The 57671-nt window shown below is 48.4% G+C and carries 55 protein-coding genes, 2 riboswitches and 1 other annotated feature (2 of these 58 cut by a window edge); of the genes, 53 read left to right on the top strand and 2 right to left on the bottom strand.

The window, feature by feature from the left end:
• The 36 genes from ftsZ to OVA33_RS16925 form a co-directional block, all read left to right on the top strand.
• A protein-coding gene (gene ftsZ / locus OVA33_RS17100; RefSeq protein WP_014417721.1) for a cell division protein FtsZ crosses the window boundary here: on the top strand, window positions 1–693 show its 3' portion. 456 nt of this gene lie to the left of the window's left edge; 693 of the gene's 1149 nt are visible here — the last part of the coding sequence; its start codon lies off the left edge, out of view; its stop codon occupies window positions 691–693.
• A 273-nt stretch (window positions 694–966) separates the two neighbouring features.
• Window positions 967–5262: a S8 family peptidase gene (locus OVA33_RS17095; RefSeq protein WP_128974071.1), complete on the top strand. Its 4296-nt coding sequence runs from the start codon at window positions 967–969 to the stop codon at window positions 5260–5262.
• A 216-nt stretch (window positions 5263–5478) separates the two neighbouring features.
• Complete coding sequence (spoIIGA, locus tag OVA33_RS17090) at window positions 5479–6408, top strand: sigma-E processing peptidase SpoIIGA (RefSeq protein ID WP_025649482.1); 930 nt, start codon at window positions 5479–5481, stop codon at window positions 6406–6408.
• A 57-nt stretch (window positions 6409–6465) separates the two neighbouring features.
• Window positions 6466–7185 carry an RNA polymerase sporulation sigma factor SigE gene (gene sigE / locus OVA33_RS17085; protein WP_007409714.1) on the top strand — a complete coding sequence of 240 codons (720 nt, stop codon included), beginning with the start codon at window positions 6466–6468 and terminating at the stop codon, window positions 7183–7185.
• Between the two features lie 139 nt (window positions 7186–7324).
• Window positions 7325–8107 carry an RNA polymerase sporulation sigma factor SigG gene (sigG, locus tag OVA33_RS17080; RefSeq protein WP_003154420.1) on the top strand — a complete coding sequence of 261 codons (783 nt, stop codon included), beginning with the start codon at window positions 7325–7327 and terminating at the stop codon, window positions 8105–8107.
• A gap of 128 nt (window positions 8108–8235) precedes the next feature.
• On the top strand, window positions 8236–9033 hold the full coding sequence (locus tag OVA33_RS17075) for an ABC transporter ATP-binding protein (protein WP_007611292.1): 798 nt from the start codon (window positions 8236–8238) through the stop codon (window positions 9031–9033).
• Between the two features lie 4 nt (window positions 9034–9037).
• Window positions 9038–9142: riboswitch (TPP riboswitch) on the top strand.
• Between the two features lie 75 nt (window positions 9143–9217).
• Window positions 9218–10498, top strand: a complete 1281-nt coding sequence (locus tag OVA33_RS17070; RefSeq protein WP_021493713.1) for an acetylornithine deacetylase — start codon at window positions 9218–9220, stop codon at window positions 10496–10498.
• A gap of 60 nt (window positions 10499–10558) precedes the next feature.
• Window positions 10559–10810, top strand: a complete 252-nt coding sequence (locus OVA33_RS17065; RefSeq protein WP_003154415.1) for a YlmC/YmxH family sporulation protein — start codon at window positions 10559–10561, stop codon at window positions 10808–10810.
• Between the two features lie 154 nt (window positions 10811–10964).
• The gene (gene pgeF / locus OVA33_RS17060) at window positions 10965–11801 is read left to right on the top strand and encodes a peptidoglycan editing factor PgeF (protein WP_014304972.1); all 837 of its coding nucleotides are present in this window, start codon (window positions 10965–10967) and stop codon (window positions 11799–11801) included.
• A gap of 4 nt (window positions 11802–11805) precedes the next feature.
• Window positions 11806–12498, top strand: a complete 693-nt coding sequence (locus OVA33_RS17055; protein ID WP_017417740.1) for a YggS family pyridoxal phosphate-dependent enzyme — start codon at window positions 11806–11808, stop codon at window positions 12496–12498.
• The gene (sepF, locus tag OVA33_RS17050) at window positions 12495–12953 is read left to right on the top strand and encodes a cell division protein SepF (RefSeq protein ID WP_007409719.1); all 459 of its coding nucleotides are present in this window, start codon (window positions 12495–12497) and stop codon (window positions 12951–12953) included. Before OVA33_RS17055 ends, sepF begins: the two co-directional genes overlap by 4 nt.
• 6 nt (window positions 12954–12959) lie before the next feature.
• Entirely contained in the window at window positions 12960–13238 is a 279-nt protein-coding gene (locus tag OVA33_RS17045; RefSeq protein ID WP_003154408.1) for a YggT family protein, read from the top strand.
• Window positions 13239–13299: 61 nt separating this feature from the next.
• Window positions 13300–14070 (top strand): YlmH family RNA-binding protein, encoded by a 771-nt coding sequence (locus tag OVA33_RS17040; RefSeq protein WP_025649480.1) that lies wholly within the window; start codon window positions 13300–13302, stop codon window positions 14068–14070.
• A 94-nt stretch (window positions 14071–14164) separates the two neighbouring features.
• The gene (gene divIVA / locus OVA33_RS17035; RefSeq protein WP_003154406.1) at window positions 14165–14659 is read left to right on the top strand and encodes a septum site-determining protein DivIVA; all 495 of its coding nucleotides are present in this window, start codon (window positions 14165–14167) and stop codon (window positions 14657–14659) included.
• Between the two features lie 61 nt (window positions 14660–14720).
• Window positions 14721–14949, top strand: a binding site (T-box leader).
• Window positions 14950–15000: 51 nt separating this feature from the next.
• Entirely contained in the window at window positions 15001–17766 is a 2766-nt protein-coding gene (gene ileS / locus OVA33_RS17030; protein ID WP_025649479.1) for an isoleucine--tRNA ligase, read from the top strand.
• 149 nt (window positions 17767–17915) lie between these two features.
• Window positions 17916–18287: a TraR/DksA family transcriptional regulator gene (locus tag OVA33_RS17025; protein ID WP_003154399.1), complete on the top strand. Its 372-nt coding sequence runs from the start codon at window positions 17916–17918 to the stop codon at window positions 18285–18287.
• Between the two features lie 101 nt (window positions 18288–18388).
• Window positions 18389–18850, top strand: coding sequence for a signal peptidase II (gene lspA, locus OVA33_RS17020; RefSeq protein WP_014417726.1), 462 nt, complete (start codon window positions 18389–18391; stop codon window positions 18848–18850).
• Between the two features lies 1 nt (window position 18851).
• On the top strand, window positions 18852–19766 hold the full coding sequence (locus OVA33_RS17015) for an RluA family pseudouridine synthase (RefSeq protein ID WP_063636627.1): 915 nt from the start codon (window positions 18852–18854) through the stop codon (window positions 19764–19766).
• A 188-nt stretch (window positions 19767–19954) separates the two neighbouring features.
• Complete coding sequence (gene pyrR / locus OVA33_RS17010; RefSeq protein ID WP_003154392.1) at window positions 19955–20500, top strand: bifunctional pyrimidine operon transcriptional regulator/uracil phosphoribosyltransferase; 546 nt, start codon at window positions 19955–19957, stop codon at window positions 20498–20500.
• A 154-nt stretch (window positions 20501–20654) separates the two neighbouring features.
• Window positions 20655–21965, top strand: a complete 1311-nt coding sequence (pyrP, locus tag OVA33_RS17005) for a uracil permease PyrP (protein WP_025649477.1) — start codon at window positions 20655–20657, stop codon at window positions 21963–21965.
• A gap of 141 nt (window positions 21966–22106) precedes the next feature.
• On the top strand, window positions 22107–23021 hold the full coding sequence (locus OVA33_RS17000; RefSeq protein ID WP_014417729.1) for an aspartate carbamoyltransferase catalytic subunit: 915 nt from the start codon (window positions 22107–22109) through the stop codon (window positions 23019–23021).
• Complete coding sequence (locus tag OVA33_RS16995) at window positions 23005–24291, top strand: dihydroorotase (protein ID WP_025649476.1); 1287 nt, start codon at window positions 23005–23007, stop codon at window positions 24289–24291. Before OVA33_RS17000 ends, OVA33_RS16995 begins: the two co-directional genes overlap by 17 nt.
• A complete protein-coding gene (locus tag OVA33_RS16990) occupies window positions 24288–25382 on the top strand; it encodes a carbamoyl phosphate synthase small subunit (protein ID WP_007409730.1) in 1095 nt (364 codons plus the stop codon). Before OVA33_RS16995 ends, OVA33_RS16990 begins: the two co-directional genes overlap by 4 nt.
• Window positions 25367–28582, top strand: coding sequence for a carbamoyl-phosphate synthase (glutamine-hydrolyzing) large subunit (gene carB, locus OVA33_RS16985; RefSeq protein WP_017417747.1), 3216 nt, complete (start codon window positions 25367–25369; stop codon window positions 28580–28582). Before OVA33_RS16990 ends, carB begins: the two co-directional genes overlap by 16 nt.
• Complete coding sequence (locus OVA33_RS16980) at window positions 28579–29349, top strand: dihydroorotate dehydrogenase electron transfer subunit (RefSeq protein WP_063636628.1); 771 nt, start codon at window positions 28579–28581, stop codon at window positions 29347–29349. The genes carB and OVA33_RS16980 overlap by 4 nt, the downstream gene beginning before the upstream one ends.
• Window positions 29349–30284, top strand: coding sequence for a dihydroorotate dehydrogenase (locus tag OVA33_RS16975; RefSeq protein ID WP_003154377.1), 936 nt, complete (start codon window positions 29349–29351; stop codon window positions 30282–30284). The genes OVA33_RS16980 and OVA33_RS16975 overlap by 1 nt, the downstream gene beginning before the upstream one ends.
• On the top strand, window positions 30253–30972 hold the full coding sequence (gene pyrF / locus OVA33_RS16970; RefSeq protein ID WP_063636629.1) for an orotidine-5'-phosphate decarboxylase: 720 nt from the start codon (window positions 30253–30255) through the stop codon (window positions 30970–30972). Before OVA33_RS16975 ends, pyrF begins: the two co-directional genes overlap by 32 nt.
• Window positions 30969–31601 (top strand): orotate phosphoribosyltransferase, encoded by a 633-nt coding sequence (gene pyrE / locus OVA33_RS16965; RefSeq protein WP_007611309.1) that lies wholly within the window; start codon window positions 30969–30971, stop codon window positions 31599–31601. The genes pyrF and pyrE overlap by 4 nt, the downstream gene beginning before the upstream one ends.
• A 101-nt stretch (window positions 31602–31702) precedes the next feature.
• Window positions 31703–31807: riboswitch (SAM riboswitch) on the top strand.
• A gap of 127 nt (window positions 31808–31934) precedes the next feature.
• Window positions 31935–32636 carry a phosphoadenylyl-sulfate reductase gene (locus OVA33_RS16960; RefSeq protein ID WP_003154369.1) on the top strand — a complete coding sequence of 234 codons (702 nt, stop codon included), beginning with the start codon at window positions 31935–31937 and terminating at the stop codon, window positions 32634–32636.
• Window positions 32637–32648: 12 nt separating this feature from the next.
• Window positions 32649–33713, top strand: a complete 1065-nt coding sequence (locus tag OVA33_RS16955; protein WP_012117522.1) for a sulfate permease — start codon at window positions 32649–32651, stop codon at window positions 33711–33713.
• Window positions 33714–33761: 48 nt separating this feature from the next.
• The gene (gene sat / locus OVA33_RS16950; protein ID WP_063636630.1) at window positions 33762–34910 is read left to right on the top strand and encodes a sulfate adenylyltransferase; all 1149 of its coding nucleotides are present in this window, start codon (window positions 33762–33764) and stop codon (window positions 34908–34910) included.
• Window positions 34911–34923: 13 nt separating this feature from the next.
• Window positions 34924–35517: an adenylyl-sulfate kinase gene (gene cysC, locus OVA33_RS16945; RefSeq protein WP_007611313.1), complete on the top strand. Its 594-nt coding sequence runs from the start codon at window positions 34924–34926 to the stop codon at window positions 35515–35517.
• A 124-nt stretch (window positions 35518–35641) separates the two neighbouring features.
• Window positions 35642–36415, top strand: coding sequence for a uroporphyrinogen-III C-methyltransferase (cobA, locus tag OVA33_RS16940; RefSeq protein ID WP_007409740.1), 774 nt, complete (start codon window positions 35642–35644; stop codon window positions 36413–36415).
• Complete coding sequence (locus tag OVA33_RS16935; protein WP_071181756.1) at window positions 36416–37201, top strand: sirohydrochlorin chelatase; 786 nt, start codon at window positions 36416–36418, stop codon at window positions 37199–37201.
• Window positions 37182–37670, top strand: coding sequence for a precorrin-2 dehydrogenase/sirohydrochlorin ferrochelatase family protein (locus tag OVA33_RS16930; protein ID WP_063636631.1), 489 nt, complete (start codon window positions 37182–37184; stop codon window positions 37668–37670). The genes OVA33_RS16935 and OVA33_RS16930 overlap by 20 nt, the downstream gene beginning before the upstream one ends.
• A gap of 93 nt (window positions 37671–37763) precedes the next feature.
• Window positions 37764–38012 carry a hypothetical protein gene (locus OVA33_RS16925; protein WP_017417756.1) on the top strand — a complete coding sequence of 83 codons (249 nt, stop codon included), beginning with the start codon at window positions 37764–37766 and terminating at the stop codon, window positions 38010–38012.
• A gap of 81 nt (window positions 38013–38093) precedes the next feature.
• On the opposite strand, the gene OVA33_RS16920 is transcribed toward OVA33_RS16925, so the two are convergent.
• Window positions 38094–39800 carry an Rqc2 family fibronectin-binding protein gene (locus OVA33_RS16920; protein ID WP_014417738.1) on the bottom strand — a complete coding sequence of 569 codons (1707 nt, stop codon included), beginning with the start codon at window positions 39798–39800 and terminating at the stop codon, window positions 38094–38096.
• 119 nt (window positions 39801–39919) lie between these two features.
• Between OVA33_RS16920 and OVA33_RS16915 the strand changes: the two genes are divergently transcribed.
• The 17 genes from OVA33_RS16915 to spoVM all read left to right on the top strand — a co-directional run bounded on the left by OVA33_RS16915 (window position 39920) and on the right by spoVM (window position 57473).
• The gene (locus tag OVA33_RS16915) at window positions 39920–42592 is read left to right on the top strand and encodes a calcium-translocating P-type ATPase, SERCA-type (RefSeq protein WP_014417739.1); all 2673 of its coding nucleotides are present in this window, start codon (window positions 39920–39922) and stop codon (window positions 42590–42592) included.
• An 81-nt stretch (window positions 42593–42673) separates the two neighbouring features.
• Window positions 42674–43549, top strand: a complete 876-nt coding sequence (locus OVA33_RS16910; RefSeq protein WP_014417740.1) for a YicC/YloC family endoribonuclease — start codon at window positions 42674–42676, stop codon at window positions 43547–43549.
• A 76-nt stretch (window positions 43550–43625) separates the two neighbouring features.
• Window positions 43626–43895 carry an extracellular matrix/biofilm regulator RemA gene (gene remA / locus OVA33_RS16905; protein WP_003154355.1) on the top strand — a complete coding sequence of 90 codons (270 nt, stop codon included), beginning with the start codon at window positions 43626–43628 and terminating at the stop codon, window positions 43893–43895.
• 7 nt (window positions 43896–43902) lie between these two features.
• Window positions 43903–44517, top strand: a complete 615-nt coding sequence (gmk, locus tag OVA33_RS16900) for a guanylate kinase (protein ID WP_003154347.1) — start codon at window positions 43903–43905, stop codon at window positions 44515–44517.
• A 3-nt stretch (window positions 44518–44520) separates the two neighbouring features.
• Complete coding sequence (gene rpoZ, locus OVA33_RS16895) at window positions 44521–44724, top strand: DNA-directed RNA polymerase subunit omega (RefSeq protein WP_003154346.1); 204 nt, start codon at window positions 44521–44523, stop codon at window positions 44722–44724.
• A 90-nt stretch (window positions 44725–44814) separates the two neighbouring features.
• On the top strand, window positions 44815–46035 hold the full coding sequence (coaBC, locus tag OVA33_RS16890) for a bifunctional phosphopantothenoylcysteine decarboxylase/phosphopantothenate--cysteine ligase CoaBC (protein WP_014417741.1): 1221 nt from the start codon (window positions 44815–44817) through the stop codon (window positions 46033–46035).
• On the top strand, window positions 46032–48443 hold the full coding sequence (priA, locus tag OVA33_RS16885) for a primosomal protein N' (protein WP_063636632.1): 2412 nt from the start codon (window positions 46032–46034) through the stop codon (window positions 48441–48443). Before coaBC ends, priA begins: the two co-directional genes overlap by 4 nt.
• Window positions 48444–48467: 24 nt before the next feature.
• The gene (gene def / locus OVA33_RS16880) at window positions 48468–48950 is read left to right on the top strand and encodes a peptide deformylase (protein WP_029325903.1); all 483 of its coding nucleotides are present in this window, start codon (window positions 48468–48470) and stop codon (window positions 48948–48950) included.
• 4 nt (window positions 48951–48954) lie between these two features.
• Window positions 48955–49908: a methionyl-tRNA formyltransferase gene (gene fmt, locus OVA33_RS16875; protein ID WP_017417760.1), complete on the top strand. Its 954-nt coding sequence runs from the start codon at window positions 48955–48957 to the stop codon at window positions 49906–49908.
• Window positions 49895–51238, top strand: coding sequence for a 16S rRNA (cytosine(967)-C(5))-methyltransferase RsmB (gene rsmB / locus OVA33_RS16870; RefSeq protein ID WP_014417745.1), 1344 nt, complete (start codon window positions 49895–49897; stop codon window positions 51236–51238). Before fmt ends, rsmB begins: the two co-directional genes overlap by 14 nt.
• A 3-nt stretch (window positions 51239–51241) precedes the next feature.
• On the top strand, window positions 51242–52333 hold the full coding sequence (rlmN, locus tag OVA33_RS16865) for a dual-specificity RNA methyltransferase RlmN (RefSeq protein WP_017417761.1): 1092 nt from the start codon (window positions 51242–51244) through the stop codon (window positions 52331–52333).
• Between the two features lie 5 nt (window positions 52334–52338).
• A complete protein-coding gene (locus OVA33_RS16860; protein ID WP_017417762.1) occupies window positions 52339–53100 on the top strand; it encodes a Stp1/IreP family PP2C-type Ser/Thr phosphatase in 762 nt (253 codons plus the stop codon).
• The gene (gene pknB, locus OVA33_RS16855; protein WP_017417763.1) at window positions 53094–55037 is read left to right on the top strand and encodes a Stk1 family PASTA domain-containing Ser/Thr kinase; all 1944 of its coding nucleotides are present in this window, start codon (window positions 53094–53096) and stop codon (window positions 55035–55037) included. The genes OVA33_RS16860 and pknB overlap by 7 nt, the downstream gene beginning before the upstream one ends.
• Before the next feature lie 14 nt (window positions 55038–55051).
• A complete protein-coding gene (rsgA, locus tag OVA33_RS16850) occupies window positions 55052–55942 on the top strand; it encodes a ribosome small subunit-dependent GTPase A (protein ID WP_014417748.1) in 891 nt (296 codons plus the stop codon).
• A gap of 1 nt (window position 55943) precedes the next feature.
• Window positions 55944–56594 carry a ribulose-phosphate 3-epimerase gene (gene rpe, locus OVA33_RS16845; RefSeq protein WP_014417749.1) on the top strand — a complete coding sequence of 217 codons (651 nt, stop codon included), beginning with the start codon at window positions 55944–55946 and terminating at the stop codon, window positions 56592–56594.
• 68 nt (window positions 56595–56662) lie between these two features.
• Window positions 56663–57307, top strand: coding sequence for a thiamine diphosphokinase (locus OVA33_RS16840; protein WP_014417750.1), 645 nt, complete (start codon window positions 56663–56665; stop codon window positions 57305–57307).
• Window positions 57308–57392: 85 nt separating this feature from the next.
• A complete protein-coding gene (gene spoVM, locus OVA33_RS16835) occupies window positions 57393–57473 on the top strand; it encodes a stage V sporulation protein SpoVM (RefSeq protein ID WP_003154329.1) in 81 nt (26 codons plus the stop codon).
• 77 nt (window positions 57474–57550) lie between these two features.
• Here spoVM and rpmB read toward each other — a convergent pair whose 3' ends face one another.
• On the bottom strand, window positions 57551–57671 hold the 3' portion of the coding sequence (rpmB, locus tag OVA33_RS16830; RefSeq protein WP_003154328.1) for a 50S ribosomal protein L28. It continues 68 nt past the right edge of the window; the window shows 121 of its 189 coding nt (coding positions 69–189); its start codon lies beyond the right edge, outside the window; it ends in the stop codon at window positions 57551–57553.

The raw sequence follows: 57671 nt of genomic DNA, 5'->3' as shown, positions 1-57671 counted from the left end.
GCAATGAAAGAAGCCGTTGACACACTGATCGTTATTCCGAATGACCGCATTCTTGAAATTGTCGATAAAAACACACCGATGCTTGAAGCATTCCGTGAAGCTGATAACGTGCTTCGCCAAGGGGTGCAAGGTATCTCTGACCTCATCGCGACGCCTGGTTTAATCAACTTGGACTTTGCCGATGTCAAAACCATCATGTCCAACAAAGGTTCAGCATTGATGGGTATCGGGATCGCTACGGGCGAAAGCCGTGCTGCTGAAGCCGCCAAAAAGGCGATCTCCAGTCCGTTACTGGAAGCGGCAATCGACGGAGCGCAAGGTGTTTTGATGAACATTACGGGAGGTACAAACCTGAGCCTCTACGAAGTGCAGGAAGCAGCCGACATCGTCGCTTCTGCATCTGACCCTGATGTCAACATGATTTTCGGTTCAGTTATCAATGAAAATCTGAAAGATGAAATCGTCGTCACCGTTATTGCGACCGGTTTTATCGAACAGGAAAAAGATGACTCAAAACCGCAGCGCCCGACTTTAAACCAAGGATTGAAGTCTCAAAGCCAAAACGCTGCGAAACGTGAGCCGAAACGAGAAGAAACACAGCATCAAAACACGGCGAACCGCCATACATCACAGCCGGCGGATGATGCCCTCGACATTCCTACATTTTTAAGAAACCGCAACAAACGCGGCTGATGTAAAAAAGGACAAGACCACATGGTTTTGTCCTTTTTCTTTTTTGTGCCAGTCTTCCTTCCTATCCCCATGATCTATACAGTGAAAAAAGAAACTTTATACCTATGACGAATTGATTGTTTTTTAGTTTTATACGGCTTTCTACAGAATGTGACAATATCTGGATGGAAGATTGTCTACATTTAACGTACAGCATCGAAAATGACAAACGATTCCAATTATGAAGGAGGGATACACATTTTATAGGGCGTTACCAAATAAGGGGGGATACGATTGAAGAAAAAAACGAGAAACAGATGGACAGGCTCCGTTTTAAGCGCGATTGTCGTCAGTTCACTGTTGTTTCCGGGTGCAGCCGGAGCGAACAGCACACCGGGGGCAGTTTCTTTCACCAAAGATCTTTCTTCCTCTAAGAGCATTCAGCATAAGATTTCCGATTCAGTCAAGAAGCGTTTTGAAAAAAATGATAAAGTCACGTTTCTTATCAAATTTAAAGAGAAAGCCAATACGAAAAAAGCGGTCAAAGAAGCAGAAAAAAATGCCAAGTCTCAATCGCTTTCCGCAGCAAAAACCGAATATCAAAAGCGGTCAGCCGTCGTTTCTTCTTTAAAACTGGCGGCTCATGATGCGCAGCAGAATCTGAAAACATATTTGGAAAAACAAAAAAAGAAAGGCAAGGCTGATCACATCCATTCCTATTATATTGTCAACGGAATGGCAGTCACTGCTTCGAAAGAGGTAATGGAAAAAGCCGCCTCATTTCCTGAAGTAGAAAAAGTTCTTCCGAATGAAAAACGTCAGCTTACTCAACGACAATCAAAAGCTCCTTTTCAAATGAAGAAAAAACAAAAAGAGATCAAAGCAAAGGAAGGCATCGAATGGAATATCAGCCAAATTGATGCGCCGCAGGCCTGGGCCTCAGGATACGACGGAACCGGCACGGTTGTCGCCTCCATTGATACGGGAGTTCAGTGGGATCATCCGGCGCTTAAGGAAAAATACCGGGGTTACGATCCTGAAAATCCCGCAAAGCCGAATCATGAGATGAACTGGTATGATGCCGTGTCCCATAAAGACGCTCCCTACGATGATCTTGAACACGGCACTCATGTAACAGGGACCATGACGGGTTCAGAACCTGACGGCTCAAATCAAATCGGTGTGGCTCCGGGGGCGAAATGGATCGCAGTAAAAGCATTTTCAGATGACGGAGGAACCGATGCCGATATTTTGGATGCCGGTGAATGGGTGCTCGCGCCTAAAGATAAAAACGGCACGCCGCATCCCGAGATGGCGCCGGATGTTGTTAATAATTCCTGGGCAGGCGGTTCGGGAATGGACGAGTGGTACCGCGATATGGTGAATGCGTGGAGAGCGGCAGGGATTTTTCCGGAATTCTCTGCGGGAAATGAAGACTTATTTACACCGGGAGGACCGGGTTCAATCGCGAATCCGGCCAATTATCCTGAAGCATTTGCGACAGGTGCGACTGACATCGACAAGAAACTCGCTGATTTCTCACTTCAAGGCCCCTCACCGTATCATGAAACAAAACCGGACATTTCGGCTCCGGGAGTGAATATCCGTTCTTCGATTCCTGGAGGAACATACGAAGGCGGCTGGGATGGAACTTCAATGGCCGGGCCGCATGTGGCGGCGACGGCGGCTTTGTTAAGGCAGGCAAACGCCTCTATTACGGTCGATGAAATGGAAGACGTTTTGACGCGCACCGCGGAAAAGCTGACAGATTCCGTTTTTCCGGAGTCACCGAATAACGGTTACGGCCACGGTCTCGTTAACGCTTTTGATGCCGTTTCTGCCGTAACGGACGGAATCGGAAGCGTAGCAGGCAAGGTCTCTTCTGCGGGTGAAGATCACAATCCGCCCAGCTTTCATCATGAACCGGTCTCAGTGGCTTACAAAGGGGCAAACCTTCCGTTAACGGTTACAGCAGAAGACGATGTAAGCGTAACTGAAGTCATCCTTTCCTATCAGTTTGATGAAGGAGAGTGGAAAACGACAGCCGCCGTTCAAAAAAGCGGTGATGAAAAAAAGGGAACATACCAGGCGGAAATTCCGGATGTAACGGGAAGCAAGATAAGTTATAAATGGACCATAAAAGATTTCGGAGGTCATTCTGTAGAATCTGATACGTACCGGGCTGACGTGAAACCGAGCGTTACGGCGGGATACAAAGAGGATTTTGAATCACAGCCGGCGGGCTGGTCCAGTTACGGGACACATGACCAATGGGAATGGGGTACCCCGGGTTCAGGGCCCGGCACCGCATTTTCCGGAGATAAAGTGTATGCGACGAATCTGTCCGGCCCTTATGCCGATTCAGCCAACATGAATTTGGTGATGCCTCCGATTCAAGTTCCGGAAACAGGACGGCTGTTTTTACAATTTAAAAGCTGGCACAAGCTCGAAGAATTTTTTGATTACGGGTATGTGTTCGTTCTGCCGGAAGGAAAATCAAATTGGGAGCAGGCGGCCGTTTACAATGGTGACTCCGCAGGATGGAACGATGAAGAGGCTGATTTATCTGCGTATAAAGGCCAAAACATAAAGCTCATGTTTAATATGCAGTCAGACGAAGTACTGAATGAAGACGGATGGTATATCGATGATGTCCGGCTTTCAAGCAGCCCTCTCGGCAAGGCGGCCAAAAAAAATAAACACAAAAGACAAACACCTCCCGGCCACCTGAAGAAAAAAGCCGTCAGTCCGAAACAGGCCAAACCGGCAGTGAAATCACCCGGAAAAAGAGTGAAACGTGAAACAAACCTCCTGCCGCTCAGAGCGCAAATCAGTGTCTCCGAGACGGGGAAATCCGTATATTCCGACCCTGCAAGCGGAAGCTACAGCCTGTCGCATAAGGCGGGAAGCTATACGCTGAAAGCCGAGGCTTACGGATTTAAGTCCGCTTCGAAACAAGTTTCTATTCAATCAGACAAAACCGCACAGGCAGACTTTACACTGGAGCAAATGCCGTCCGGCACGCTAAAAGGAACCATCACCAATCAGTCAACAGGCGAACCGGTAAAAGGGGCTGCGCTTTATGTGGCTGAGGATGCCGCAATTGAACCGGCGGTGACAAACGATAAAGGGGAATATTCGCTTAAGGCGTACGAAGGCTCCTACACAATCAAAGTAGCGGCAAAAGGCTTTTACAATAGCGAATTTTCCGTTGACATCAAAGGAGATGCTGAAAAAAACGTCAAGCTTAAGCCGTATATCGGTTATGAAGGGGAAATTGCCTATGATAACGGAACGGAAGAAGCCGCGCTGTCATATTTTAAAGCCGGCAGCAAATCTGCCGTAAAGATGACGCTTAAAGACGGAAAAGAACACGGTATGCTGACGGAAGGCCTTTTTAAATTTTGGGGCGCCGACTGGCCTGATCCGGGCGGTACCGAATTCCAAGCAGAAGTATATGATGCATCCGGCCCTGATGGAGCTCCGGGCAGCAAAATTGCCGGCCCGTTCCAAGCTGAAGCGCTTCGAAACGGCGAATGGACCAAAGTGGATCTCAGCTCAAAAGGAATCGCGGTCGGAAAGAATTTTTATCTTGTGTTCCGCCAGACGAAACCCGATCCTTATACACCTGCCCTGTCATCTGATGACGGCAGTCCGTACTCGAACAGAAACTGGCAATACCTCGACGGCCGCTGGTCTAAAACCGATAAATCAGACGGAAACTTTATGATCAGGGCTTTGGTCGACTACGAAGCTTCTGTGCCTGACATAACGTCGCCTGAAGACCGGTCATTTACAAACAAGAGGTCAATCACGGTGAAAGGAACGGCTTCACCAAAAACCGCTGTCCGTCTTACCAATAACGGTAAAACCGCCGCAGAAACGAAAGCAGATGCAGACGGCAATTTCCAGGCCGGCGTCACACTCACTGAAGATGCCAATCGGCTGACGGCGGCATCTGTGACAGACAGCGGGTCAACCGATGAGTCACGCCCTGTCACGGTCATACTGGATGAGGATAAGCCGGATGTGACGATTGACAGTCCGGCAAACGGTGATAAAACAAATAAAGAAGCAGTGACCGTAAAAGGAAAAGTGCACGACGCCCATTTAGAATGGGTAAAGGTGAACGGAAAAAAAGCTGAAGTAAATAACGGTTCTTATCAAGCGAGAACCCTTCTGGAAAACGGCAGCAATGAGATCAAGGTCACGGCCTCAGATGAAGCGGGTAACAAAACAACGAAAAAGACGGTAATCGATGTCAATTACAATGCTCCCGTCATTTCCGGATTGGTTCCCGGAGCGGATAAGGAATTAAAAGCCGGAGAATCAGTGAAAATCGCTTTTTCAAGCGGAAAGAAATTAGACGCTTCCTTCGTGATCCGTCTGCCTCTGACAAACGCCCGGGCAGGGAGCCAAAACGCAACAGAGCTTCCGCTGAGAGAAATTTCTCCGGGACGATATGAGGGTTACTGGACGGCGACTTCTTCCATCAAAGCAAGCGGAGCAAAAATTGACGTTATCGCAAGAGATGACTACGGAAATGAAACGAGACAGACGGCTAAAGGAAAACTTTATATCAATGAGTAAAAACAGAGCGCTGCCAAATCACGGCAGCGCTTTTTTAGTTGAAGGGGACAATAGGAAATCAACCCTTTCGGCCCTCGACAAATAAAACGGTTATCCCTTAAAAATTGTACTTTACCCTCAACATTAATTGACAGACTTTCCCACAGAGCTTGCTTTATACTTATGAAACAAGAGAGAGAAACAGATAAGTAAGACAAAAGAGGAAAGGGGTCAGATGTGAAAATCTATCTGGATGTCATTTGGCTGTTGAACTTTTGTTTTGATTCTCTTTTGCTTTTATTGACCGCCTTTATTTTAAAACGCCAGGTGAAAAAAAGAAGAGTGGCCGCCGGCGGTTTCATCGGGTCAGTCATTGTGCTTCTGATGTTTACGCCTGTTTCTCCCTTTGTGGAGCATCCGGCGGGAAAAATGGCGTTTTCAGTAGTCATCGTGCTTACGGCTTTTGGCTTTAAACGGTTCCGATACTTTTTTCAAAATTTGTTCGCCTTTTATTTCGCGACTTTTCTCGTCGGCGGGGGAATGATCGGCGTACATTCCCTGCTGCAGACAGAATCAATTGTGCAGCAAGGCGTAATGGTCACAAGCCAGACCGGGTTCGGCGACCCGATCAGCTGGATGTTTGTAGTTATCGGATTTCCGGCCATATGGTTTTTTTCGAAAAAGAGAATTGAAGACATCGAGACGAAGTCCATTCAGTACGATGAACTTGTCATGGTGCAGGCGGAATTCAGCGGACAGACAATCCGCGCGAAAGGATTGGTGGATTCCGGGAATCAGCTGTATGATCCGCTGACGAAAACGCCGGTCATGATCCTTTGCATTGACAAATTCGCTCCGATTCTCAGCGAAAAGGAAACGGACCTCATCAAATCCGCCAGTCCGCTTGAAGTGATAGAGCAGCTTGATGATTCGTTCCGCCATGCGGATAAGCTGAGGCTGATTCCGTACAGGGGCGTCGGCCAGGACAATCAATTTTTACTCTGTTTAAAGCCGGATTACGTCACGATTTTAACAAAAGACGAAATGATCGCTTGTGAAAAATGCCTGATCGGCATCAGCACGAAACCATTATCCGCGGACGGTGAATTTGACGGAATCGTTCATCCGAAGATGCTGACAGGGAAGGCTGTAAAACATGTTTCCTGACGAAAAGTCTGTTATTCATCATACTCAAAATGCATTGTATTTAGAAGGGGGAGGAAGATGAAAAAACTTAAGCTGCGTCTGACATATTTGTGGTATAAATGGCTGATGAAACTCGGACTGAAAAGCGATGAAGTATATTACATAGGAGGAAGCGAGGCGCTGCCGCCGCCTTTGTCTAAAGAAGAGGAGCAGGTGCTCTTATTAAAGCTGCCGAGCGGGGATCAGGCGGCGCGGGCCATCCTGATTGAGAGAAACTTACGTCTTGTCGTTTACATTGCCCGCAAATTCGAAAACACCGGCATCAATATCGAGGACTTAATCAGCATCGGCACCATCGGTTTGATCAAAGCGGTAAACACTTTTAATCCGGAAAAGAAAATCAAACTCGCCACCTACGCGTCGCGATGTATCGAAAACGAAATTTTAATGTACTTGCGCCGTAACAACAAAATCCGTTCAGAGGTATCATTTGATGAACCGCTGAACATTGATTGGGACGGAAACGAACTGCTGCTTTCGGATGTGCTCGGCACAGATGATGATATTATTACAAAAGACATTGAAGCCAATGTGGATAAAAAACTTCTGAAAAAAGCGCTTGAGCAATTAAACGAAAGAGAAAAGCAGATTATGGAACTGCGTTTCGGGCTTGTCGGAGAAGAAGAAAAAACACAAAAAGATGTAGCCGACATGATGGGGATTTCACAATCTTATATCTCCCGGCTCGAAAAGCGGATTATCAAAAGACTGAGAAAAGAGTTTAACAAAATGGTGTAAAATTTTTCCATCTGACAGCCCTTACTGCTGCAAGGATTGCCGCAGCCGGATGTTTATTTCTGTAAAATGGCGGTGCATATTTTTCCCACCCGAGGAGATACTTAACGTTGTACAGCAGCTCCTAGTGGGAGGGAAAAACGTGTCAAGAAATAAAGTCGAAATTTGCGGGGTGGATACCTCCAAATTACCGGTGCTCAAGAATGAAGAGATGAGAAAGCTGTTTAGGCAATTACAGGATGAGGGCGATGATTCAGCGAGGGAAAAGCTTGTAAACGGCAATCTGCGCCTTGTCTTAAGCGTCATTCAGAGGTTTAACAACAGAGGAGAGTATGTTGATGACTTATTTCAGGTCGGCTGCATCGGACTAATGAAATCCATTGATAATTTTGACCTAAGCCATAATGTTAAGTTTTCAACATACGCTGTACCGATGATCATCGGAGAAATCCGCAGATATTTGCGGGATAATAATCCGATCCGCGTCTCGAGGTCGCTTCGCGATATCGCATATAAAGCGCTTCAAGTAAGAGAGCGGTTAATCAGTGAGACAAGCAGGGAGCCGACAGCAGAGGAAATCGCCAAAGTTCTTGAAGTGCCCCATGAAGAAATTGTGTTTGCCCTTGACGCCATCCAGGATCCGGTTTCACTGTTTGAGCCGATTTATAATGACGGCGGCGATCCGATTTACGTGATGGACCAGATCAGCGATGAGCGCAACAAGGATACACAATGGATTGAGGAGCTGGCTCTGAAAGAAGGCATGAGAAGACTGAACGAACGGGAAAAAATGATTTTGCGAAAGCGCTTTTTCCAAGGGAAAACCCAAATGGAAGTCGCTGAAGAAATCGGCATATCCCAAGCTCAGGTCTCAAGGCTTGAAAAGGCAGCCATTAAACAAATGAATAAGAATATCCATCAATAACGGAAAAAGCCTTTAAACCTTGTTTAAAGGCTTTTTTCATGCGATGGTTTACGTTTGCAAAAAAGTGATGTATTCTAATGTGTAAAAGTTTTTAGAAAATTTAAATAAAGTAAACGGGGGAAATTGCAGTGATTTTACAGCTGGACAGTGTGTCATTAAAAAGAAACGGGAAATGGATTTTGAAAGATATTAACTGGCGCGTCGAGAAAAACGAAAATTGGGTGCTGTACGGATTAAACGGAGCCGGAAAAACGGCTTTGCTGAATATGTTATGCTCTTATTACTTCCCCACTTCAGGAGAGATGCAGGTGCTCGGCCATCAATTCGGCAAAACAGAGCTCGGTGACAGGCTCAGAAGGAAAATCGGCCTTGTTTCGGCAGGTCTTCAGCACAAATTATATGCCGCGGACTCCGCTTTTGAAATCGCCCTCAGCGGCGCGTACGCCTCAATCGGGCTGTACGAAACTCCGAGTGAGCAAGTAAGGGAAAAAGCGATCGGTCTTCTGAAGGATTTGGGCGCCATCGGTTACGCCGACAGACGGTATGAAACATTATCACAAGGGGAAAGACAAAGAGCGCTGATTGCGCGGGCGCTTATGGCTGATCCGGAACTGCTGATTTTGGACGAACCCGTGACGGGTCTTGATTTTATGGCAAGGGAGCAGCTGCTGGACACGATTACGTCGATCGCCGAAAAAGAAAATGCGCCGTCCATCCTTTATGTCACCCATCACGCTGAAGAAATTCTGCCGGTATTTGATCAGGCGCTTCTTTTAAAACAGGGCGAGGTGTTCGCCTCCGGGAAAATCAGGGACATGCTTTCTGACGAGCGGCTTACAGCGTTTTTCGATATGCCTGTCAATGTCTTATGGAACAATGGCCGCCCGTTTTTAACACGTGCAAAAGAGGCATCATCCGTAAAATAACATAAATTCACCCTGGGGGTGCTGCCACGCGGCTGAGAGAGGCGTTGTCTCAACCCTTAACGGACCTGATCCGGATCATGCCGGCGGAGGGAAGCGGTGAAAAAAGCGGAGGAAGATCCGTTTTTTACCCGTTTCATTTCATGAATGAACGGGTTTTTTGATACAGCCAAAGGGGAGATTTCCAATGCATCAGATTGATATGCTGTTACACCAGGCGGAGAAACGGCGGCACGACTTCATACATATTGCTGAAAGACTGATAGCCTTTCCCACTCCGGCCCCGCCAGCAAGAAATACGGCAGAAGCCCAAAAGTGGGTGGCCGGCTTTTTAAAAGAAACGGGCTGCTCGGTCGATATGTGGGATGTGTATCCGGAAGACCCGAATGTAGTCGGTGTTTTAGAAGGGACAGATTCAAGCAGGCATCAAAGCCTGATTTTAAACGGACACATTGATGTGGCAGAAGCCGGGGGCGAAGACTGGCACTCTGACCCGTTTCAGCCGCTCGTAAAAGACGGCATGCTGATCGGAAGGGGCGCCGCTGATATGAAAGGAGGATTGGCGTGTGTTCTTTTCTCTCTGAAGCTGATCCATGATGCCGGCATTAAGCTTCCGGGCGACCTCATTGTACAGTCTGTAATCGGAGAAGAAGTCGGTGAGGCGGGGACGCTGGAATGCTGCAAACGCGGCTATCACGCGGATTTTGCGGTTGTCGCGGATACGAGCAGCCTGCATATTCAAGGGCAGGGCGGTGTCATCACCGGCTGGATAGAATTGAAAAGCAAACAAACATTTCATGACGGCATGAGGCGCAATATGATTCATGCGGGCGGAGGCACATTCGGAGCGAGCGCCATCGAAAAAATGGCGAAAATCATCGCTGCCTTGGGAGAGCTGGAGCGCCACTGGGCGGTAACGAAAAGCTATCCCGGCTTTGCGCCCGGCACCAATACGATCAACCCCGCCGTCATTGAAGGCGGAAGACACGCAGCGTTTGTCGCCGATGAATGCCGGTTATGGATCACCGTCCACTTTTATCCGAACGAAACGCACGAACAAGCAGCCGCAGAAATCGAAGACTATATTAATCGTGTCGCTGACAGTGATCTGTGGCTCAAAGAAAACAGGCCGGTGTTCAAATGGGGCGGATCTTCGATGATTGAAGACAGAGGAGAGGTGTTCCCGGCGCTGAAAATCGACCCGGACCATCCGGCAGTTTCTGTCTTGGCTGCATCACACTCAGCCGTCAAAAAACAGGAGCCCGTCATTGATGTTTCCCAAACCGTAACAGACGGAGGGTGGCTTTATCATGCCGGGATTCCGAGCGTCATATACGGCCCCGGCGATTTAAAAAACGCCCACTCCGTAAACGAGGAAGTGTCCGTTGATGAGCTTATGGACTATACGAAAATCATGCTGAGATTTATCCTCGGCTGGTGCAGCCGCAAAAAAGATTGCCCGATGTGACAAGGTTCAGCCCGGCCGTTCATATAATAGGAAAAAGAACGGGCAAAGGGCGTGATACGGATGATCAGCATATCTGAATTTCAAATAAAAGATGTGGTAAACGTGTCGAACGGAAAAAAACTCGGAAGCATCGGTGATATTGATATTAACGTGACAACGGGAAAAATTCAGGCGATTATTTTAGGCGGAAGCGGAAAAGTTCTCGGTTTTTTCGGAAAAGAAGAGGAAATGATCATTCCTTGGCGAAATATAGTTAAAATTGGGGAAGATGTCATCTTAGTGCGTGTAAATGAACCAAAGGGGGGAGCGTAATCCTCCCTTCACTTGTAAAAAGCCGGAAATCTCAATGTTTCCGGCACATTTATTTATCTCATTTTTCAATCAGCCGCTAAACGTATGCTTAAAATTGTGTTAAAATGAGTGGGAAATTACGCTTTTTTAATGTTTGTCGAAAGGTTGGATCTCCATGAATACATATCACCCGTTTAGTCTTACCACCCCCTCGGCACTCATGATAGAAGACTGGAACTGTGTGAATCAGCTTAACACAAAGGTCATCGCCGGATTCACGACGAAAAACGGCGGGGTCAGCAATCCTCCGTATGAGTCATTAAATACCGGATTGCACGTCCGGGACGAAGCTCATGATGTTGTGACAAACCGTGAAGTCATAGCGTCCTTATGCGGTACTGATCTGGATTCCTGGGTGTTCGCCGACCAGACACATGAAAACCGCGTCCGGCGCGTGACAGCCGGGGATAAAGGAAAAGGAGCAAGAGACTATTCTTCCGCATTCCGCGGGACGGACGGGCTCTACACGAAAGATGCGAATCTTTTTTTGGCCCTTTGTTTTGCGGACTGTGTGCCCTTGTATTTTTATGACCCGGTGAAATCCATTATCGGCGCTGCCCATGCCGGATGGAAGGGGACGGTCAAACAAATCGGACGCATCATGACGGAACGCTGGGTAAACGAAGAAGGCTCCCGTTTAACAGATATTCAGGCTGTCATCGGTCCGTCCATCAGCGCGGGAAGCTATACAGTCGACGACCGCGTCATCAATGAAGTGCGGGCGCTGCCTTTTACGGCTGAATCCGCCATATGCGAAACGGAAAAAGGCCAGTATCAGCTTGATTTAAAAGAGGTCAACCGTCTTCTTCTGATACATTGCGGCATTCCGGAAGAAAACATTTCAGTCAGCGGTTTATGCACTGAACGAGAGCGTGAACTATTCTTTTCACACCGCCGCGACAAAGGGAAAACGGGACGCATGATGTCCTTTATCGGAATGAAGGAGGCGTAAGATCTTGCGTGTTGCTGATCAATTACGACATATAAACGAAAGAATAAACGAAGCATGTAACAGATCGGGCCGAAGCCCCGAAGATGTTACCGTCATCGCGGTTACAAAATACGTATCAGCCGAAAGGGCTCAAGAGGCCGTTGATGCTGGTATTACAAGTCTGGGAGAAAACCGGGATGCCGAGCTTATCCATAAGCAGGAAGTCATCAAAGGCAGCCCGGAGTGGCACTTTATCGGCAGTCTTCAGTCCAGAAAGGTGAAGGCCGTCGTTGACCGTGTGTCTTATATTCATTCCTTAGACAGACTGTCATTGGCAAAAGAGATTGAAAAACGGGCGCAGCATACGGTTCGCTGTTTTGTGCAGGTGAATACTTCGCTTGAGCCGTCTAAGCACGGTTTGAAAACAGAGGAGGTCATCCCCTTTATCAGAGAGCTTTCTGAATTTAGAAACATTTCTGTAGAGGGCCTGATGACGATGGCTCCCCTGACAGACGATACAGAAACGATCAGAGACTGCTTCCGGCAATTGCGTGATATGAGGTATCAGGTGCAAAAACTGAATCAGACAAACGCACCGTGCCGGGAACTGTCAATGGGCATGTCAAATGACTATGAAATCGCTGTTGAAGAGGGCGCAACTTTTATCAGAATCGGCTCTTCATTAGTCGGAAATGAACCGGGGGGTGTAAACAAATGAGCATGAAAAATAAACTGAAAAACTTTTTCTCAATGGATGAGGAGGAGTACGAATACGAATACATTGAAACGGAGCAGGATCATCCGGAAGAGCATGAACAGCAGAAAGATAAACAGCCTGCTTACGCTCAGAAGCCGCAGGGCAAGCAGAACGTAGTAAGCTTGCAAAGTGTTCAGAAATCCTCTAAAGTGGTGTTGAGTGAACCGCGTGTATATGCGGAAGCGCAGGAAATCGCCGATCATTTAAAGAACAGGCGGGCGGTAGTCGTCAATCTGCAGCGCATCCAGCATGATCAGGCGAAAAGAATCGTCGACTTTTTAAGCGGTACCGTCTACGCCATCGGCGGCGACATTCAGAGAATCGGTTCAGATATTTTTCTGTGCACGCCTGATAATGTCGACGTTTCCGGCACGATTTCGGAGCTTATAAATGAAGACGAACATCAGAGGTGGTAAAGCAGGATGATTCTTTATCAAATTTTTTCCGTTCTGAGTTATTTAATTTACATCTACTCGTTTGCCCTGATCATCTATATCTTTATGTCATGGGTGCCGAGTACGAGAGAAACGGCGGTCGGACGGTTTCTCGCAGCGATTTGCGAACCGTATTTAGAGCCGTTCAGAAGGATCATTCCGCCCATTGCCATGTTGGATATATCCCCGATTGTAGCGATTATCGTGCTTCGGTTTGCCACGACGGGACTTTGGGGCCTATACCGCATGATCGCAATGTATACTTGAATGCGACAGTTTGATACGGGCTTGGCACCAGCCAAGCCTCTTTACATAGAAAGGAAAGAACATGAGCGATATTTACCAGCACTTCAGACAAGACGAGCGGCCTTTTATTGATCAGGCGCTTGAATGGAAACAGATTGTCCTGGACCAGTATCGGATGAAGCTGACTGATTTCTTAGATCCCAGAGAACAGGTGATTGTAAAAGCCGTTATCGGCGACGCCTGCGGTCTTGCGTTTTTCGGAGGATATGACAGAGCTGAGCGCAAACGCGCGATTTTATACCCTGAATATATGGAACCTGAACAGGATGATTTTGAGCTTCGGGCTTTTGACGTTCAATACGCTGAAAAATTCGTCAGCATTGACCACCGCTCTCTTCTCGGATCATTAATGGGGATCGGCTTAAAGCGGCAGAAATACGGCGATCTGATTTTCTCAGAGGAAGCCGTGCAGCTGATCGTCTCCGGTGAAATCGCCGATTTTGTCAGCACTCAGCTGACCAAAGCGGGCAAAGCGCCGGTAAAGCTTGAGAAAATCGAGCTTTCCGCTCTTCACATTCCCGCTTCAGATGTCGAAATAAGGGATGACACGGTTTCTTCATTGCGTCTCGACGCCGTCTGCGCTTCAATGAGCAGGCAATCCCGTCAGAAAGCGCAGGCGCTTGTGAAAAACGGCCTCGTTAAGGTGAATTGGAAAGCCATTGAAGATCCGTCTTTTCAGGTTGCTGAAGGGGACATGCTCTCGATTCGCGGCTTCGGACGATGCAGTTTGGCAAAAGTTGACGGAAAAACGAAAAAAGACAAATGGAAAGTTACATTTGAACGGCAAAAATGAGTCGTTTTTTCAGTTTTTTTCTCCATCTGTGCCGTATTTGTTTTATAATGTGAACTAGATAACCGTACTGAAATGTAAAAATGGAGGTGGCAATATGCCATTAACGCCGAATGATATCCATAACAAAACGTTTACAAAAGGTTTTCGCGGATATGATGAAGATGAAGTAAATGAATTTTTAATGCAGGTCAGAAAAGATTACGAAATCGCACTCCGTAAAAAAACGGAGCTTGAGGCGAAAGTGAACGAGCTGGACGAAAAAATCGGCCACTTTGCCAATATCGAAGAAACGCTGAATAAATCAATTCTCGTAGCCCAGGAAGCCGCAGAAGACGTAAAGCGCAACTCGCAGAAAGAAGCGAAGCTGATCGTCCGTGAAGCAGAAAAAAATGCTGATCGCATCATCAATGAGTCGCTTTCCAAATCAAGAAAAATCGCAATGGAAATCGAAGAGCTGAAAAAACAGTCTAAAGTCTTCAGAACACGTTTCCAAATGCTGATTGAAGCGCAGCTCGATCTGCTGAAGAACGATGATTGGGATCATCTGCTGGAATACGAAGTCGACGCGGTATTTGAGGAAAAAGAATAATTTTCTGATTTTCTTGACATTCTCCGGCCCGTTCGAATATAATACGTTCATAAATTCAGATGAAAAGACGATTGAAAGGGACCGGCATGACTCAAAACAGGCTATAAAGCGACCCGGGGAAGGTGAAAGCCCGGGATGGCCGGAATCATGCAGATCAGCCCTTTAGTTTCCTTTCTGAACCGAGAGTAGGAAAGGACGTTCCATCACGTTACGATGTTCGAGAGGAAAAGACGGATGATCCGTTTTTTCTAAAAGGGTGGTACCGCGAGATAAGCTTTCTCGTCCCTTATGGGATGAGAGGGCTTTTTTTATTTTCTGAAAAATGTTGTGGAGGAATGAAAATGGATTACAAAGATACGCTGTTAATGCCGAAAACAGATTTTCCGATGCGCGGAAATCTGCCAAATCGTGAGCCGGACATGCAAAAAGACTGGGAGGAGCAGGACATTTACCGTCTTGTTCAAGAACGGACGAAAGACCGCCCGAAATTCGTGCTGCATGACGGACCTCCTTATGCAAACGGAGACATCCACATGGGCCATGCCCTGAACAAAATCCTGAAAGACTTCATCGTCCGCTATAAATCAATGAGCGGCTACAACGCACCGTACGTGCCGGGCTGGGATACGCACGGACTGCCGATTGAAACGGCGCTGACGAAAAACAAAAAGGTCAACCGCAAAGAAATGTCAGTAGCGGAATTCCGCAAACTATGCGAAGAGTACGCTTGGAAGCAAATCGAGGGACAGCGTGAGCAATTCAAACGTCTTGGTGTCCGCGGTGACTGGGAAAACCCATACGTGACATTAAAACCGGAATACGAAGCGCAGCAGATCCGCGTATTTGGTGAAATGGCAAAACGAGGCTACATTTACAAAGGCCTTAAACCGGTTAACTGGTCACCTTCAAGTGAGTCTGCTCTGGCTGAAGCCGAGATCGAATATCAAGACAAACGTTCAGCATCTATTTACGTCGCTTTTGGTGTAAAAGACGGAAAAGGCGTTCTTGAAAACGGCGAGCGCATCATCATTTGGACAACAACGCCTTGGACAATTCCGGCGAACCTCGGAATCTCAGTGCACCCTGATCTTGAGTACAGCGTGATTGCAGTAGGTGAAGACCGCTTTGTCGTAGCAAGTGCCTTAGTCGAAAATGTTGCATCAGCATGCGGATTTGATCAGTATGAAGTGACAAGAACGGTCAAAGGAAAAGACCTTGAGAACATTATCGCTGAACACCCGCTATATGGCAGAGACTCTCTCGTTATGCTTGGTGAACACGTAACAACTGATGCCGGAACAGGCTGTGTTCATACAGCGCCAGGACATGGGGAAGATGACTTTATCATTGGCCAAAAATACGGTTTAGATGTGCTTTGCCCGGTCGATGAAAAAGGTGTAATGACTAGCGAAGCTCCTGGGTTTGAAGGCATGTTCTATGATGATGCAAACAAAGCGATCACACAGCAGCTCGATGAAAAAGGCGCACTTGTGAAGCTTGAATTCATTACTCACTCTTATCCGCATGATTGGAGAACCAAAAAACCAACCATTTTCAGAGCGACAGCGCAATGGTTTGCGTCTATTAAAGATTTCAGATCAGACCTGCTGGATGCCATTAAAGAAACCAAATGGGTTCCTGAATGGGGTGAGCAGCGTTTGCACAACATGGTTCGGGACCGCGGAGACTGGTGTATTTCCAGACAGCGTGCGTGGGGTGTGCCGATTCCGGTATTTTACGCTGAAAACGGAGAACCGATTATTACAGATGAAACCATTGAACATGTTTCTGAATTGTTCAGACAGCACGGATCAAACATTTGGTTTGAAAAAGAAGCAAAGGATCTTCTTCCGGAAGGCTTTACGCATCCTGGCAGCCCGAACGGCACATTTACAAAAGAACAGGATATCATGGATGTTTGGTTTGATTCAGGCTCTTCACATCAAGCAGTGCTTGAAGAACGTGATGACCTCGTTCGCCCGGCTGATTTATACCTAGAGGGATCTGACCAATATCGCGGCTGGTTTAACTCTTCTCTTTCTACAGCAGTAGCCGTAACAGGAAAAGCGCCGTATAAAGGTGTGCTCAGCCATGGGTTCGCACTGGATGGAGAAGGACGCAAGATGAGTAAATCAATCGGTAACGTTGTTGTTCCGGCTAAAGTCATGAAACAGCTTGGTGCCGACATCTTAAGATTATGGGTATCGTCAGTGGATTATCAGGCGGACGTTCGCGTGTCTGACGCCATTCTGAAGCAGGTCGCGGAAGTATACCGGAAAGTCCGCAACACGTTCCGCTTCCTTCACGGCAACCTGTTCGATTTCAATCCAAGCGTCAATGCCGTTGATGTAAAAGATCTCCGCGAAGTGGATCAATATATGCTGATCAAGCTGAATAAGCTGATTGATAAGGTGAAAAAAGCGTACGATGAATATGAATTTGCGGTTGTTTATCACAGCATTCACAATTTCTGTACGATCGAGCTCAGCTCCTTCTATCTTGATTTTGCAAAAGATGTTGTGTACATCGAGCATGCGGATCATCCGGACCGCCGCAGCATGCAGACCGTCTTTTATGAAACGCTGCTGGCTTTAGTGAAGCTGACGGCGCCGATTCTCCCGCATACGGCGGATGAAATGTGGTCTCACTTATCATTTGTTGAAGAAGCAAGCGTGCAGCTGACAGATATGCCGGAAACCATTGCTGTTCCGGACAGTCAAGCGACAGAAGAAAAGTTCGACCGCTTCATGGAGCTTCGAAACGACGTGCTGAAAGCTTTGGAAACAGCCCGTAACGAAAAAATTATCGGAAGATCATTGGAAGCGAGCCTGACTTTGTATCCGAACAAAGAAAACCGCGACCTCTTGTCATCCATTAAAGAAAACATCGCGCAGCTGTTTATCGTCTCAGAACTGACAGTAAAAGACGAAAGTGAAGCGCCTGAAAACGCGCAAAGTTTCACAACAGGAAAAATGACCGTAGAAAAAGCGGAAGGCCAGATGTGTGAACGTTCCCGCGTCATTTCTAAAGATGTCGGAGCCAATCCGAAATATCCGACATTATCACTGCGCAATGCGGAAATCGTTGAAAAATATTATCAAAAATAATAAATGGGAAAGCGCCCGGTGTCAGCCGGGCGCTTTTTTACATGCCAGCAATGTCATCGATTAGAACGACAGGAAAAATCTTATGGGCTTCAAATGGCGCTCTGGGGGCAACAATAAAGCCATAACATCAAGAGCAGGAGTTGTGATGAATGAATGATCAACTGACCGCAATCCACACGGAGCTTCTCATGATGAAAGAAGAACTTCAATCAAGATTATTCGAATATTCTTGCTTTCAAATGTCAGCATCTGTTGAACCTTCAATGAACGACCAAGAAGCAACTCTGATCTATCATATAAAAGAAGAACTTCAGGACGTTCTTCTTGCCCTGTCTAAGTTTGAAAACAATACGTACGGTTATTGTGAAAAAACAGGCGCCCCCATTCCGATTGAAAAACTTGCGGTGTTGCCGACGGCCAGAACCGCTGATGATTTTTATTATCCCGCTCAATTTGAAAAGAAAACCCTTCCATATTGGGAACCCGGAGATTATGCATATGATCAGGCGCTGTATGAGTGACAGCGTCTGTTTGCATGCGCTTATGATCTGCCTTTACTCTGGCATCTTTTACTGATAAAATTCATAAAGGATAAAAGTAACTGTATACTGGAGGAACGTGTGTGCTTTATTATCTTATCGCTCTTTTTATTATTATTGCCGACCAATTGACCAAATGGCTTGTCGTCAGCCATATGGAATTGGGACAAAGCATACCTGTCATCAATCAGGTGCTTTATATCACATCTCATCGCAACACGGGAGCGGCGTGGGGGATTTTAGCCGGCCAAATGTGGTTTTTCTACGTCATTACCATCGCCGTGATTATCGGAATCGTTTATTACATACAGCGTTATGCAAAAGGGCAGATGTTACTCGGAATTTCTCTCGGCTTAATGCTGGGCGGTGCGGCCGGAAACTTTATTGACCGGGCGGCGCGCCAGGAAGTGGTGGATTTTATTCATGTCATCATCGTGGATTATCACTATCCGATTTTTAATATCGCGGACTCCTCACTGTGCGTCGGTGTAATACTTTTATTTATTCATATGCTGTTTGACAGCGGGAAAAAGAAGGAGCAATAACATGAATCAATTTGAGATAACCGTTCAGCCTGAACAAAAGAGCGAACGGATTGATAAATTTTTGGCTTCAACGGGAGAAAACTGGTCACGCACTCAAGTGCAGCAGTGGGTAAAAGAGGGACTGGTATCCGTTAACGGCAAATCCGTAAAAGCGAATTATAAAATGCAGCCCGGCGATCAGGTAAACGTCACCATTCCTGAACCGGAAGAATTGGACGTGCTTGCAGAGCCGATGGATTTGGACATTTACTATGAGGATCAGGACGTTTTGGTTGTGAACAAACCGCGGGGCATGGTTGTACACCCGGCGCCCGGCCATGTGACAGGGACGCTTGTAAACGGACTGATGGCTCACTGCAACGACCTTTCCGGCATTAACGGCGTCATGCGTCCGGGAATCGTCCACCGGATTGATAAAGATACTTCCGGTCTGTTAATGGTCGCTAAAAACGATATGGCGCATGAATCACTCGTTAATCAGCTCGTCAATAAAACCGTGACCAGAAAGTACACAGCGGTTGTCCACGGGATGATTTCACATGATGACGGAACGATTGACGCTCCGATCGGGAGAGATAAAAAAGACCGTCAAAGCATGACCGTAACAAGAGAAAGCAGCAAAAACGCCGTCACGCATTTCCACGTGCTTGAGCGTTTTCAAGATTTCACGCTCGTAGAGTGCCGTCTTGAGACCGGAAGAACGCATCAGATCCGTGTTCATATGAAATATATCGGGTTTCCTTTGGCGGGCGATCCGAAATACGGACCGAGAAAAACCGTTGATTTTAACGGTCAGGCGCTTCATGCCGGAATATTAGGTTTTGACCATCCGCGGACGGGCGAATACATTGAGTTTGAAGCGCCCCTTCCTGAAGATATGAAAAAACTCATTGAAGATTTAAGAAATAGCCGTTGACAGCGAGTTTCTTTTCTGAAATAATAAAAACAAGCTGAATAGATTCTTTAACACAGTCCAGAGAGGCTGAGAAGGATAACGGATAGGACAGAAGAGATACGCATGTGTCTTCGTCCTGGAAAGGAACCCCTCTATGCTCTGGCAGGAGGGGTTTTTTCTTCTTATATACGAATGGAGAGGTGTCACGAGTGAATCAAAAAGCTGTTATTCTCGACGAACAGGCGATCAGGCGGGCGCTGACAAGGATAGCCCATGAAATGATCGAACGGAATAAAGGAATGAATGACTGCATTCTTGTAGGAATTAAAACAAGAGGCATTTATTTAGCGAAGCGGCTGGCCGAGCGGATCGAACAGATTGAAGGGAATCCGGTCACCGTCGGGGAAATCGATATCACCCTTTACCGTGACGATCTCACGAAAAAAACGAGCAATGAAGAGCCGCTTGTAAAAGGCGCGGACATTCCGGCCGATATCACAGACCAAAAGGTCATTGTGGTTGATGATGTGCTTTATACCGGCCGGACGGTGAGAGCTGCGATGGATGCCCTCGTTGATGTCGGGCGGCCGTCATCGATACAGCTTGCCGTGCTTGTCGACAGAGGGCACCGGGAACTGCCGATCAGAGCGGACTATATCGGGAAAAACATTCCGACCTCAAAAGCTGAAAAAGTGATGGTTCAGCTGAGCGAAGTTGATCAGACTGATATGGTCGCCATTTATGAAAATGAATAACCACCCTTTTTAAATGCATTCCAGAGAGTTTGCAAAGAGGATTTTAAAACACAAAGCCGGGCGGATCGACGCGGCCGGGTTTTGTATGCCTCTTTGCGCAAAAAGCAAAGAGGTTTTTTTATACCATTTGAAAGTCAACCGGGAGGAAAACGCCATGAGTAAGAAAAAAGTAAACCTGGGAGTCAGGGACGTCCCCAATCCATTGTCCTGGCTGTCATTCAGCCTGCAGCATTTATTCGCCATGTTCGGCTCAACCATACTCGTGCCGAAACTGGTCGGAATGAGCCCGGCTGTGGCGCTTGTCACAAGCGGAATCGGGACACTCGCCTATCTCTTGGTGACAAAAGGCCAGATTCCCGCTTATCTCGGCTCATCATTCGCCTTTATATCACCGATTATCTTAGTGAAGGCGACGGGAGGGCCGGGGGCTGCCATGGTCGGCGCTTTCCTGGCGGGAATTGTGTACGGCCTGATCGCACTTCTCATCAGGCAGCTTGGAACGGGGTGGCTGATGAAGCTGCTGCCCCCGGTGGTCGTCGGGCCGGTCATCATCGTCATCGGCCTCGGACTGGCAAGCACAGCCGTCAATATGGCAATGTATGCTGATCCGAATGCGAAGGAACTCGTCTACAGCTTGAAACATTTCAGTGTAGCCGGCGTCACTTTGGCAATCACCATTATCTGCGCCATCTTTTTACGAGGATTTTTAAGCCTGATTCCGGTATTGATCGGCATTATAGGCGGATATCTGTTTGCGCTGACACAGGGCATCGTCAATTTTCAGCCGGTCATTGATGCAAAATGGTTCGCCGCTCCTGAATTTATCATCCCTTTCAAAGACTATACGCCGTCAGTGACATTGGGCATTGCGGCTGCGATGGTGCCGGTCGCTTTCGTGACGATGTCAGAACATATCGGCCACCAAATGGTGCTGAGTAAAGTCGTCGGACAGGATTTCATTAAAAAGCCGGGACTGCACCGCTCCATAATGGGGGACAGCGTAGCGACGATTATCGCTTCGTTAATCGGCGGCCCGCCGACGACAACATACGGCGAAAACATCGGTGTACTGGCAATTACGAGAGTTTTCAGCGTTTTTGTCATCGGCGGCGCGGGTGTGATTGCGCTGTGCTTCGGATTTATCGGAAAAGTTTCAGCGCTGATCAGTTCTGTTCCGTCCGCGGTTATGGGAGGCGTTTCCTTCCTGCTCTTCGGAATTATCGCCTCCAGCGGCTTAAGAATGCTGATTGACAACAACATTGATTATGAAAACAAGAGAAATTTAATTATCACGTCCGTCATCCTCGTGATCGGCGTCGGAGGGGCTTTTATTCAAGTATCAAAAGGTGGGTTCCAAATATCCGGCATGGCGCTTGCGGCAATTGTCGGAGTCATCCTGAACCTTATCCTGCCGCATGCAAATGAAGAAGACGCGATTGCATCAGAAAAACAAAATCATATGTAAACCTTTTAAAGAAAGTCCAGAGAGGCTTGGAAGGGTTATAACGGGAAGAAGCTGTACGCCGCTTCTCTCTTTAACCGCACCCCGAGTCTATAGACCGGGGTGTTTTTTTACGGCCTTCAAGCGGAAACGGAGGAGAAAAATATGAATCATTTAACGGCAATGTCTGAACTGAGCACTGCTGAAATTACAGAACTGCTGCGTGAGGCAAAAGCGATAAAAGAGGGAACAGTCCGCCCCGATCTCGCGGGGAAATTCGTTGCGAATCTGTTTTTTGAACCGAGCACGAGAACGCGGTTCAGCTTTGAAGTGGCGGAAAAGAAACTCGGAATGAACGTGCTCAGCTTAGACGATACGAGCACAAGCGTTCAAAAAGGCGAGTCCTTATATGACACGGTCAAAACACTGGAATCAATCGGAGCGGACGCCTGCGTCATCCGGCACAGCACGGATGAATATTACAAAGATCTGACCGGCAGAGTCAATATTCCGATCTTAAACGCCGGCGACGGCTGCGGCCAGCACCCGACTCAGTCATTGCTCGATTTAATGACGATTCAAGAGGAATTTGAGACCTTTCAGGGCCTGACGGTTTCCATTCATGGCGATATCAAACACAGCAGGGTGGCAAGGTCGAATGCCGAGGTGCTGACAAGGCTCGGCGCACGCGTGCTGTTTTCTGGTCCGCCGCAATGGCAGGATGAGAAAAACGCCTTCGGCACCTGTGTTCAGACGGATGAAGCCATACAAGCTTCAGATGTCGTCATGCTGCTCCGCATCCAAAATGAAAGGCATCAGACAGAAGCCGACCAAAAAGGCTATCTGGAAGCATACGGGCTGACCGCAAAGCGGGCGGAGAGCATGAAGCGGCATGCCATCATCATGCATCCCGCACCGGTGAACAGAGGAGTCGAAATTGACACAACATTAGTGGAATGCGGAAAATCAAGAATCTTTAAACAAATGGAAAATGGTGTGTATATCAGAATGGCAGTCTTAAAAAGAGCACTGCAAACCAATGTGAAAAGGGGAGAAGCGGCTTATGTCTTATCTCATTAAAAACGGCTGGATGTTAAATGAACAGGGAGAAAAAGTGGCACAGGATATCCGGGTAACGGGTGAATTCATTACGGAAACCGGGCTTCTGACAGTGAAAGAAGGAGAAACGGTGATCGACGCTGACGGACTGTTTGTTTCACCGGGACTCGTAGACCTTCATGTCCACTTCAGAGAACCGGGCGGCGAGAAAAAAGAAACCATTGAGACGGGCTCTAAAGCCGCGGCGCGGGGCGGCTTTACCACAGTCGCAGCCATGCCGAATACAAGACCGGTGCCGGATACGAAAGAGCAGATGGAATGGCTGCAAAACCGGATCAAAGAAACCTCATCTGTCAGGGTCCTTCCTTACGCATCAATTACGATCAGACAAATCGGCGAAGAAATGACAGATTTTGAGGCGCTTCATGAAGCGGGCGCATTCGCCTTCACCGATGACGGCGTCGGCGTTCAGACGGCAGGAATGATGTATGAAGCCATGAAACGGGCGGCTTCAATGAATAAAGCGATTGTCGCTCATTGTGAGGATAACTCGCTTATTTACGGCGGAAGCGTGCATGAAGGATCTTTTTCAAAAGCGAACGGCCTGAACGGCATACCTTCCATTTGTGAAGCGGTACATATCGCCCGTGACGTCCTGCTGGCGGAAGCGGCGGGCTGCCATTACCATGTGTGTCATATCAGCACGAAAGAATCCGTCAGAGCCGTAAGAGACGCAAAAAAAGCGGGAATCCGCGTGACGGCGGAAGTGTCGCCGCACCACCTGCTGCTTTGTGACGAAGATATCCCGGGACTTGATACCAATTTTAAAATGAATCCGCCCCTTCGCAGCAAAGAGGACAGAGAGGCGCTGATTGAAGGGCTTTTAGACGGCACGATTGATTTCATCGCCACTGACCATGCGCCGCATACAGAAGAAGAGAAAAACACGGATATGAAGCTTGCGCCTTTCGGTATCGTCGGTTTAGAAACAGCCTTTCCGCTTCTGTACACACATTTTGTGAAAAACGGGACGTGGACGCTGAAGCAGCTGGTTGATTTCATGACGGTAAAACCTTGCGAGGCATTCGGTCTTCCGTACGGAACGCTTGCACCGGGGGCGCCGGCTGACATTACCCTGATTGATCTGGAAAAAGAAGCGGCCATTGACAAAGATACATTTTTATCTAAAGGAAAAAATACGCCATTCAACAAGATGAAGTGCTTCGGCTGGCCTGTTGCAACGATGGCTGCCGGTAAGCTTGCATATGAAGAAGGGAGACTCGTCAAATGAAAAGAAGACTAGTGCTGGAAAATGGAGCGGTATTTGAGGGTGAAGCATTCGGGAGCCTGGAACATACCGCGGGTGAAGTTGTATTCAACACGGGAATGACCGGTTATCAGGAAATTTTATCAGACCCTTCTTACTGCGGGCAGATCGTGACGCTGACGTATCCTCTGATCGGCAACTACGGAATTAACAGAGATGACTTTGAATCCATCACTCCTTTTGTAAAAGGGCTGATCGTAAAAGAACTGTGCGAGCTGCCTTCCAACTGGCGTTCGGCTTACACGCTTGACGAGTATTTGAAAATGAAAAATATCCCCGGCTTACAAGGGATTGACACGAGAAAGCTCACAAGAATGATCCGCACGGCCGGCGCATTAAAAGGAACGTTTGCTTCAAGCGAGGAGAATGTCGGTGAGGTTCTTGCAAGGCTGAAAGAAACGGAACTGCCGAGAAATCAAGTCGCTCAAGTATCTGCGAAAACGGCATATCCGAGTCCGGGCCGCGGCAAACGCATCGTACTCGTCGATTTCGGTATGAAGCACGGCATTTTAAGAGAGTTAAACAAAAGAAAATGCGATGTCATCGTTGTGCCGTACAATGTAACGGCGGAAGAAGTGCTTCAGCTCAAGCCGGACGGCATCATGCTTTCTAACGGACCCGGAGATCCGAAAGATGTGCCGGAAGCCATTGAAATGATAAAAGGCATACTCGGGAAGGTGCCGTTATTCGGAATCTGCCTCGGCCACCAATTATTTGCGCTGGCATCCGGAGCGGAAACGGAAAAAATGAAATTCGGACACAGGGGTTCCAATCATCCGGTTAAAGAGCTTGCGACAGGGAAAGTCGCTTTAACCGCCCAAAACCACGGATATACAGTTTCTTCAATAGATGAGACAGAGCTTGAAGTGACGCACATTGCGATCAATGATCAAACGATCGAAGGACTCAAGCATAAAACGTTGCCGGCATTTACGGTTCAGTACCACCCTGAAGCTTCACCGGGGCCGGAAGACGCCAATCATTTATTTGACAGATTCATTGACTTGATCGAAACAACTGAGAAAGAAGGGGAAGCGGTATGCCAAAACGCGTAGATATTAAAAAGATTTTAGTGATCGGATCAGGCCCGATTATTATCGGACAGGCGGCGGAATTTGATTATGCGGGCACACAGGCGTGTCTCGCTTTAAAGGAAGAAGGCTATGAAGTCATTCTCGTCAACTCGAATCCGGCAACGATTATGACGGATACGGAAATGGCTGATCGGGTATACATAGAGCCGCTGACGCCGGAGTTTCTCACGCGTATTATCAGAAAAGAACGGCCGGACGCCATCCTGCCGACTCTGGGAGGACAGACCGGACTGAACCTTGCCGTCGAGCTGTCTGAACTCGGGGTTCTTGAGGAATGCGGGGTGGAAGTGCTCGGCACAAAGCTGTCCGCCATCCAGCAGGCGGAAGACCGCGACTTATTCCGTACGCTGATGAATGAGCTGAATGAACCGGTGCCGGAAAGTGAGATCATCCGCACTTTACAGGAAGCCGAGGAATTTGTCGGCCGGATCGGGTTTCCGGTTATCGTGCGCCCCGCTTACACATTAGGCGGAACGGGCGGCGGCATCTGCTCGAATGAAGCGGAACTGAAAGAGATCGTCGAAAACGGATTAAAACTCAGCCCCGTCCATCAGTGCCTTCTGGAAAAAAGCATTGCCGGTTACAAAGAGATCGAATATGAAGTCATGAGAGACAGCAGAGATCACGCGATCGTCGTCTGCAACATGGAAAATATCGATCCGGTCGGCATCCATACGGGCGACAGCATCGTCGTTGCCCCGAGCCAGACTTTGAGCGACCGGGAATACCAGCTTTTGCGCAATGTTTCATTAAAGCTGATCCGCGCGCTCGGCATTGAAGGCGGCTGTAATGTTCAGCTCGCGCTCGATCCCGACAGCTTCCAATATTACATTATCGAAGTGAATCCGCGGGTGAGCCGCTCATCTGCCCTCGCCTCAAAAGCGACGGGTTACCCGATCGCAAAGCTTGCGGCGAAAATCGCAGTCGGGCTTTCTCTTGATGAAATGATGAATCCCGTAACGGGAAAAACATATGCGGCTTTTGAGCCCGCGCTTGACTATGTCGTTTCTAAAATCCCGCGCTGGCCGTTCGACAAATTTGAGTCGGCAAACCGCAGGCTCGGGACGCAAATGAAAGCCACCGGAGAGGTCATGGCCATCGGACGCACCCTTGAAGAATCGCTGTTAAAGGCGGTCCGCTCACTGGAAGCCGATGTCTATCACCTGGAACTGAAGGATGCGGAAGAGATTTCTGACGGACTTTTGGAAAAACGGATCAGAAAAGCCGGGGATGAACGCCTGTTTTATCTTGCTGAAGCGTTCAGAAGAGGCTATACAGTGGAGCAGCTTCATGAGTTTTCCGCAATTGACGTATTCTTTTTGCACAAGCTCTGGAAGCTGGTCGCTTTTGAAACAGAGCTGAAAGCGGAAAAAGGCAGCCTCGCCGTCCTTCAGACAGCGAAGGAACTCGGTTTCTCCGACAAATATATCAGCCGGGAATGGAATATGCCGGAACAAGAGCTGTATCAAATGCGAAAAGAAGCAGACATCAAGCCTGTATATAAAATGGTGGATACATGCGCGGCGGAATTCGAATCAGAAACCCCGTACTTCTACAGCACATATGAGGAAGAGAACGAGTCTGAGGTTACTTCAAGAAAAAGCGTCGTCGTCCTCGGTTCCGGGCCGATCCGTATCGGACAGGGCGTCGAATTTGACTATGCGACCGTTCATTCTGTCTGGGCGATCAAGCAGGCAGGCTATGAAGCGATTATTATCAACAACAATCCTGAGACGGTGTCCACTGATTTCAGTATATCAGACAAACTGTATTTTGAACCGCTAACGGTTGAAGATGTCATGCACATCATCGATTTGGAACAGCCGGAAGGCGTTGTTGTCCAATTCGGCGGCCAGACGGCGATCAATCTTGCGGAAGAATTGAGCGCCCGCGGCGTCAAAATTCTCGGCACATCACTAGAAGATTTAGACCGTGCGGAAGACCGGGATAAGTTCGAGCAGGCGCTTGAGGCGCTGAATGTGCCGCAGCCGCTCGGAAAAACCGCCGTGTCGGTGAACGAAGCGGTCAAAATCGCCGCATCCATCGGCTATCCGGTACTTGTCCGCCCTTCGTATGTGCTCGGCGGCCGGGCGATGGAAATCGTCTATCACGAAGAAGAGCTGCTTCACTATATGAAAAATGCGGTCAAAATCAACCCGCAGCATCCGGTGTTAATCGACCGTTATCTGACGGGGAAAGAAATCGAAGTCGATGCCGTATCTGACGGCGAAACAGTCGTTATTCCGGGAATTATGGAGCATATCGAGCGGGCCGGCGTCCATTCAGGGGATTCAATCGCCGTCTATCCGCCTCAGTCTTTAAGCGAAGACATAAAGAAAAAAATCGAACAATACACTGTAGCCTTGGCAAAAGGCCTTAACATCATCGGGTTGCTGAACATCCAGTTCGTACTGTCGAAAGGCGAGGTGTATGTGCTTGAGGTAAATCCGCGGTCAAGCAGAACCGTGCCGTTCTTAAGCAAAATCACAAAAATCCCAATGGCGAACCTGGCGACAAAGGTCATTCTCGGCCAAAAGCTTGCTGATTTCGGCTATCAAGAGGGGCTGCAGCCTGAACAACAGGGGGTATTCGTGAAAGCGCCTGTCTTCTCATTCGCGAAGCTGAGAAGAGTGGATATTACGTTAGGCCCTGAAATGAAGTCGACGGGAGAGGTCATGGGCAAAGATTCAACCCTTGAAAAAGCGCTCTATAAAGCGCTGATTGCCTCTGGTATTCAAATTCCGAACTACGGCTCAGTGCTGTTGACCGTTGCCGATAAAGATAAAGAAGAAGGATTGCTGATCGCCAAGCGGTTCCACGCCATCGGCTATAAAATCTTAGCAACGGAAGGAACGGCGGCTTATTTGAAAGACGCTCAGATTCCGGCTCAGGTCGTCGGAAAAATCGGTGAAGAAGGGAAAAATCTGCTCGATGTCATCAGAAACGGCGAAGCGCAATTTGTCATCAATACGCTGACAAAGGGCAAACAGCCGGCCAGAGACGGCTTCAGAATCCGCCGCGAATCCGTTGAGAACGGAGTCGCCTGCCTGACATCTTTAGATACGGCCGAAGCCATTTTGCGGGTATTGGAAAGCATGACATTCCGGGCGGATCATATGCCTGCATCCGAAACCAATCAAAAGGCGGCAGTCACGATATGAAAAAAGCGCATTTGACTGTTCAATCCAACTTAGAGATTGCCGACAGGATTTATAAGATGGTGCTGAAAGGAGAGCTTGTCCGGCACCTTACCGAGCCGGGTCAATTTCTTCATCTGAAGGTGAGTGACGCGGTCACGCCGCTATTAAGAAGACCGCTCAGCATTGCGGACGTCAATTTCGCCGCGAATGAAGTATCCGTTATCTACAGAGCTGACGGTGAGGGAACGCGTCTTTTGTCCGAGAAAAAAGAGGGCGGCAGGATAGACGTTCTCGGCCCTCTCGGCAACGGATTCCCCGTCCGGCGGATTGAACCCGGCAAAACCGCGCTGTTAGTCGGAGGCGGAGTCGGGGTTCCGCCTTTGCAGGAACTATCAAAGCGCCTGACGGAAAAAGGCGTAAACGTCATTCATGTGCTTGGATTTCAATCAGCAAAGGATGTTTTTTACGAACAGGAATGTCGTGCGTACGGAGACACCTATGTGGCGACGGCTGACGGAACATATGGAGAGAAAGGATTTGTCACCGATATCATCCGTGAAAAGCAGCTCGAATTCGATGTCCTGCTAAGCTGCGGACCGACACCGATGCTGAAAGCTCTGAAGCAGCAGTACGGCCATAAAGAGGTTTACCTTTCGATGGAAGAGCGGATGGGCTGCGGCATCGGGGCCTGCTTCGCCTGCGTGTGCCGCACGGGTGAAAGCGATACATCCTATGTAAAGGTCTGCCTTGACGGGCCGGTATTTAAAGCTGAGGAGGTGGCGCTGTAATGTTAGAAGTGAATCTGCCGGGTCTCCAATTGAAAAATCCGATCATCCCCGCTTCCGGATGTTTCGGTTTCGGGAAAGAATATGCCGGATTTTACGATTTATCATGTCTCGGAGGCATTATGATTAAAGCAACGACGAACGAAGCCCGCTTCGGAAATCCTACGCCGAGAGTGGCGGAGACAAGCGCGGGAATGCTGAATGCCATCGGACTGCAAAATCCCGGGCTTGAGCATGTGCTCAATCATGAGCTGCCTTGGCTCGAACAATTTGACACGCCGATTATCGCAAATGTCGCCGGTTCTCAGGTGGACGACTATAAAGAAGTGGCCGAGCACATCAGCCAAGCGCCGAATGTGCATGCGCTTGAGCTTAACATTTCATGTCCGAATGTCAAAACGGGGGGGATTGCTTTTGGCACTGATCCCGTCATGGCGGCCGAACTGACAAAAGCGGTGAAAGAAGTTTCCGCAGTGCCTGTGTATGTGAAGCTTTCGCCTAATGTCGCAAACATAACCGAAATTGCCAAAGCGATTGAAGCGGCCGGTGCTGACGGTCTGACGATGATTAATACACTCATCGGGATGAGGCTCGATCTCAAGACGGGACGGCCGATCTTAGCAAATAAAACGGGCGGACTGTCAGGCCCGGCGATCAAACCGGTCGCCATCCGGATGGTATACGAAGTCAGCCAGGCCGTTCAAATCCCGATTATCGGGATGGGCGGCGTTCAGACCGCAGAGGATGCATTAGAATTTCTTCTTGCGGGAGCGAGTGCGGTTGCCGTCGGCACGGCGAACTTCGTCAATCCGTTCGTCTGCCCGGAAATCATAGAACAGCTCCCCCGTGTGCTGCGCCAACACGGCTTTCAATCTGTAAGTGAATGCATCGGAAGGAGCTGGAAACATGAAAAACAACCTGCCCATCATCGCGCTTGATTTTGCATCAAGGGAAGAGACTTTAACGTTTTTAGACTTGTTTGAAAAGGAAAGGCTTTTTGTCAAAACGGGGATGGAACTTTTTTATCAGGAAGGCCCCGCCATCATTCACCAATTAAAAGAACGGAACTGTGATATATTTTTAGATTTAAAGCTTCATGATATCCCGACTACGGTCAATAAAGCGATGAGGCGGCTTGCCGGCCTCGGCGTTGATCTCGTCAATGTGCATGCGGCAGGGGGCGCACGCATGATGCGCGCGGCCCTAGAGGGGCTTGAAGAAGGCACGCCGGCAGGCAGAAAACGACCGTCTTTAATCGCGGTGACTCAGCTGACCAGCACTTCAGAGCAGGTGGCGAAGGAAGAGCTTCTGCTGCATAAGCCGCTGTTAGAAACGGTTGTGCATTACGGCAAAATGGCGGAAGAGTGCGGGCTGGACGGAGTGGTATGTTCGGTACATGAAACAAAAGCCATTTATGAAGCGGTCCGGCCTTCATTTCTGACAGTCACACCGGGCATCCGCACGGCCAGTGACGCAGCTGACGATCAAGTCCGGACGGCGACTCCGTTATTTGCGAAAGAAAACGGGTCGTCAGCCATCGTCGTGGGCCGCTCAATTACAAAAGCGGAAAACCCCGTTAAAGCATATGAAGCAATTAAACTGGAATGGGAGGGCGTTCGCCGATGAAACAGGCTATCGCAAAACATCTATTACACATTGAAGCTGTCTTTTTACGCCCGAATGAGCCGTTTACGTGGGCGAGCGGCATTTTATCACCGATCTATTGTGACAACCGTCTGACATTGTCGTATCCAAAAGTGAGAAATGATGTGGCGGACGGGCTCGGAAAACTGCTGAAAGAGCATTTCCCCGAGGCGGAGATGATCGCGGGCACTGCAACGGCGGGCATTCCGCATGCTGCGCTTCTCGCAGATCGTACAGGCGCGCCGATGTGCTACGTCAGAAGCAAACCGAAAGCGCACGGCAAAGGAAATCAAATAGAAGGCGCCATTAAGAAAGGACAAAAAACAGTCGTGATTGAAGACTTGATTTCTACCGGGGGCAGCGTGCTTGAAGCTGCGGCGGCCCTTCAAAGAGAGGGCGCGGAAGTTCTCGGCGTCATTTCCATTTTTACATACGGACTGCCGAAAGCAAAAGAAGCCTTTAAAAAAGCGGGTCTTCCTTATTACTCGTTAACGGATTATGACACGCTGATTGAAGTCGCGCTTGAAAACGGAACGATTCATTCAGCTGACATTGAAAAACTGAAATCATGGAAATTAAATCCCGAGTCAAAAGATTGGTTTAAAAAATAATGACAATAAAAACAGGCCTCAGGGCCTGTTTTATTATTCCTATCAAAAAACTCGGGTTGACTTCTGTTAGAATTGTGCTAAAATTTAGTACAAATCTAAAAAGCTTATCAAGAGCGGCTGAGGGACTGGACCGATGACGCCCGGCAACCTGCGTGAATTGCAAGGTGCCGCATCCAGAAAAATGCACAGCATTTTGAAGATAAGGGCTATACCGGGTCACTGTCTTTCATTCCGCTGGATTGAAAGTTTTTTATATGAAAAAAAGATTGAGGGATAAGACAACCGGCAGAAAACAACAGCTGTTTGATTGTCTCCGGGAGGAGGAAAGAAAAAATGCTAACGTATGACACATGGGAAGAGCCGGCGATTACATTTCCGGAAGACGATTCCTATAAAGGCGCGCTGTCCGTTTTAAAATGGGCATACGGCCACTACGGAGACCAGCTTGTTTACGCGTGCAGCTTCGGGATTGAAGGCATCGTCCTGATCGATTTAATTTCTAAAGTAAAGAAAGACGCGGAAATCGTGTTTCTTGATACGGGTCTTCACTTTAAAGAAACATATGAAACGATTGAAAAAGTGAAAGAGCGTTACCCGGGGCTGAACATTATCCTGAAAAAGCCAAGCCTTACTCTTGAGGAACAGGCCGAGGCTCACGGAGATAAACTGTGGGAAAGAGAACCGAACCAGTGCTGCTACATCAGAAAAATTCTGCCGTTAAGAGAAGCGCTCGCGGGGCATCCGGCATGGCTGTCCGGTCTTCGCCGGGATCAAGGGCCGAGCCGGGCGAATACGAATTTCCTGAATAAAGACGACAAGTTTCAATCGATTAAAGTATGCCCGCTGATCCATTGGACATGGAAAGACATCTGGAGATATACTTCCAAGCATGAGCTGGATTACAATATCCTCCACGATCAGGGGTATCCGAGCATCGGCTGTGAACCGTGCACTTCACCTGCATTTACCGCGGAAGATTTGCGGAGCGGCAGATGGAACGGCATGGCGAAAACAGAATGCGGACTGCATGAATAAAGGAGCTGCACGATGGAATTAGCCGCTATTTTATTCTGCCTGTTTTTTGCCATGAATATCGGAGCCAGCGGAGCCGCGGCTTCAATGGGAGTCGCTTACGGGTCCGGCGCCGTTAAAAAGAAAACGTATGCGCTGATCATTTGCGCGGCCGGAGTCCTGTCAGGGGCGGTTATCGGCGGCGGAGAAGTCGTTAAGACGATCAGCGGCGGAATCATTCCCGAACAAACCATTACGCTCACCATTGTCTGCATTATTATCGGATCGGCGGCGCTATCGTTATTCACGGCGAATGTGCTCGGCATTCCGCTGTCGACGAGTGAGGTCACTGTCGGGGCGATTGTCGGTGTCGGCGTCGCGTACAAAGTATTGTTTTTACAGCATCTTTTGGTCATCGTGAGTTTTTGGGTGCTCGTACCGTTCGTCGCGTTCTGTTTCACGTTTCTCGTCTCGAAGGTATTCAGTTCTCTGAATATTCGAGTCATTTCGAATCGGAAACAGAAGATTTTAGGGATTGTGCTGCTGATTGCGGGGTTTTGGGAAGCTTTTTCAGCCGGAATGAACAATGTCGCAAATGCGGTGGGCCCTTTGGTTGCTGCGGGCGTGCTCAGCGTGTCCAAAGGAACGCTGTACGGAGGCATCTTTGTCGCTCTCGGCGCTCTGCTTTTAGGACGTAAAGTGCTTGAAACCAACGGGAAAAAGATTACGAGATTTTCAGCCGGAGAAGGCATACTGCTTTCAGGAACCGGCGCGGGGCTTGTCATTATCAGTTCCGTCTTCGGTCTGCCGGTCCCATTGGCGCAAGTCACATCATCATCAATTATCGGCATCGGAATGGCCAAAAACGGGCCGAACGTTTTTCATAAAGAAGTCGTGAAAACGATGCTCAAAGTATGGGTCGTTTCGCCGTTTTTGTCACTGTCGATTTCGTATCTGCTTGTCTCCCTGCTGTTAAAAGGAGATTACTATTCCATCTTTATGATGGCCAGCGTGCTTTTGGCAGCTGGCGGAGCCGCCAGTCTGATGAAAGCCATCCGAAAAGAGAAACGCTCTGTCCATGAACAAGGCGGAGGCATTTAACTATTAATCTGAGTTTATTTATCTGTTAACTGGGAGGAGTCATGTATTATGAGTTTAGCACCGCACGGAGGAACATTAATTAATCGGGTGAATGAGCAGTATGATCTTACATCCGTCCAAAAAGAAATTGAGCTTGATTTGATTTCGTTCGCTGATTTAGAGCTGATCGGCATCGGGGGGTACAGCCCGATTGAAGGATTTTTCACAGAAAAAGATTACGTGTCAGTCGTTGAAAATATGCGTCTGGCATCCGGGGTTGTCTGGTCCTTGCCGATCACGCTTCCGGTCGATTCAGAAAAAGCGGCTGAGCTTGCCGTCGGCGACACGGTGAAACTGACTTACGGCGGAGAAACATATGGCGTCGTCGACATCGAAGATATTTATACGCCGGATAAACAAAAAGAAGCTGTTCACGTATATAAAACCGATGATGCCGCGCATCCGGGCGTGAAAAAATTATTTTCACGCGGCGATACGTATATCGGCGGGCCGATCACATTAGTTAAAAAAGCGTCAAAGCAGTTTCCCGAGTTTACATTTGAACCTGCCGATACAAGACGAAGCTTCGAAGAAAAGGGCTGGAAAACCATCGTCGGTTTCCAAACGAGAAATCCGGTTCACCGCGCCCACGAATATATCCAAAAAACCGCGCTTGAGACGGTTGACGGCCTGTTTTTGAACCCGCTCGTCGGTGAAACAAAATCAGATGACATTCCGGCGGATGTCAGAATGGAAAGCTACCAGGTGCTGCTCGATCATTATTATCCGAAAGACCGTGTTTTCCTCGGCGTATTTTTGGCGGCAATGCGGTATGCGGGGCCGAGAGAAGCCATTTTCCACGCGCTTGTCCGCAAAAACTACGGCTGCACGCATTTTATCGTCGGCCGCGATCATGCCGGCGTCGGTGATTACTACGGCACATATGAAGCGCAAGAGCTGTTTGATCAATTTACAGCGGATGAACTCGGGATTACACCGATGAAATTCGAGCACAGCTTCTTCTGCCGGAAATGCGGCAACATGGGAACGGCCAAAACATGCCCGCATGACAGAGAAGACCACGTCATTCTGTCAGGAACAAAGGTTAGAGAAATGCTGCGAAGCGGCGTCATGCCGCCGGCGGAATTCAGCCGTCCTGAAGTTGTCGAGGTGTTGATTAAAGGGCTGAAAACGAAAGAAGAATCAGGCGTTTCTTAAGGAGGAAAATAGAGTGACAAATCGTGATATCGTGTGGCATGAAGCCTCAATAACGAAAGAAGAATACCAGCAGAAAAACAAGCATAAAAGCTCTATCCTCTGGCTGACGGGCTTAAGCGGTTCAGGGAAATCCACGATTGCAAACGCCGCAGCGCGCGAGCTGTTTGAACAAGGCTATCAAGTCATCGTGCTTGATGGTGATAACATCCGCCACGGCTTAAACAAGGACTTAGGTTTTTCCGATGATGACCGCAAGGAAAATATACGCCGAATCGGGGAAGTGGCGAAGCTTTTCGTTCAGCAGGGAACCATCGTCATCACGGCTTTTATTTCTCCGTTCCGTGAGGACAGAGATCAGGTGAGAGAGCTTGTGGCAGAGGGCGAATTTAATGAAATCTATGTGAAATGCGACCTCGATATATGTGAAAAACGCGATCCGAAAGGTTTATATAAAAAAGCAAGAAATGGTGAAATTCCGTTCTTTACGGGGATCGACTCACCGTATGAAGAGCCGAAAGCGCCTGAGCTCGTACTTGATTCAGGCAAATGTGAACGCGAAGAATGCACCGGAAGACTGGTTGACTTTGTGAAAAACAGCTTAGCATAATAGGTCCAAAAAGGCCGCGCAATCAACCGGATATCCCCCCTAATGGCGGGATATGGTAAAATAGCTGAAGTGCGGCCTCGCGGCTGTTCTGGGAAGATTTCAAAACGGATCGGGGAGACATGCTATGGGGAAAGTATTTATCGTTGGAGCCGGTCCGGGAGATCCGGACTTATTAACGGTGAAGGCAATGAAAGCCATACAGAAAGCGGACGTTATATTATATGACAGATTGGTAAGCAAAGAGATTTTACAGTATGCCGGAGAAGAAGCGGATCTGATTTACTGCGGCAAGCTCCCGGATTTTCACATTATGAAACAGGATACGATCAACCGTTTCCTTGTGAAGTATGCGAAAAAAGGAAAAACCGTTGTAAGGCTAAAGGGGGGCGACCCGTTTGTTTTCGGCCGCGGAGGCGAAGAAGCGGAGGCTCTCGCGCAAAACGCCATTCCGTTTGAGATCGTTCCCGGCATTACATCAGGAATCGCGGCTGCTGCTTATGCCGGCATTCCCGTGACGCACAGAGAGGCGAGCTCCAATGTCGCATTCGTTACGGGGCATTATAAACAAGAAGACGACTTTGAAGAAAAATGGAAAGCGCTGGCGACGGGTATTGATACGCTGGTGATTTATATGGGAATTAAAAATATCCGGCAGATTGAAAGAATGCTGCTGGAAAACGGCAGAGACGCCGGCACCCCGGCAGCCTTTATTCATTGGGGAACGACGGACAGGCAAAAAACAGTCGTCTGCACCGTCGGCACGCTTTCAGACACAGTGATAAAAGAAGAAATCAAAAACCCGAGCTTAATTGTTATCGGTGATGTCGTCAATTATCACTGCAAACTGGACTGGTATGCATCTGAACAGAAAAATCTGGATTTGAGCGAGGCGTTGTAAATGAAGCAGGCGATTTTATACATCGGGCACGGAAGCAGGCTGAAAAAAGCGCAGACAGAGTCGGCGGCGTTTTTAAAAGGGTGCATGCCGCACGCTGACGCTCCCATTCAGGAAATCTGTTTTTTAGAACTGCAGGAACCGTCTATTGAAGCGGGATTTGAAGCATGTGTCAGACAAGGCGCCACTCATATTGCGGCCGTGCCTTTGCTGCTGTTGACCGCTGCCCACGCAAAACATGACATTCCGGCTGAAATCGCCCGTGCGGCGGCCCTGCATCCCGATATAAAAGTGACATATGGTGTTCCGATCGGAGTGGACGATGAAGTTGTAAAAGCGGTGCATCAGCGCATTGAAGATACCGGAGTGCCCATTGAGCAGGCGAAAGTGGTGCTGATCGGAAGAGGAAGCACAGATCCGGCAGTTAAAAACGCAGTCAGTAAGATTGCCGGAAAACTTGAGGCGATTACACCTGTTAAAGAAGTCATCCCTTGTTTTTTAACAGCATGTGACCCGCACTATAAAGAAGTGTTTGCCGGCCTTGAAGAGGATGACGGAGCACCCGTTTTTATCGTTCCATATCTTCTGTTTACCGGGCTTTTAATGACTGAGATTGAACGGGAAGTTCAAAAGCTTCAAACGATCAATCAAAATGTTCATCTCGCTTCATACTTAGGTTTTCACCCGCATATTAAGCAGGCGTTTTTGAACCGTGTGTCAGAAGCTGTTCGAAACCCCGGCGGCCAGTTTGATTTTAAGGGGGGACAGTATGCTGCCTCTGCACATTAATCTAAGCGGAAAAAGAATTATCATCGCGGGCGGAGGCAATGTTGCCTTAAGAAGGCTCAAAACGGTGCTTCCGGAAGGCGCGGATATTACTGTAATCAGTCCCGATGCCCTGCCTGAAATGAAACAGCTGGCGGATGAAGGACGTATTCGCTGGGTTTCCCGTAAAATTGAAATGAAGGATCTCGCGCCCGCTTTTTTCATCATTGCCGCGACAAATGACCGCAGCGTGAATCAGGAGATAGCCGCGACCGCTTCTGAAACGCAGCTGGTCAATTGTGTAAGCGAGGCTGAACAGGGCAGCGTGTATATGCCGAAGATCATCCGCAAAGGTCGCATTCAAGTATCCGTATCAACAAGCGGCGCAAGCCCGGCACATACGAAAAGACTGGCTGAGGACATAGAGCCTCTCATTACTGCTGATTTGGCTGAAGAAGTGGATCGTTTATTTGAGAAAAGAAGAAGATCATAAAAAACACCTTGTCTGTCATCAGGCAGGGTATTTTTTATACTGTCCTGACAGTCCCCGAATGTGAACAATTCAAAACGAAAGCGGGCAGTTTGAATGTTATATGCCGACAAGCGGTCAGGATTGCGAAGTGACGCGGAATATTTATCTGGTCCCGATGCCGCCTGGATTCCGCCCGCATACAAAGGAAAGGTCAGAGACCCGCCCGGATGTGCTCAGGTTCGGCGAGGGAAGGTGACAGTATCCGCCGCCAAATCAGGTGTGACCGTTTTAATCAGAGACGGCCCCGGCGGATCAGGCAGACATGACGGGAAACTGATCAGATACTGTAAAGATCGGTTCTGACGGCTGGGAGAGTTTCGTCTCCGTTTATAAGTAATAAAAAACACCTCCAAGCTGAGTGCGGGTTTCAGCTTGGAGGTGCGTTTATTTTTTCAGCCGTATGACAAGGTCGGCATCAGGTGTGACAAATACGGTATGCTGGCTGTCATAGGTGACAAATCCGGGCTTTGCGCCGTTTGGCTTTTTCACGTGTCTGATTTTTGTATAATCAACGGGAACGGAGCCGGAATCTTTCGCCTTGGAAAAATAAGCGGCGATCGCAGCCGCCTCCAGTATGGATTGTTCATCCGGATCGCTGCTTTTAATCACAACGTGGGAACCGGGAATGTCTTTCGTGTGGAACCATAAATCATCCCTTGCGGCAGCTTTTGTCGTTAAGTATTCATTTTGTTTATTGTTTTTGCCGACAAGAATCGTCAATCCCCGTGAAGATTCATATTGCTCCAAAACAGGAACGTGCTGCTTCTGCTTTTTCTGTCCTCGCTGCTGTTTCGGTCGCAGATATTTGCCTTCCACAAGCTCTTCCCTTATTTCGTGAATATCCTTTGTGGAGGCGGAGGAGAGCTGCTGGATCAGCTGATCGAAATAAGCGATTTCCTCCTCGGCCAGACGGATCTGTTCTTTTACCACCTCGACGGAATTCTTAGCCTTTTGATACTTTGTAAAATACATCTGCGCGTTTTCTGACGGTGTTTTGTTCGGATTTAAAGGAATGGTCACTGTCTTACTTTCTTCATCATAATAATTGATGACTTCCGCTTCTTTGTCACCTTTTTTCAGCATATATAAATTCGCCGTCAGCAGTTCGCCGTATAGCTGGAATTCCTTCGCATTCTCTGAGTAGTCGAGCGTCTTTTCCAGCTTTTTTATCTTATTGGCGTTCTTTTTCCGTTCATTTGCGACAAATCGCTCGAGATCCTGAGCCTGCTGTTTGACGCGGTCGCGTTCCGCCTTGCCGAAATAAAACCGGTCCAACAGCTCACTCAGTGAGTGAAAGGTGCGCTCCTCTCCGTTTACATGTGTGAGAGACAGGAGATAAAAGTATTCCTTTCCGCCGGCTGTTGTAATGTTTGGTGTAAACCTGCAATCTTTCACGGCATGGAACATTTCAATCAGCGTCTTCGGCAGCGTTATTTTGTTAGCGAGACCCGCTCTGTGAACGGCTTCTTTTGCAAACAGCGGAGAAACACCGGAGAAATGTCTGACGATCTGCTGGTCAAGCCGTCCTTCCTGAAAACTGAGATAACGCAAAACGTCTTCTTCGTCCGCGGCGAGCGGCGAAATTTTTTCCTGAGCGGGAGGAAGCTTGTAATCATAGCCCGGCAGAACGGTCCGGTAGCTGTTCATCGACGGAGATAAATGTTTCAGCCCGTCGATGATGGCTCCTTCTCCGTCAGTCAGGATAATATTGCTGTGCCGCCCCATAATTTCAACATACAGCGTTCTTACGGTTTCGTCGCCGATTTCATTTCTGCTTTTTATGCGGAATATCATAATCCGGTCTAATCCGGCCTGTTCTATTTTCTCAATAAATCCGCCTTCTATATGCTTTCTGAGCAGCGTACAAAACATCGGCGGCTCGCTCGGATTTTCATAGGCCTGATTCGTCATGTGCACCCGTGAATAGCTCGGATGCGCCGATAATAATAATTTATGGTTTTTTCCGTTAGCGCGGATATGGAATATCACATCGTGCTTAAAAGGCTGATGGACTCTCGTGATCCGGCCTCCGGCAATCCGGCTGTTTAATTCATGTGTCATTCCGTATGTAAACATGCCATCAAAAGACATATAAAACACCCTTTCCTTCTTCCTGCATTCGATAATTATAGCATGAAAAGGGACGAGTCAGAATAAGCTTGTTTACAGAGTGACATCTCTAAAGCGAGGCAGGGGAGTGGACGAGAAGAATGAAGTTTCATGAAATGGGACAAACCGATTTGCTGAAAGCAACAAATACGTCCATTAAACAGGGGTTGACCGAAAAAGAGGTGAAAAAACGCCTTGAAAAGCACGGGCCGAACGAGCTTCAGGAGGGCAAGAGGACACCGGCGATCGCCGTGTTTTTCGCCCAATTTAAAGATTTTATGGTGCTCGTGCTGCTGGCGGCAACCTTAATATCCGGGTTTTTAGGCGAATATGTAGATGCCGTAGCGATTATGGCGATTGTATTTGTCAATGGGGTTCTCGGTTTTTTTCAAGAGCGGCGGGCGGAAAAGTCTTTACATGCATTAAAAGAGCTGTCAACGCCGTATGTGTCAGCGTTGCGGGACGGGAGCTGGAAGAAAATTCAGTCCAAGGAGCTCGTTCCCGGCGATATCATGAAATTTTCAAGCGGCGACCGGATTGGCGCGGATGTGCGGATCGTTGAAGCGAAAAGCCTTGAAATTGAGGAATCGGCGCTGACCGGGGAATCAATTCCGGTGGTTAAACAAGCCGATAAATTGAGAAAGCCGGATGTTTCGTTAGGCGACATCAGCAATATGGCGTTTATGGGTACGATCGTAACGCGCGGCAGCGGTGTCGGCGTTGTCGTCGGTACAGGAATGAATACGGCAATGGGGAAAATCGCCGATATGCTGGAATCCGCCGGCAGCCTTTCAACACCGCTGCAGCGAAGACTTGAAGAGCTCGGCAAAATTTTAATTATCGTCGCGCTCCTTTTAACGGTATTGGTCGTTGCAGTCGGCGTCTTACAGGGACATGATCTTTACAGCATGTTTTTGGCCGGGGTGTCATTGGCCGTCGCCGCGATTCCGGAAGGGCTTCCCGCCATTGTTACGGTGGCATTATCAATCGGCGTCCAGCGCATGATCAAACAAAAATCAATTGTCAGAAAGCTCCCGGCGGTTGAAACATTGGGCTGCGCCTCTGTCATTTGTTCTGATAAAACCGGCACGCTGACACAAAACAAAATGACCGTCACCCATATGTGGTCAGGCGGCAAAATTTATAAAGTGTCGGGCATCGGCTATGTGCCGGAGGGCGTTTTCACTCGCGATGAGCGGGAAATCAAGCCGAAAGATGAGAAGATTCTTGAACAGATGCTGGTTTTCGGCGCGTTGTGCAACACATCTGAAATCTCACTGAAAGACGGCCGTTATGTACTCGACGGTGATCCGACAGAAGGAGCGCTGCTGACGGCTGCAAGAAAGGGCGGCTATTCAAACGATTGGCTCAGCGGGCAATACCGCGTGGTTGCCGAGTTTCCGTTTGACTCCGTCCGCAAAATGATGACCGTCATTATAGAGGATAAGGAAAAAAAGCAGTTCGTCATCACTAAAGGAGCGCCCGATGTGCTGATTGACCGCTCGTCACATCTGATGCACGGCGCAAGAAGTACGCCTTTTTCAGGAGAAAAGAAAGCAGAAACGGAAGCGGTTCTGAAAGAGCTGGCGTCGCAAGCTTTGCGTACGATCGCGATTGCTTATAAACCGCTTAAGCCCGGAGAAAAGCCGACAATGGAGCAGGCGGAAAAAAATCTGACGATGCTCGGCTTGTCAGGCATGATTGATCCGCCCCGTCCGGAGGTCAGACAGGCCATTAAAGAATGCCGTGAGGCCGGCATTAAAACGGTTATGATCACAGGAGATCACGTCGAAACGGCAAAGGCCATTGCAAAAGATTTGCGTCTTCTTCCGAAAAAGGGGCGTGTGATGGACGGCAAGACGCTGAATGAGCTTACGGAGAAAGAACTTATCGAAACGGTCGATGATGTCTACGTCTTCGCACGCGTGTCACCTGAACATAAATTGAAAATCGTCAAAGCGTTTCAGGAAAACGGACACGTCGTCGCCATGACGGGAGACGGGGTTAATGACGCGCCGGCCATAAAGCAGGCAGATATCGGTGTTGCCATGGGCGTGACGGGAACGGATGTGGCAAAGGAAGCCTCTTCTCTCATTCTGGTGGATGATAACTTTGCTACGATTAAATCAGCCATAAAAGAGGGACGGAATATCTATGAAAATATAAGAAAATTCGTCCGATATTTGCTCGCCTCCAACGTCGGTGAAATTTTAGTGATGCTGTTTGCGATGCTTCTCGCTCTGCCGCTGCCGCTCGTTCCGATTCAGATATTGTGGGTGAACTTAGTCACTGACGGGCTGCCGGCGATGGCCCTCGGTATGGATCAGCCGGAAGGAGATCTGATGAGGCGGAAGCCGCGGCATCCGAAAGAAGGAGTGTTTGCGCGAAAACTGGGCTGGAAAGTCGTATCAAGAGGGTTTTTAATCGGAGCCGCAACCATTTTAGCGTTTATCATCGTCTATCACCGCAATCCTGAAAATCTGCCCTACGCACAGACCGTTGCATTCGCGACTCTTGTCCTGGCTCAGCTTATACACGTGTTTGACTGCCGGAGCGAAACGTCTGTTTTCTCCCGGAATCCGTTTGAAAATATCTATCTGCTCGGCGCCATCATTTCTTCTATCTTCCTGATGGTCATCGTCATCTATTATCCGCCGCTGCAGCCGATTTTCAAAACAGTGCCGATTACGCCGGGCGATTGGATGCTGATTATCGGGATGTCGGGCATACCTACTTTTTTGCTGGCGGGTTCACTTTTGACAAGAAAAAAATAATTCCATATGATATAATCTTAGGGGTAATAGCATGTCTATTGCCCTTTTATTTTGATAACGGGAAAGAATTGGGTGTTTCATATGATACGGAGTATGACAGGCTTCGGCAGCGCAAGCAGCACAAAAGGCGATCTCTCGGCAACCGTTGAATTGAAATCCGTCAATTACCGGTTCAAAGAAGTGAACGCCCGCCTGCCACGGCCTTTGCTATATGTAGAGGATAAGCTGAAACAAACGATATTGCAGCATATACAGCGCGGAAGAGTAGAGCTGTTTCTCACTGTAAACAGTGACGCGCTCATAAAAAGAAGCCTGAACATCGATTGGGAGCTCCTTGATGAATATGTGAGCGCCGCACGCGTCATGAAAGAGCGCTACAGCCTGGCCGCAGAACCCGATGCAATGGATTTCTTTAAATTTGAACATATTGCGCAGATACACGAAGAACAGATGCGTGATGACAAGCTTGAAGAAGTCATCAGGGAAGCCGCTGAACTGGCTGTAAAGGAACTTTGTGACATGAGGGAAAAAGAAGGACGGCTTTTGGCGGAAGACTGCTTTCTGCACATTGAGCGGCTTGAGACGCTGTCCGAACAGGTGAAAGAGCGCGCTTCGGCCGTTGTTATTCAATACCGCGAGCGTCTTTACGCCCGAATGAAGGAATGGACGGAGGACGCACTCGACGAAAGCAGGCTGATCACGGAATGCGCCATTTTCGCCGACCGTTCTGATATCACGGAAGAAATTACCAGATTGAAGAGCCATTTTGTTCAATTCCGTGATATATTAAAAGAAGGCGGGGCAGTCGGCCGCAAACTTGATTTCCTTGTTCAGGAGCTTAACCGGGAAGCGAACACGATCGGCTCAAAAGCCAATGATCATCAAATCACAAAGCTTGTCGTTGAAATGAAAAGTTCTATTGAAAAATTGAAGGAACAAGTGCAAAATATAGAATAGCGACTGTGCGTATTGTTTACAGACGGTCTCTTCAGGTTACACTAGAGACGTCTATTTTACAGGGGGAACGTAGAAGATGACGATTAAACTGATTAATATCGGATTTGGCAATATCATCTCCGCCAATCGGATGATTTCGATTGTCAGCCCGGAGTCTGCGCCAATAAAGCGAATGATCCAGGATGCAAGAGACCGCGGAATGCTAATAGACGCTACATACGGACGAAGAACCCGTGCAGTTGTCGTCATGGATAGTGATCACATTATCTTATCTGCCGTCCAGCCTGAGACAGTTGCACACAGACTTTCTGTGAAAGAAGAAATTATGGATGAAGGGCAGGGGTAATTGCCGCATGAAAGAAAGAGGGTTATTAATCGTTCTCTCAGGTCCCTCCGGAGTTGGAAAAGGAACGGTTCGGCAAGCAATATTTTCACAACAGGACACAAAATTTGAATACTCAATTTCAGTCACGACGAGAAACCCGAGAGAGGGCGAGGTCGACGGCGTCGATTATTTCTTTAAATCTAGAGATGAATTCGAACGCATGATTGAAAACAACAAACTGCTTGAGTGGGCGGAATATGTCGGCAACTATTACGGAACGCCCGTTGATTATGTCGAACAGACGCTTCAAGAAGGAAAAGACGTCTTCTTAGAGATTGAAGTGCAGGGCGCGCTCCAAGTGCGGAATGCATTTCCGGAAGGCCTGTTTATCTTCTTAGCGCCGCCGAGTCTTTCTGAACTGAAAAACAGAATCGTGACAAGAGGGACTGAAACCGACGATTTAATCGAAAACAGAATGAATGCCGCAAAAGCTGAAATCGAAATGATGGACGCGTATGATTATGTCGTTGAAAACGACGATATCCAAACGGCTTGCGATAAGATTAACGCAATCGTTCTCGCCGAGCACTTAAAACGTGAACGCGTCGCTCCGAGATATAAGAAAATGCTGGAGGTAGAATAACTTATGTTAGATCCGTCAATTGACTCTTTAATGAATAAATTAGATTCTAAATATACGCTGGTGACCGTGTCTGCAAGACGCGCGCGTGAAATGCAGATCAAAAAAGACCAGCAGATTGAACATACCATTTCTCACAAATATGTAGGCAAAGCTTTAGAAGAAATTGACGCGGGCCTGCTTTCGTTTGAAAGAGAAGACAGCGAATAACAAGCACACGTAGCAACCTATCTCTACATAGGTTGTTATTTTTTTCCGTTTGGGATTTGTCCAATGCTTTCATAAAGGGGAGAAGACTTCATGAAAAACCGAAACATTCTGCTATGCGTAAGCGGAGGAATTGCCGTTTATAAAGCTTCCGCACTCACGAGCAAGCTGGTTCAGGCCGGCGCAAACGTCAAAGTGATTATGACTGAGTCCGCGCGTGAGTTTGTTTCTCCGCTGACATTTCAGGCGCTGAGCCGGAATGAAGTGTATACAGATACATTTAATGAACAGAATCCGAAGGTGATTTCTCATATTGATGCCGCTGACTGGGCGGATTTAATTATTGTCGCGCCCGCTACGGCAAATATCATCGGCAAGCTTGCCAACGGAATTGCTGACGATATGCTCACAACGACGGTGCTGGCGGCTGAGGCCCCGGTCTGGGTGGCGCCTGCGATGAATGTCCATATGTATGATCATCCGGCGGTGAAACGGAATATCTCTGTGCTTTATCAGGACGGGGTCCGCTTTATCGAGCCGAGTGAAGGCTATTTGGCATGCGGATATGTCGGCAAAGGAAGGCTGGAGGAGCCGGAGCTTATTGTTGAGCGTGTCAGAGAGCATTTTAAGGAGCCTGAAGACGATGCGCCGCTGAAAGGAAAACATATTGTCATTACGGCCGGTCCGACGCGCGAAGCCGTGGACCCTGTCCGCTTCTTCACAAATAAATCCACCGGCAAAATGGGCTACGCCGCTGCTGAAGCCGCCGTCCGTCTCGGAGCGCGGGTGACGCTGATTTCAGGTCCGGTGTCAATAGAGCCGCCAGTCGGGCTGTATCAGTTTCTTCCTGTGCAATCGGCAGCTGATATGAAAGAAGCCGTGCTTTCTGTGTTTGATTCATGCGACATGGTGATTAAGACGGCGGCCGTGGCCGATTTTACGCCGGCGGCTGTTTCTGATCACAAAATGAAGAAGAAAGACGGTTCGCTCGTGATCGAATTCAACCGTACGGCAGACATACTGAAAGAACTCGGCGAACGGAAAACACACCAGCTGCTGGTCGGATTTGCGGCTGAAACGCAAGACGTCGAACGCTATGCGCGCAGAAAACTCGAACAGAAAAACCTTGATATGATCGTTGCGAATAATGTGAAAGCGGAAGGGGCCGGATTTGGCACGGATACGAATGTCGTCACCTTCTATTTCCGGGACGGAAGAAAACGGGAGCTTGCGCTTATGTCTAAACTTGATGTTTCCTTTGAAATGCTGAAGGAAATGACCGCTTTGAAAGCCGAGGACCGAAAACCGGTATGAATGTAGCAGAAGTCATTGTCGATGTCAGCTCCAAAAACATTGACAGACCCTTTGATTACAAAATTCCCGATCATTTAAAAGGGATGATCGAAGTCGGCATGCGGGTGATTGTCCCGTTTGGCCCGCGCAAGCTTCAAGGATTTGTGACCGGTTTGAAAGATTCGTCTGAATTAAACGGCGGCTCAATGAAGGAAGTCGAGAAGCTTCTTGATTTGACGCCCGTTCTGACTGAGGAACTGATGCAGCTGTCTTCATGGCTTTCTGACAAAACGCTGTCGTTTAAAATCACGGCGCTTCAGGCAATGCTGCCCGCCGCACTGAAGGCGAAGTACGAGAAAGAGCTGAAAGTCGTTGACGAAGAAGCGCTGACACCGGACATCAAACAGCTTTTCAGGAATCAAAAAAGTCTTCTGTACTCGGATATTACCGATGAAAGCATTCTTTCGTCACTTCAGAAATTCGTGCGCAAAGGAAGCATTGATGTCACATATAAAGTCGCCCAAAAAACGAATAAAAAAATGATCCGCATGATCGAAGCGGGGGCAGACAAAGAAGAACTCGCCCGGCACGCAGATTCATTGACAAAGCAGGCTTCTAAACAGCTCGCCGTGCTTACTTATTTTATCGGCGGGGGAGCAAAGATTTCCGCGGCCGAGCTTTGCAAAAAGACCGATTCCAGTTCCGCGACGCTGAAAACGCTTCTTAAAAAGGGGCTTCTTACGGAAAGCTTTGAGGAGGTTTACCGCGATCCTTATCAGGACAGAATGTTCAAAAAAACAGAGCCGCTCTCTCTTACAGAAGAGCAGCAGGCCGCTTTTGAGCCGATTAAACAAGCCGTAGCCGATCATGTCCATCACGTCTTTCTGCTTCACGGCGTCACGGGAAGCGGCAAGACGGAAATTTACCTGCAATCCATTGAAAAAGTGCTGGCAAAAGGACAAGAAGCTATCGTGCTCGTTCCGGAAATCTCGTTGACACCGCAAATGGTCAACCGTTTTAAAGGCCGCTTCGGCTCGCAGGTTGCGGTCATGCACAGCGGATTATCCACAGGTGAAAAATACGATGAATGGCGGAAGATTCAGCGCAAGGAAGTCCGGCTTGTCGTCGGAGCCAGATCGGCCATCTTTGCCCCGTTTGAAAATCTCGGCATGATCATTATTGATGAAGAGCACGAATCTTCCTATAAGCAGGAGGAAATGCCGCGGTATCATGCAAAGGACGTAGCCATCCACCGGGCCGAGCATCACAGCTGTCCGGTCGTCCTCGGGAGCGCCACGCCGACATTGGAATCATTTGCGCGGGCGAAAAAAGGCGTTTATGAGCTGCTTCCGTTAAAACATCGCGTAAATCGCCAGCTCATGCCTGACGTTTCTCTCGTTGATATGAGAGAAGAACTGAGAAACGGCAACAGATCAATGTTTTCAAGAGAGCTGATGGAACAGCTGGAAGAGAAGCTTGCAAAAAAAGAGCAGGCCGTCCTTTTCCTGAATAAACGGGGGTATTCCTCGTTTGTGATGTGCCGGGACTGCGGTTATGTGCCGCAATGTCCGCATTGCGACATTTCAATGACTTATCACCGCTACGGACAAAGGCTGAAATGCCATTACTGCGGCCATGAGGAACCTGTCCCGGGAACATGCCCGGAATGCGGCAGCGAACATATCCGCTTTTTCGGCACGGGCACGCAGCGTGTGGAGGAGGAGCTTACCAAAGTGCTGCCTCAGGCGCGCGTGATCAGGATGGATGTGGACACCACTTCAAGAAAAGGCGCCCATGAAAAACTGTTGTCAGCGTTCGGTGAAGGGAAGGCGGATATCCTGCTCGGTACGCAAATGATCGCAAAAGGGCTTGATTTTCCGAACGTGACGCTCGTCGGAGTATTAAGCGCAGATACGACGCTTCACATCCCTGATTTCAGGGCTGCGGAGAAGACATTCCAGCTGCTGACGCAGGTAAGCGGACGGGCCGGGCGGCATGAAAAGCCGGGAACGGTGGTCATTCAAACGTATACACCGTCTCATTACAGCATTCAGCTGACGAAAACGCACGACTATGAAACTTTTTTTCAGCAGGAAATGGCGCACAGACGGGCCCAGTCATACCCGCCTTATTATTACGTGGCGCTGGTGACCGTTTCTCATGAAGAAGCGGCAAAAGCCGCGGTCACCGCAGAAAAGATTACAAACTATTTAAGAGCGGGATGCGGGCCTGATACGAAAATTCTCGGGCCGGCGGCTTCCCCGATCGCCAGGATCAAAGATAGATATCGCTATCAATGCGTGATAAAATACAGACAGGAAAACGAGTTGCAGATTCAGTTGAAAAAGATACTGGAGCACTATAAACGCGACATTGCGCAAAAGCATGTAATGATTTCAATCGATATGAATCCGTACATGCTGATGTAACATTAGTTTTTGGAGGGCAAAATTTTGGCTGTGAAAAAAATCGTCACACACCCGGCGGAGGTTCTGGAAACACCTGCCGATGAAGTGACAGTGTTTGATAAAAAATTAAAAAAACTGCTTGACGATATGTACGATACGATGCTCGAAATGGATGGCGTCGGCCTCGCCGCGCCGCAAATCGGCATTTTAAAAAGAGCGGCCGTCGTGGACATCGGTGAAGAAAGCGGCCGGATCGACCTTGTAAATCCGGTTATTCTTGAAAAGAGCGGTGAACAGACCGGAGTCGAGGGCTGCTTAAGCTTTCCCGGGGTTTACGGCGATGTCACCCGCCCGGATTACGTAAAGGTAAAAGCCCACGACCGTAAAGGAAAACCGTTTATTTTAGAAGCGGAGGGTTTTTTGGCCAGAGCCGTTCAGCATGAAATGGATCATTTAGACGGCATTTTATTCACATCAAAAATTACGGCTTACTACACTGAAGAAGAACTGGCAGAAATGGAAGGATGATTGGATGACAAGGATCGTTTTTATGGGAACGCCCGACTTTTCAGTTCCCGTCCTGCGCACGCTTATTGAAGACGGATATGAAGTGGTTGGTGTCGTTACGCAGCCTGACCGCCCGAAAGGCAGAAAAAAAATCATGACGCCCCCTCCTGTAAAGGCTGAAGCTGAACGTCACGGCATTCCCGTGCTTCAGCCCGAAAAAGTAAGGCTCGAAGAAGAAATAGAAAAAGTGCTCAGCCTGAAGCCGGACCTGATTGTTACGGCGGCATTCGGACAGATCCTGCCCAAGCAGCTGCTGGACGGCCCGAAATACGGCTGTATCAACGTACACGCGTCACTATTGCCTGAATTAAGAGGCGGAGCGCCGATACATTATTCGATTCTCCAAGGCAAGAAGAAAACGGGCGTGACGATCATGTATATGGTTGAAAAGCTTGATGCGGGCGATATGATTTCGAAAATCGAAGTGGAAATTGATGAAACGGATAACGTCGGCACGCTACACGACAAATTAAGCATAGCGGGGGCAAAGCTTTTGTCAGAGACCGTTCCGAACGTCATTTCCGGGAATATTAAACCGATCAAACAGGACGAATCAAAAGCGACTTACGCGCCTAACATTAAGCGTGAGCAGGAGCGGATTGATTGGGCAAAGCCCGGAGAAGAGATTTACAACCAGATCAGAGGTTTAAACCCTTGGCCTGTCGCCTATACAACTTTGAACGGTCAAAATATTAAAGTATGGGCTTCTGAAAAAGTTGCGGCAAAAACTGAAGCTGCGCCCGGAACAGTCATCCGCACGGAGCAAAACGGCATTGTCGTCGCATCAGGAAACAGCACCGCCCTTTTAATCACAGAGCTGCAGCCGGCGGGAAAAAAACGGATGAAGGGCGAAGATTTTGTAAGGGGCAAAAATGTGCAGCCCGGTGACGTGTTAGGAGAAGCAAATGAAAAAAATTAATGTCCGGGAGCTCGCCCTTGAAGCGCTTGAGAAGCTTGAGCAAAATCAGGCATACAGCAACCTGCTTCTTACATCGGTTATCAAAACGAATACGCTCAGCGATCAGGACAGAGGACTGCTGACAGAGCTTGTCTACGGAACGCTGCAAAATAAAATCGCCTTAGACTTTATGCTGAAGCCTTTTATCCGCAAGCCGAATAAGGTGAAGCCGTGGGTGATTCAGCTGCTTCGTCTGTCCGCGTATCAAATGGAGTATTTAGAAAAAATTCCGGATCGCGCCGCCATCCATGAAGCGGTTGAAATCGCCAAAAAACGCGGGCATAAGGGCATTGCGTCCTTTGTCAACGGCATCCTCCGCTCCCTGCAGCGTGAGGGGGCGCCGTCATTCGCTGAAATTGAAGACCCGGTTCTCCGTCTTTCTACAGAGACAAGCCATCCCGAATGGCTCGTAAAAGAGTGGGTCGAGGCGTACGGCTTTGAGGCGGCTGAAAAGATCTGCCGGATTCATCTCATTCCGCCGAAGCAGACGCTCCGTGTCAATCACATAAAGAGCGACAGGGAAACGGTGCTGAATGAGATGGAGAATGCCGGTCTGGAAGCAGAAGCCGGAGACCTTTCTCCTGATGCGATTAAGCTTTTAAAAGGAAGCATCGCGAACACGGCATTTTTCCAAAACGGCCGGGTATCCATACAGGATGAAAGCTCAATGCTTGTCGCGCGGGCGCTGGACCCGAAGCCGGGCGAAACCGTTTTAGACGCATGCGCCGCACCGGGCGGAAAGTCGGCTCACATTGCGGAACTGATGGAGAACGAGGGGAGCCTCACATCGCTTGATCTTCACCGCCATAAAGTGAAGCTGATTAAAGAGGGCGCAGAACGGCTCGGACTTACGATCATCGATGCACAAACGATGGATGCGCGAAAAGCGGGAGAGGCCTTTGGCGCAGAACGGTTTGACCGTATTCTCGTTGATGCCCCTTGCTCAGGTTTCGGCGTCATCAGAAGAAAACCCGATATGAAATATACGAAGACGCCGGAGGACAGCAGACGGCTGTCAGAAATCCAGCTCGGCATTTTAAGGGAAATCGCCCCATTAGTAAAAAAAGGTGGCACACTCGTATACAGTACGTGTACAATGGACCGGACAGAAAATGAAGAAGTTATGCATGCGTTTATACAAGAACACCCTGAGTTTGAACCCGATTTGTCTCTTGAAAAGCGGCTGCCTGAAAAGGCGAGACCCTTTGTTCAGGATGGAAGCCTTCAAATTCTTCCGCATTATTTCGGAACAGACGGTTTCTTTATTAGCAGCATGAGAAAGAAGGGATAAAAAATGACACAATTAAAAAAGACAAGCGTACGGAAAGAGCTGCGGACTGAGCAGCCGTCCATTTACTCTTTTGAATTAGATGAAATCAAACAATGGCTGACTGAGAATGGCGAAAAGCCGTTCCGCGCGGCACAGATTTTTGAATGGCTCTATGAAAAGCGGGTTTCTTCATTTGATGAAATGACAAACCTCTCAAAAAGCCTGCGTGAAAAACTCCAGAGCCATTTTGTGCTGACAACGCTGAAAACGGCTGTAAAACAGACATCTCAAGACGGCACGATGAAATTTTTATTTGAGCTTCATGACGGTTATACGATCGAAACGGTTTTAATGAGACACGAGTATGGTAATTCTGTATGTGTAACGACACAGGTCGGCTGCCGGATCGGCTGCACATTTTGCGCGTCAACGCTCGGCGGTCTGAAACGGAATCTTGAAGCGGGAGAAATCGTCGCTCAAGTCGTGAAAGTGCAAAAGGCGCTTGATGAAACGGATGAACGCGTCAGCTCAGTCGTGATCATGGGAATCGGTGAACCTTTTGATAACTTTAACGAAATGCTCGCTTTCTTGAAAATCATTAACCACGATAAAGGGCTGAACATCGGAGCGCGTCATATCACAGTTTCCACCAGCGGAATCATTCCGAAGATTTACGATTTCGCCGATCAAAAAATGCAGATCAATTTCGCGATTTCTCTGCATGCTCCGAATACGGAAATCAGAAGCCGTCTGATGCCGATTAACAAAGCCTATAAGCTTCCTGACCTTATGGAGGCCGTCAAATATTACATCGAGAAAACAGGCAGACGGATCAGCTTTGAATACGGGCTGTTCGGCGGCGTAAATGATCAGGTCGAACATGCAGAAGAGCTTGCAGAACTGTTAAAAGACGTGAAATGCCATGTCAATTTAATTCCGGTAAACTATGTGCCTGAACGGGATTACGTCCGCACACCGAGAGATCAGATTTTCGCATTCGAAAAAACGTTAAAATCCCGCGGTGTAAATGTCACGATCAGAAGAGAGCAAGGCCATGACATTGACGCGGCCTGCGGTCAGCTTCGCGCGAAGGAGCGTCAAGACGAGACGAGGTGAAGAGGTTGATTACAGCCTTGAAAACAGATACAGGTAAAGTCCGCCGGCATAATGAAGATGCGGCGGGCATTTTCACAAAAGAAGACGCGGTGCTTGCGGTTGTCGCCGACGGCATGGGCGGTCATCTTGCCGGAGATGTAGCGAGCAGGATGGCGGTTGCGGCGATGGAAGAGCAGTGGAACCGGACCGAAACGGTTCCTTCTCTGCCGTCTGCTTGCGAGGATTGGCTGAAAGACCGGATTCATGAGGCGAATGTCAAAGTACATGACCACGCTAAAGCGAATGAAGAATGCCGGGGAATGGGCACCACCGTTGTTTGCGCCTTATTCACCGGGAAGTTTGTCACTGTGGCTCATATCGGTGACAGCCGATGCTACCTGCTTCAAGATGGGGAATTCACTCAGCTGACTGAAGACCATTCGCTTGTGAATGAGCTGGTCAAGACGGGGGAAATTTCGAAAGAGGACGCCGAGCACCATCCGCGGAAAAATGTATTGACGAGAGCGCTGGGGACAGATGAAACCATCAGTTCCGACGCCCGTTCTTTTGAACTGTCTGACGGCGATCAGCTGCTTTTATGCTCTGACGGACTGTCAAATAAAATAGAAGATCACGAGATCAAACAAATGCTTCAAGCCGAATCTGATCCTCAGGAAAAAGTAGACCTTCTCATCAGCAAAGCGAATCAAAACGGCGGCGAAGATAACATCACGGCTGTGTTGATTGAGTTTTCCGCAGATGCAAAAGAGGGTGAAGACAAGTGCTAACCGGCAAGCGGATCAGCGGGCGTTATCATATCCTCCGGCCCATTGGCGGCGGCGGAATGGCAAACGTTTTTTTAGCTGAGGACATCATTCTCGAACGTGAAGTCGCAATTAAAATTCTGCGGTTTGACTTTGTGAATGACATTGATTTTATCAGGCGTTTCAGAAGAGAAGCACAGTCGGCATCAAGCCTCGATCATCCGAATATCGTCAGTATTTACGATATCGGGGAGGAAGGCGATATTTATTACATTGTCATGGAATATGTGGAAGGCATGACATTAAAGGAATACATAACCGCACACGGGCCGCTTCATCCGAAAGAAGCGCTGTCCGTTATGGAGCAGATCGTCTCGGCCATCGCCCATGCCCATCAAAACCATATCGTGCACCGGGATATTAAACCGCACAATATATTGATAGATCATTTAGGGCATATCAAGGTGACGGATTTCGGCATCGCCACAGCGCTTACGTCTACGACAATCACACATACGAATTCTGTGCTGGGCTCGGTTCATTATTTGTCTCCGGAGCAGGCGAGAGGCGGTCTGGCAACGAAAAAATCAGATATTTACGCGCTCGGCATCGTGCTGTTTGAGCTTTTAACAGGTAAGATCCCTTTTGACGGAGAATCAGCCGTCAGCATAGCGCTAAAGCATCTGCAAACAGAAACGCCTTCCGCCAGAAAGTGGAACCCTTCCATTCCGCAGAGCGTCGAAAACATTATTTTAAAGGCAACCGCTAAAGACCCGTTTCACCGCTATGAAAGCGCCGAGGACATGGAAGCGGACATCAGAACGGCTTTTGACGCCGGCAGGCTGAATGAACAAAAATTTTCCGTTCAGGATGATGAGGAAATGACAAAAGCCATTCCCGTTATTGCTGACGGCGCAAAAGCCGCGCCTCAGGCGGAAACGCCGGGGGAGACGGATGATAAGGAACAGCAGCCCGCCAAAAAGAAAAAACGGAAATGGCCGTGGGTTTTGCTGTCCGTCTGTTTCATTTTCATTATGGCGGCTGTTCTTGCTGTCACTGTGTTCCCGTCTTTATTTATGCCTAAAGATGTAAGCGTCCCCGACGTACGGGGCATGAAGTACGAAAAAGCGGAAGCACTGCTTGAAAAGAACGGGCTCCGGGCGGATCCTGATATAACGGACATTGAAGATGACAAAATAGAAGAGGAATTAATGGTCAAAACGGACCCAAAAGCGGGGTCTACCGTTAAAGAAGGCTCTTCTGTAAAACTGTACAAAAGCATCGGAAAACCGAAAACCCAGCTGATCGACGTGAAAGGGCGGCAGATCGGCGACGCAAAAAAAGCGCTGAAGGACAAAGGCTTCAAACATGTCAATGTCAAAGAAGAGAACGATGACAGCGAGGCCGGCACCGTAATTGATCAGGACCCGTCAGCCGGCACCGACATGGTCGGAAGCGACGATGAAGTCAATCTAACGGTCAGCCTCGGCCCGGCGGACGTTACGCTGAGGGACTTAAAGACTTACAGCAAAGAAGCGGCTTCAGGGTATCTTGAAGATAACGGCCTGCAGCTTGTTGAAAAACAAGCCCATTCAGATGACGTGCCAAAAGGACAAGTCATGAAGCAAGAGCCGGCAGCCGGCACTGCGGTTAAGCCGGGAAGTAATGTTGAAGTGACGTTCTCGCTCGGACCTGAAGAAAAACCGGCGAAAACGGTAAAAGAAAAAATCAGCATTCCTTACGAACCCGAACATGAAGGGGACGAGCTTGAAGTGCAAATCGCCATCGATGATAAGGACCACAGCATCTCTGATACGTATGACTCATTTAAAATAAAAGAGCCGACTGAAAAAACAATTGAACTGAAGATTGATCAGGGACAGAAGGGGTATTACCAAGTGATGGTCGATCATAAAGTCGTCAGCTACAAAACGATTGAATACCCGAAAGATAATGACTGACAAGGAGGGACCCTATGCCTGAGGGCAAAATTATAAAAGCGTTAAGCGGATTCTATTATGTCTTGGATGAATCACAGGACAAGATCATTCAATGCAGGGGCCGGGGCATTTTCAGAAAAAATAAAATAACGCCTCTGGTCGGCGATTATGCCGTTTATCAGGCTGAAAATGATAAAGAAGGCTACTTGCTGGAAATCAAAGAACGAACAAACGAGCTGATCAGGCCGCCGATTTCAAATGTCGATCAGGCCGTTCTCGTCTTTTCTGCCGTTCAGCCGGCGTTCAGCACGTCTTTATTGGACCGTTTTCTCGTCCTTGTGGAAGCCAACGGCATTCACCCGATCATCTGCATAACCAAAATGGACTTAGCTGCAGACGGGGAATCGAAAGAGGCGATACTTTCTTACGTGAAAGACTATCAGGGGATCGGTTATGACGTATATGTGACGTCATCAAAAGAAAACAGCGGTTTAACAGGCATTGTGAAACACTTCGAGAACAAAACGACGGTGTTTGCCGGTCAGTCGGGAGTCGGAAAATCTTCGCTTTTAAATGCGATCAGCCCGGAGCTTGAGCTGAAAACAAACGAGATTTCCGCGCATTTGGGACGCGGAAAACATACGACGCGCCATGTGGAGCTCATTCATACATCAGGCGGTCTGGTGGCGGATACTCCGGGGTTCAGTTCGCTTGAATTTACCGGCATTGAGGAAGATGAGCTGGGCAGCACGTTCCCTGAGATCAGAGAAATAAGCGCCTCTTGCAAATTCAGAGGCTGTCTGCATCTTAAGGAGCCGAAATGCGCGGTAAAGCAAGCGGTGGAAGAAGGAGAGATTCAGCCGTACCGTTATGAGCATTACAAAGAATTTATGCAGGAAATAAAAGAGAGAAAGCCGAGGTATTAATATGATTAAGGTTGCGCCATCAATTCTTTCCGCCGATTTTGCTTCACTGGGCGAGGAAATTAAAGACGTGGAAAAAGGAGGGGCGGACTATATCCATATTGATGTCATGGATGGCCATTTCGTCCCTAACATTACAATCGGGCCGCTTATCGTTGAAGCCGTCCGTCCGGTGACTGATCTGCCGCTGGATGTCCATCTTATGATTGAAAACCCGGACCGCTACATACCGGCATTCGCAAAAGCCGGCGCGGACATCCTTTCCGTTCATGCTGAAGCGTGTCCGCATCTTCACCGGACCATTCAATTGATAAAAGAGCAGGGGGTAAAAGCGGGAGTTGTGCTCAATCCGCATACGCCCGTCCAAATGATTGAACATGTGATCGAGGAACTTGACCTTGTGCTGTTAATGACGGTTAACCCCGGTTTTGGCGGCCAGCGCTTCATTCATTCGGTTCTGCCGAAAATCCGTCAGGTCAAACAGCTGGCTGAGGAGAAAGGCCTGTCTGAGCTTTTAATCGAGGTGGACGGAGGCGTTAATAAAGAAACAGCCCCTTTATGCGCTGAAGCGGGCGCCAATCTGCTTGTTGCCGGGTCTGCCGTATATAATCAGCCGGATCGGAAAAAAGCCATCGCTGACATCCGAAACGCGTAATAAACATGCTGAAAAAGAGCCCGGTGAAAGCCGCCGGCTCTTTTCGCGTCTAAGAGAGAGGAAAACATATGAAGACAATCAATATCGTTGCGGGCGGCCCGCGGGAACTTATTCCCGATCTATCCGAATACACAGACGGAGATACGACGTGGGTCGGAGTCGATAAAGGGACGGTTTCTCTTTTGGAAGCCGGAATCATTCCGCAGGAAGCTTTCGGTGATTTTGACAGCATTACGGAAGAGGAGCTCATGCAGATTCAAAAAGCGGCGCCGGCCCTCCATGTGTATCAGGCGGAAAAAGATTATACCGATCTTGAACTCGCCCTTGACTGGGCTTTACAAAAAGAACCGGAAACCATTCGGATGTTCGGTGTGACGGGCGGAAGAGCCGATCACTTTTTAGGGAACATCCAGCTGCTGTATAAAGCCTTACATAAGAATACCGATGTCGAGCTGATCGACCGGCAGAATGACATTCAGATGTTCGGGCCCGGCCGTTATACAATTGAAGAAAAAGCGCGCAGACGCTATATTTCTTTCATTCCATTTACGGAAGCGGCAGACGGCCTGACACTCGACGGTTTTAAATATCCCCTTGATAATTGTCATATTCCTCTGGGTTCCACACTATGTATTAGTAACGAACTCATTCATTCACGAGGTACTTTTTCGTTTGCAAAAGGCATATTAATAATGGTAAGGAGCGCGGATTAAAAAGCGGCTTCTGCCATATGCGGAAAAAACCATGAATCCTAAAGTGATGAACGCAGCGGATACGGGACTTATAGGAGGGGACAAAATGAAATTTTATACCATTAAATTGCCGAAGTTTTTAGGAGGAATTGTCCGGGCGATGCTGGGCTCATTTAGAAAAGAGTAAGCCCAAGAAGCTGAAATTGCCCTCTTTGAACGCATAAAAAACGCCTGCCGCATAAAAGGGCAGGCGTTCATTTTTGCTTATACACGCTCAACTTTACCGGATTTTAAAGCCCGGGCAGATACATACACTTTTTTAGGTTTGCCGTCAACGAGGATGCGGACCTTTTGAAGGTTGGCGCCCCAAGTACGCTTAGAAGCG

This window comes from Bacillus sp. KICET-1 (genome assembly GCF_027721405.1).
Taxonomy (GTDB): domain Bacteria; phylum Bacillota; class Bacilli; order Bacillales; family Bacillaceae; genus Bacillus; species Bacillus velezensis.
This window is presented reverse-complemented; position numbering and strand designations above follow the sequence as displayed.

Coding starts and splice junctions, on each gene's coding strand:
- sigE (WP_007409714.1), top strand. CDS start 6,466: ATGAAAAAACTTAAGCTGCGTCTGACATATTTGTGGTATAAATGGCTG.
- OVA33_RS17070 (WP_021493713.1), top strand. CDS start 9,218: ATGCATCAGATTGATATGCTGTTACACCAGGCGGAGAAACGGCGGCAC.
- OVA33_RS17065 (WP_003154415.1), top strand. CDS start 10,559: ATGATCAGCATATCTGAATTTCAAATAAAAGATGTGGTAAACGTGTCG.
- pgeF (WP_014304972.1), top strand. CDS start 10,965: ATGAATACATATCACCCGTTTAGTCTTACCACCCCCTCGGCACTCATG.
- sepF (WP_007409719.1), top strand. CDS start 12,495: ATGAGCATGAAAAATAAACTGAAAAACTTTTTCTCAATGGATGAGGAG.
- OVA33_RS17045 (WP_003154408.1), top strand. CDS start 12,960: ATGATTCTTTATCAAATTTTTTCCGTTCTGAGTTATTTAATTTACATC.
- OVA33_RS17040 (WP_025649480.1), top strand. CDS start 13,300: ATGAGCGATATTTACCAGCACTTCAGACAAGACGAGCGGCCTTTTATT.
- divIVA (WP_003154406.1), top strand. CDS start 14,165: ATGCCATTAACGCCGAATGATATCCATAACAAAACGTTTACAAAAGGT.
- ileS (WP_025649479.1), top strand. CDS start 15,001: ATGGATTACAAAGATACGCTGTTAATGCCGAAAACAGATTTTCCGATG.
- OVA33_RS17025 (WP_003154399.1), top strand. CDS start 17,916: ATGAATGATCAACTGACCGCAATCCACACGGAGCTTCTCATGATGAAA.
- OVA33_RS17015 (WP_063636627.1), top strand. CDS start 18,852: ATGAATCAATTTGAGATAACCGTTCAGCCTGAACAAAAGAGCGAACGG.
- pyrP (WP_025649477.1), top strand. CDS start 20,655: ATGAGTAAGAAAAAAGTAAACCTGGGAGTCAGGGACGTCCCCAATCCA.
- OVA33_RS17000 (WP_014417729.1), top strand. CDS start 22,107: ATGAATCATTTAACGGCAATGTCTGAACTGAGCACTGCTGAAATTACA.
- OVA33_RS16995 (WP_025649476.1), top strand. CDS start 23,005: ATGTCTTATCTCATTAAAAACGGCTGGATGTTAAATGAACAGGGAGAA.
- OVA33_RS16990 (WP_007409730.1), top strand. CDS start 24,288: ATGAAAAGAAGACTAGTGCTGGAAAATGGAGCGGTATTTGAGGGTGAA.
- carB (WP_017417747.1), top strand. CDS start 25,367: ATGCCAAAACGCGTAGATATTAAAAAGATTTTAGTGATCGGATCAGGC.
- OVA33_RS16980 (WP_063636628.1), top strand. CDS start 28,579: ATGAAAAAAGCGCATTTGACTGTTCAATCCAACTTAGAGATTGCCGAC.
- OVA33_RS16975 (WP_003154377.1), top strand. CDS start 29,349: ATGTTAGAAGTGAATCTGCCGGGTCTCCAATTGAAAAATCCGATCATC.
- pyrF (WP_063636629.1), top strand. CDS start 30,253: ATGAAAAACAACCTGCCCATCATCGCGCTTGATTTTGCATCAAGGGAA.
- pyrE (WP_007611309.1), top strand. CDS start 30,969: ATGAAACAGGCTATCGCAAAACATCTATTACACATTGAAGCTGTCTTT.
- OVA33_RS16960 (WP_003154369.1), top strand. CDS start 31,935: ATGCTAACGTATGACACATGGGAAGAGCCGGCGATTACATTTCCGGAA.
- OVA33_RS16955 (WP_012117522.1), top strand. CDS start 32,649: ATGGAATTAGCCGCTATTTTATTCTGCCTGTTTTTTGCCATGAATATC.
- sat (WP_063636630.1), top strand. CDS start 33,762: ATGAGTTTAGCACCGCACGGAGGAACATTAATTAATCGGGTGAATGAG.
- cobA (WP_007409740.1), top strand. CDS start 35,642: ATGGGGAAAGTATTTATCGTTGGAGCCGGTCCGGGAGATCCGGACTTA.
- OVA33_RS16935 (WP_071181756.1), top strand. CDS start 36,416: ATGAAGCAGGCGATTTTATACATCGGGCACGGAAGCAGGCTGAAAAAA.
- OVA33_RS16930 (WP_063636631.1), top strand. CDS start 37,182: ATGCTGCCTCTGCACATTAATCTAAGCGGAAAAAGAATTATCATCGCG.
- OVA33_RS16925 (WP_017417756.1), top strand. CDS start 37,764: ATGTTATATGCCGACAAGCGGTCAGGATTGCGAAGTGACGCGGAATAT.
- OVA33_RS16920 (WP_014417738.1), bottom strand. CDS start 39,800: ATGTCTTTTGATGGCATGTTTACATACGGAATGACACATGAATTAAAC.
- OVA33_RS16915 (WP_014417739.1), top strand. CDS start 39,920: ATGAAGTTTCATGAAATGGGACAAACCGATTTGCTGAAAGCAACAAAT.
- OVA33_RS16910 (WP_014417740.1), top strand. CDS start 42,674: ATGATACGGAGTATGACAGGCTTCGGCAGCGCAAGCAGCACAAAAGGC.
- remA (WP_003154355.1), top strand. CDS start 43,626: ATGACGATTAAACTGATTAATATCGGATTTGGCAATATCATCTCCGCC.
- gmk (WP_003154347.1), top strand. CDS start 43,903: ATGAAAGAAAGAGGGTTATTAATCGTTCTCTCAGGTCCCTCCGGAGTT.
- rpoZ (WP_003154346.1), top strand. CDS start 44,521: ATGTTAGATCCGTCAATTGACTCTTTAATGAATAAATTAGATTCTAAA.
- coaBC (WP_014417741.1), top strand. CDS start 44,815: ATGAAAAACCGAAACATTCTGCTATGCGTAAGCGGAGGAATTGCCGTT.
- priA (WP_063636632.1), top strand. CDS start 46,032: ATGAATGTAGCAGAAGTCATTGTCGATGTCAGCTCCAAAAACATTGAC.
- fmt (WP_017417760.1), top strand. CDS start 48,955: ATGACAAGGATCGTTTTTATGGGAACGCCCGACTTTTCAGTTCCCGTC.
- rsmB (WP_014417745.1), top strand. CDS start 49,895: ATGAAAAAAATTAATGTCCGGGAGCTCGCCCTTGAAGCGCTTGAGAAG.
- rlmN (WP_017417761.1), top strand. CDS start 51,242: ATGACACAATTAAAAAAGACAAGCGTACGGAAAGAGCTGCGGACTGAG.
- rsgA (WP_014417748.1), top strand. CDS start 55,052: ATGCCTGAGGGCAAAATTATAAAAGCGTTAAGCGGATTCTATTATGTC.
- rpe (WP_014417749.1), top strand. CDS start 55,944: ATGATTAAGGTTGCGCCATCAATTCTTTCCGCCGATTTTGCTTCACTG.
- OVA33_RS16840 (WP_014417750.1), top strand. CDS start 56,663: ATGAAGACAATCAATATCGTTGCGGGCGGCCCGCGGGAACTTATTCCC.
- spoVM (WP_003154329.1), top strand. CDS start 57,393: ATGAAATTTTATACCATTAAATTGCCGAAGTTTTTAGGAGGAATTGTC.